Annotated in this window: 37 protein-coding genes (2 of these 37 cut by a window edge); 14 read left to right on the top strand and 23 right to left on the bottom strand. The window is 57.7% G+C overall.

The features are described 5' to 3' along the window. On the top strand, positions 1-155 hold the 3' portion of the coding sequence (locus tag QEH57_RS13200) for an ATP-binding protein (RefSeq protein WP_309007218.1). It extends 1,912 nt beyond the left edge of the window; 155 of the gene's 2,067 nt are visible here — the last part of the coding sequence; its start codon lies beyond the left edge, outside the window; it ends in the stop codon at positions 153-155. Further along, positions 152-814, top strand: a complete 663-nt coding sequence (locus tag QEH57_RS13195) for a response regulator transcription factor (RefSeq protein WP_309007217.1) — start codon at positions 152-154, stop codon at positions 812-814. The genes QEH57_RS13200 and QEH57_RS13195 overlap by 4 nt, the downstream gene beginning before the upstream one ends. Positions 815-900: 86 nt before the next feature. On the opposite strand, the gene QEH57_RS13190 is transcribed toward QEH57_RS13195, so the two are convergent. From QEH57_RS13190 to QEH57_RS13125, 14 genes are all read right to left on the bottom strand, one after another. Continuing rightward, entirely contained in the window at positions 901-2,346 is a 1,446-nt protein-coding gene (locus QEH57_RS13190) for an arylsulfatase (RefSeq protein WP_309007216.1), read from the bottom strand. 82 nt (positions 2,347-2,428) lie between these two features. Continuing rightward, complete coding sequence (locus tag QEH57_RS13185) at positions 2,429-5,581, bottom strand: TonB-dependent receptor plug domain-containing protein (RefSeq protein ID WP_309007215.1); 3,153 nt, start codon at positions 5,579-5,581, stop codon at positions 2,429-2,431. 324 nt (positions 5,582-5,905) lie between these two features. Beyond that, on the bottom strand, positions 5,906-7,267 hold the full coding sequence (locus QEH57_RS13180; protein WP_309007214.1) for an alpha-L-fucosidase: 1,362 nt from the start codon (positions 7,265-7,267) through the stop codon (positions 5,906-5,908). A gap of 141 nt (positions 7,268-7,408) precedes the next feature. Further along, positions 7,409-8,734 (bottom strand): sugar porter family MFS transporter, encoded by a 1,326-nt coding sequence (locus QEH57_RS13175; protein ID WP_309007213.1) that lies wholly within the window; start codon positions 8,732-8,734, stop codon positions 7,409-7,411. 16 nt (positions 8,735-8,750) lie between these two features. Then, entirely contained in the window at positions 8,751-11,132 is a 2,382-nt protein-coding gene (locus QEH57_RS13170) for a GH92 family glycosyl hydrolase (RefSeq protein WP_309007212.1), read from the bottom strand. Between the two features lie 77 nt (positions 11,133-11,209). After that, complete coding sequence (locus QEH57_RS13165) at positions 11,210-15,157, bottom strand: TonB-dependent receptor plug domain-containing protein (protein ID WP_309007211.1); 3,948 nt, start codon at positions 15,155-15,157, stop codon at positions 11,210-11,212. 397 nt (positions 15,158-15,554) lie between these two features. Beyond that, a complete protein-coding gene (locus tag QEH57_RS13160; protein WP_309007210.1) occupies positions 15,555-15,824 on the bottom strand; it encodes an STN domain-containing protein in 270 nt (89 codons plus the stop codon). Between the two features lie 176 nt (positions 15,825-16,000). Beyond that, complete coding sequence (locus QEH57_RS13155; protein ID WP_309007209.1) at positions 16,001-17,059, bottom strand: FecR domain-containing protein; 1,059 nt, start codon at positions 17,057-17,059, stop codon at positions 16,001-16,003. Beyond that, positions 17,056-17,598: an RNA polymerase sigma factor gene (locus QEH57_RS13150; protein ID WP_309007208.1), complete on the bottom strand. Its 543-nt coding sequence runs from the start codon at positions 17,596-17,598 to the stop codon at positions 17,056-17,058. The genes QEH57_RS13155 and QEH57_RS13150 overlap by 4 nt, the downstream gene beginning before the upstream one ends. A gap of 197 nt (positions 17,599-17,795) precedes the next feature. Continuing rightward, on the bottom strand, positions 17,796-20,834 hold the full coding sequence (locus QEH57_RS13145) for a glycoside hydrolase family 2 TIM barrel-domain containing protein (protein WP_309007207.1): 3,039 nt from the start codon (positions 20,832-20,834) through the stop codon (positions 17,796-17,798). Positions 20,835-20,993: 159 nt separating this feature from the next. After that, positions 20,994-22,670, bottom strand: coding sequence for a hypothetical protein (locus QEH57_RS13140; RefSeq protein ID WP_309007206.1), 1,677 nt, complete (start codon positions 22,668-22,670; stop codon positions 20,994-20,996). A gap of 18 nt (positions 22,671-22,688) precedes the next feature. Continuing rightward, entirely contained in the window at positions 22,689-23,996 is a 1,308-nt protein-coding gene (locus QEH57_RS13135) for a hypothetical protein (protein WP_309007205.1), read from the bottom strand. A 300-nt stretch (positions 23,997-24,296) separates the two neighbouring features. Beyond that, positions 24,297-26,030, bottom strand: a complete 1,734-nt coding sequence (locus QEH57_RS13130; protein ID WP_309007204.1) for a sodium/solute symporter — start codon at positions 26,028-26,030, stop codon at positions 24,297-24,299. A 208-nt stretch (positions 26,031-26,238) separates the two neighbouring features. After that, complete coding sequence (locus QEH57_RS13125; RefSeq protein ID WP_309007203.1) at positions 26,239-27,669, bottom strand: sulfatase; 1,431 nt, start codon at positions 27,667-27,669, stop codon at positions 26,239-26,241. A 211-nt stretch (positions 27,670-27,880) separates the two neighbouring features. Here QEH57_RS13125 and QEH57_RS13120 point away from each other — a divergent pair, with 211 nt between their 5' ends. Beyond that, a complete protein-coding gene (locus QEH57_RS13120) occupies positions 27,881-29,464 on the top strand; it encodes a glycoside hydrolase (RefSeq protein ID WP_309007202.1) in 1,584 nt (527 codons plus the stop codon). 200 nt (positions 29,465-29,664) lie between these two features. Here QEH57_RS13120 and QEH57_RS13115 read toward each other — a convergent pair whose 3' ends face one another. Together QEH57_RS13115 and QEH57_RS13110 are read right to left on the bottom strand one after the other, a co-directional pair. Then, positions 29,665-32,907, bottom strand: a complete 3,243-nt coding sequence (locus tag QEH57_RS13115; protein WP_309007201.1) for a TonB-dependent receptor plug domain-containing protein — start codon at positions 32,905-32,907, stop codon at positions 29,665-29,667. A gap of 327 nt (positions 32,908-33,234) precedes the next feature. After that, positions 33,235-34,398, bottom strand: coding sequence for an MFS transporter (locus QEH57_RS13110; protein ID WP_309007200.1), 1,164 nt, complete (start codon positions 34,396-34,398; stop codon positions 33,235-33,237). A 455-nt stretch (positions 34,399-34,853) separates the two neighbouring features. Here QEH57_RS13110 and QEH57_RS13105 point away from each other — a divergent pair, with 455 nt between their 5' ends. The 4 genes from QEH57_RS13105 (at position 34,854) to QEH57_RS13090 (ending at position 41,801) form a co-directional block, all read left to right on the top strand. Next, the gene (locus QEH57_RS13105) at positions 34,854-35,870 is read left to right on the top strand and encodes a LacI family DNA-binding transcriptional regulator (RefSeq protein ID WP_309007199.1); all 1,017 of its coding nucleotides are present in this window, start codon (positions 34,854-34,856) and stop codon (positions 35,868-35,870) included. 247 nt (positions 35,871-36,117) lie between these two features. Then, complete coding sequence (locus QEH57_RS13100; protein WP_309007198.1) at positions 36,118-39,258, top strand: glycoside hydrolase family 2 TIM barrel-domain containing protein; 3,141 nt, start codon at positions 36,118-36,120, stop codon at positions 39,256-39,258. Positions 39,259-39,353: 95 nt separating this feature from the next. Then, positions 39,354-40,199: a hypothetical protein gene (locus tag QEH57_RS13095; protein WP_309007197.1), complete on the top strand. Its 846-nt coding sequence runs from the start codon at positions 39,354-39,356 to the stop codon at positions 40,197-40,199. Then, positions 40,200-41,801, top strand: coding sequence for an arylsulfatase (locus tag QEH57_RS13090; protein WP_309007196.1), 1,602 nt, complete (start codon positions 40,200-40,202; stop codon positions 41,799-41,801). Between the two features lie 54 nt (positions 41,802-41,855). On the opposite strand, the gene QEH57_RS13085 is transcribed toward QEH57_RS13090, so the two are convergent. Then, on the bottom strand, positions 41,856-42,731 hold the full coding sequence (locus QEH57_RS13085; RefSeq protein WP_343224777.1) for an AraC family transcriptional regulator: 876 nt from the start codon (positions 42,729-42,731) through the stop codon (positions 41,856-41,858). 155 nt (positions 42,732-42,886) lie between these two features. Between QEH57_RS13085 and QEH57_RS13080 the strand changes: the two genes are divergently transcribed. Continuing rightward, entirely contained in the window at positions 42,887-43,831 is a 945-nt protein-coding gene (locus QEH57_RS13080; RefSeq protein ID WP_309007194.1) for an SDR family oxidoreductase, read from the top strand. An 86-nt stretch (positions 43,832-43,917) separates the two neighbouring features. Then, complete coding sequence (locus QEH57_RS13075; protein WP_309007193.1) at positions 43,918-44,592, top strand: NAD(P)H-binding protein; 675 nt, start codon at positions 43,918-43,920, stop codon at positions 44,590-44,592. 12 nt (positions 44,593-44,604) lie between these two features. Here the strand turns inward: QEH57_RS13075 and QEH57_RS13070 are convergent, their stop codons facing one another. Then, a complete protein-coding gene (locus QEH57_RS13070) occupies positions 44,605-46,047 on the bottom strand; it encodes a hypothetical protein (RefSeq protein WP_309007192.1) in 1,443 nt (480 codons plus the stop codon). A 204-nt stretch (positions 46,048-46,251) separates the two neighbouring features. On the opposite strand from QEH57_RS13070, the gene QEH57_RS13065 reads away from it, so the two are divergent. After that, positions 46,252-48,231 (top strand): DUF2264 domain-containing protein, encoded by a 1,980-nt coding sequence (locus tag QEH57_RS13065; protein ID WP_309007191.1) that lies wholly within the window; start codon positions 46,252-46,254, stop codon positions 48,229-48,231. Between the two features lie 22 nt (positions 48,232-48,253). Here the strand turns inward: QEH57_RS13065 and QEH57_RS13060 are convergent, their stop codons facing one another. Genes QEH57_RS13060 through uxaC form a run of 4 tightly spaced genes read right to left on the bottom strand, consistent with a single transcriptional unit; the run spans position 48,254 to position 53,195 of the window. Continuing rightward, positions 48,254-49,198 (bottom strand): alpha/beta hydrolase, encoded by a 945-nt coding sequence (locus tag QEH57_RS13060; protein WP_309007190.1) that lies wholly within the window; start codon positions 49,196-49,198, stop codon positions 48,254-48,256. A 17-nt stretch (positions 49,199-49,215) separates the two neighbouring features. Then, entirely contained in the window at positions 49,216-50,865 is a 1,650-nt protein-coding gene (locus QEH57_RS13055) for a sodium/solute symporter (protein WP_309007189.1), read from the bottom strand. Between the two features lie 35 nt (positions 50,866-50,900). After that, positions 50,901-51,743, bottom strand: a complete 843-nt coding sequence (locus QEH57_RS13050) for an SDR family NAD(P)-dependent oxidoreductase (RefSeq protein WP_309007188.1) — start codon at positions 51,741-51,743, stop codon at positions 50,901-50,903. A gap of 42 nt (positions 51,744-51,785) precedes the next feature. Beyond that, positions 51,786-53,195 carry a glucuronate isomerase gene (gene uxaC, locus QEH57_RS13045; protein WP_309007187.1) on the bottom strand — a complete coding sequence of 470 codons (1,410 nt, stop codon included), beginning with the start codon at positions 53,193-53,195 and terminating at the stop codon, positions 51,786-51,788. 296 nt (positions 53,196-53,491) lie between these two features. Between uxaC and QEH57_RS13040 the strand changes: the two genes are divergently transcribed. From QEH57_RS13040 to QEH57_RS13030, 3 genes are read left to right on the top strand one after another with little or no spacing between them, the layout of a single operon-like run. Beyond that, a complete protein-coding gene (locus QEH57_RS13040) occupies positions 53,492-54,229 on the top strand; it encodes an IclR family transcriptional regulator (RefSeq protein ID WP_309007186.1) in 738 nt (245 codons plus the stop codon). Between the two features lie 22 nt (positions 54,230-54,251). After that, positions 54,252-55,235: a mannonate dehydratase gene (locus QEH57_RS13035; protein ID WP_309007185.1), complete on the top strand. Its 984-nt coding sequence runs from the start codon at positions 54,252-54,254 to the stop codon at positions 55,233-55,235. 13 nt (positions 55,236-55,248) lie between these two features. Continuing rightward, the gene (locus QEH57_RS13030) at positions 55,249-55,992 is read left to right on the top strand and encodes an RraA family protein (RefSeq protein WP_309007184.1); all 744 of its coding nucleotides are present in this window, start codon (positions 55,249-55,251) and stop codon (positions 55,990-55,992) included. An 80-nt stretch (positions 55,993-56,072) separates the two neighbouring features. On the opposite strand, the gene QEH57_RS13025 is transcribed toward QEH57_RS13030, so the two are convergent. After that, positions 56,073-57,173 (bottom strand): GntR family transcriptional regulator, encoded by a 1,101-nt coding sequence (locus tag QEH57_RS13025; protein WP_309007183.1) that lies wholly within the window; start codon positions 57,171-57,173, stop codon positions 56,073-56,075. Between the two features lie 130 nt (positions 57,174-57,303). On the opposite strand from QEH57_RS13025, the gene QEH57_RS13020 reads away from it, so the two are divergent. Continuing rightward, a protein-coding gene (locus tag QEH57_RS13020) for a carbohydrate kinase (RefSeq protein ID WP_309007182.1) crosses the window boundary here: on the top strand, positions 57,304-57,671 show its start. Its footprint extends 553 nt past the window's final position; the window shows 368 of its 921 coding nt (coding positions 1-368); the start codon lies at positions 57,304-57,306; its stop codon lies beyond the right edge, outside the window.

The following is a 57,671-nucleotide window of genomic DNA, read 5'->3' as shown; positions in this document are numbered from 1 at the left end:
TCTCCGAGCAAGACCCGAACCACAAGGGCTGGGGCTTGTCCACCATGCGCACTCGCGCCAAGTTGATGGGTGGCGACCTGCAAATTTCCTCACAGAGCGGAAAAGGCACCCGCCTCGAGCTCAGAATCCCAATCTCCAACCTGAGAAAGAAATGACTACCTCCACAGAGAACGAAGCACCCAACAAGATCACCGTCTGGATGGTCGAGGACGACGCGTCCTACCGCGAGCAGCTGCACGCCCTGCTCAACGAACGCAAGGGTCTGAGCTGCCCCCACGCCTTCTCCAAGTGCGACGACCTATTCGCGACCCTCGAGGCTGAATCCTCCTGGCCTCAAGTGATCCTCATGGACATCGGCCTGCCCGGCATGAACGGGCTGGACGGCATCCGCGAGCTGGCCAGCAAGGCGCCCGACGTCAGAGTCATCGTGCTCACCGTTTTCGACGACGAGGAAAAGGTCCTCAAAGCCATCGACGCCGGAGCCGCCGGCTACCTGCTCAAGCACGCTTCCACCGAGGAAATTGACAAGGGTATCCGCGACGTCCTGAGCAGCGGAGCCGCCCTGGACAGCCAAGTGGCGAGCCTCATTCTCGATCGCGTCCGCAACGAAAAGTCGAAGCACAATCCTCTTTCGCCCCAAGAGACGGAAGTCCTGAACCTCATCAGCCAAGGCCTCTGCAACAAGGAGATCGCCTACGATCTCGGCATCTCCGCCCACACTGTCAGCTTCCACCTGCGCAACATCTACAAGAAGTTCGACGTTCACTCCCAAGCCGCCGCCGTATCCAGAGGAATAAGACAAGGCTTCATTTGAGCTCAAAAAATGTCCCGAAAGGCAAGCTGCCTCTCGGGACGTAAATCCGTTAACTGTCTAATTAGAGCGGACCCTTACCGCCCCCTTCACTCGCCCTTAAACTGGCGAAGGTTGAAGGTGAAGTTCTCGTTATGGGTGCGAGCTTCCTTGAGGATCTGCTCCATGCGAGAAACGACCTCCGGATAGAAGCGGGCGAGGTCCACCGATTCGCTAGGGTCCGAAGACAGGTCGAAAAGCTGCAGCGGACCGTCTGGATTCTTGAGGACCTCGTAACGAACCGCTTTCCAGTTCCCCATCCGCACGGCCTGACGACCTCCTTTGTCATGAAACTCCCAATACAGGTATTCATGCTCCTCTTGCTGTTCAGGCTTACCGAGCAAGGTCGGAACCATGGAGATGCCGTCGATCGGCGTATCGATTTCGATTCCAGCCAATTCAGCGACCGTTGGCATGATATCCCAAAACGCGGAAATGTGGTCGGAGCGGGAACCCGCCGCGATCGAGCCTGGCCAGTAGGCGATCGTCGGTACGCGAATCCCGCCTTCGTACAAGTCCCGCTTGAAGCCGCGGAACTCGCCATTGCTGTCGAAAAACTCCGGATCGGCGCCGCCTTCCTGATGCGGCCCGTTGTCGGAGGTCACGATGACCAAGGTGTTCTCGGCAATTCCAAGCTCTTCCAGCTTAGCGACCACTTCACCTACCTGGCGGTCGAAGATGTCCACCATCGCAGCAAAAGCGGCGTGGGGCTCTTCTTGGCTTTGGTAGCGTCCAAGCCTTAGCTCCGGCCCTTCGTCGAGCCCCTTGAAGGGTTTTCCTTCTTCAATGGCGCCGCGATACTTCTCCATCACCTCCTCCGGGGCCGCCAACTCGGCATGGGGAATGATTGTCGGAATATAGCAGAAGAAGGGACGGTCCTTGTTGTCCTCGATGAACTTCAGCGACTGCTGGTGGATGAGCTCGGGAGCGTAGAGCCCCTTCTTCGTACCTTCGTTCTCCTCCAGCATCACTTTTTCTTCGTCGTCCCAAAGGTGGTAAGGATAGTAGTGGTGACCGAGACGCTGGCAATTGAAGCCATAGAAGCGGTCGAAATGCTTCATGGGATCGCCCTCGGAGTCCGGATAGCCCAGCCCCCACTTGCCAAAGGCTCCGGTCACGTAACCAGCTTCGCTCAACAGTCGCGAAAGGGTCTGCGTATCCGCGGGCAAAGGCAATTGCCCCTCGGGCTGGATCTCGAAGTTGCCGCGAATGGGCGTGTGGCCCGTATGAAGTCCCGTCATCAGACAGGAGCGCGACGGGGCGCAAACCGTACTGCCGGAGTAGTGCTGGGTTAAAACCATGCCCTCCGCCGCGAGGCGATCCACTTGCGGCGTCTGGAAGTGCTTTTGTCCAAACACGCTCAAGTCGCCGTATCCCAAATCGTCCGCCAAGATGTAGACAATATTGGGAGCCTGCTGCGGCTTCGCGAAGACGCCAGGACCCAGAAGCGCCGCTACAAATGCAAGCGCCTTAACGATTCGTTTTATACCATTCATTCGATTCAATCTATTCGCCTTTATAAAAGCCCAGCACTCGCGTGCTGGGCATGTTCTAACAGTAACGATCTATAAACAATTCCTAGAATTTCATGCGCATCGTCACGCGGTAGCTACGCGGCTCCTGGAAGCGGTACTGCTGCACGCCTTCGAAGGAGTTGATGTAGCCCGTGGTCAGGACGTCCGTATTGTTGAATACGTTCTTCACGTTCAACTGCAAGTCCGTATCCACACCGTCGCCAAACCAGCTGTTCTTGAAACGGTACTTCAAGAAGAGGTCGGTCATGAGCGTATCCTCCCCGTAGAGAACTTCCTTGAGCGTTGGGTAACGTCCATCCGCCAGCATGGCCGCAGTCTCGTTGTTATCCAAGTTGTAGTTGTTATTGAGGTCGTCGAACTCGATGACCGCGTCAGCGATGTTCTCGTCCTGCCAACGGAAACCGCCGCCGAACGACAAGCCCTTGAAACGCCCGTCCTTGATCGAATAGTTGCCGGTCAAGTTAACCTTGTGAGGACGCTCGCCGAAGCCGACTGCCTTTTGGAACTGTCCGCGGATTACGCGACCGAGCACCACGTTGACCAAGTCGTTCGCGGACGTTCTGGCGATGCCGTCCACGTTGTAGCTGGTTCCCAAATCGGAGTCCATATCCATGCCGATGGATGCCAGCTTCTCCGCGTAGTAGGCGGATTCGTCAACCATCCAGTCGTAGGTGTTGACCATGACGTTGTCCCAATTTCTGCGGCTGTATGTATAATTGAATACGAAGCGCAGATTCTTGGTCGGGTTTCCTACCAAGCGCATTTCGTAACCTTCGGTCGCTACGTCGCCAAGGCTTCCATTGAAGGTCGGCGTGTGCAGGTCGTACTCCTCCGCGCTGATATCCGCGCCGTTGGCGATCAAGCCGTCCATGATGCGAGTGGCCGAACCATTGGCACCGGCGTTGTTCCAGATGAATACGTTTTCGCCGGTGGAATCGAAGCGATTGATGCGGCCTGTAACCTTGCGATCAAACAGGTCGAAAGTGATTCCGTAGTCGATCGACTCGCCCGCTTCGCCCGGAGCCAAGTCGCCGAAAGGAGCGATCTGCTGGCCGACAGCTGGCAGCCTGCGGCCGCTGGATTGGTTGACGAAAACGCTCACGTGTTCCGTGGCATGGAAAACCGCTCCGAAGGAACGGGTAACGCCGTGCACGTCGGACTGGCTGCGGAACTCGTCGTCCTTGCGAAGCACCCACTCGCCGGTCTGGCCGTCGCCATCGTAGTCAACCACGCCTGTGTTCGCGAGAGTGTCGCGGATGGACTGGGCACGGTCGATACTCACGTCGTCGTTGCGGTAGCCGACTGTGGTCACCAAACGATTGTTGAAGAAGAAGCTCTGGGAAGCGACCATCCACGCGTCGTCCTTCACGATATCGCTGCTGATAGCATTTTGTCCGGTCGGCACGAATGTGGTGCTCAACTCCTGCACGCTGCCATCCAGCATCGGTACGGAAACGCTCATGTCGCTCGGGAAGCGGCCAGTATGGAAATCATCCCAGTCGCCAAAGCTGACGTAGTTCCTGCGGATAATGCGGTTGCGGGTATGTTCCGCGTTGTTGTTAAGGTAGCTCGGACCACCTCCTACCGGATTCGACAAGCTCGGATCGTTGTCTGGATTCGAGTCGCTCTCTACCATAGACTCCAATGCGATTACCGAATCGCTCGAGAGCACCTCGAAAGTATTGAGACGCTCGAGGAACTCTTCGCGGCTTTCACCCATGGCTGCGAGACGGTGGCGACCGAGGAACTGGCCAAGCTTGCCGTCAAACTTTTCCTCGAGGTCGAGATCGTAAGAAACGGTAGCGCGGTAGCCTTCCAGGTCGCGAAAGTTCTCGTTGGTGCGCCACGTGTTCTCCATGTAGAAGTCGCCGTAGTGGCTGTTTTCACCGTCCGGTAGCAGGTTCGCGCTTTGGTACGGGTTCCAGGTCAGCGGGTTGCCGTAGTGCTCCACGAGGTCGACATAAACCTGGCTTCCGCCCGGGTTTTGTCCGTAGGTGGTCATGTCCTCCTGGTAGTAGGTGAGCTCCATGTTGAGCTTTTCCGAGAAGCCGTGCTCCAAGGTGAGCAACTTCTGGTCCCATTCCGCCTCGTTCCAGGAGTCAGGCCCTTCGAAAGCGACCTTGTCGGAAATGGCATACTCGCCGAAGGTTTCGACGTCGGGCGTCAAGAAACGGCCGGCGAAGTTGTGGCGGTACGGGTCAGCGTTTCTGGCGTCGTTGTAAACGGTAGAACGGGGCGAATAAACAAGATTGTGAGTATTGCCGCCATCCATCACGACCCAAGCCGTGTTGCCACCGCGCGTCTGAATTCCGCTTCCGGTGTTGTTGTTGGCTCGGCCATTGCCCGCATAGGTAGGAGCTACGCCGCCTTCCCCGATCCACTCAGAAAACTGGTCGCTCGGACCGAAGGGGCGATGGCTGGAGACTTTCTGCTCCCCTTGCTCGTAGTTCGCCCGAAAGGTGGTGCGCTTGGCGATCTTCCAGGTTCCGGAAAGGGCTTGGCGGCTTACGTCGCGGAAGGAAAAGTTGCGGTAGCCGCCGGAATCCTGTTCGACCAAGTTCACCCGCAGACCGAAGCGATCGTCGACGATCGACTTGTTGAAGTCGACCGTGCCGCGCTTGTGGTCCCAGCTTCCGTACTGCAGCTCGAGGTTTACGAAATCGCGGTGGGTTACCGCCCGCTTAGAGGTCGCGTTGGCCGTACCGCCTGTGGAGCCTAGACCGAAAAGGACTCCGTTTGGCCCCTTGGAAAAGTCGATGCGGTTGATGTTGTAATAGTCGTCTGGCGAATTCCAGGGAATGAAGTCGCGCGTGTTGCCTCCAACGAAACCACGGGATCGGTAGGTCATGCGCTCGTTCGGCATGGAGCTATTGAAGGTTCCCGAATTCGTCGCCCCCGTATCCTCGAAGTCATGCACCTGCGTATTCCCTTGATACTCCATCAGCTCCTGGAAGTTGGTCACCGCCAAATCGTCCAGCAGCTCCTTGGTCGAAACGTCGACGACTGAAGGCACGTCCTTGAGCGCGGAATTCAAGCGGCTGCCCGAAAGGGTATTAGCCGCTCGGTAGCCTTCGTCCTGGTCGGCGACCACTTCGAAGGGGCTCAACTCGAAGATGTCTTCGTCGGCTTCAGCCGTATCCTGCGCAAACGCAGCGAAAGGGGCGGCAGCGAAGACGGCGAGTAAAGGATAGAGCATCCTTTGCGAGTCACATGTTTTGCTATCTTTGAACATTGTTTTTTGATCTAGGTTCTTGGGGGAAGAAACCCTAGCAGGCCCCAACGCCAAAGGCGCAAACATGGGGTTTGTTGCAACGGGGTATCTTAGTTCGTAGGGTCGAATCGTTAGATCCATTTTCATTATCGCTGAAAGCAGCCGATCCGTCATCCTGCACAATTGTGTAGGATACGGTTTTTACCGCAATCGCCCCCCGAAAAAGCGAGACATCCGCTTCCTCCTCTCCCCCGAAAAAGCGAGGCGCTACAAGGCGAAGCGCATTAGGGTAGTTTCCCTTGGCGACAATCAATTCCCCGCGGCCGCGAACTCGACGTTTTCGAGCTTCACGACCACGGTGTTGGGCCAGCGCTTGTTGTTGTAGATGCGTTGCGCCCGCATGACCGAAATCTCCAATCCGCGCGGTGTCTGCTTAAAGCGGGACTGCGGGTCCACCTCTTCCCGATACTCCAGCACGCGGTCGTTCTGGCCCAGCACCGAGATCTTCGTTTCCGGCGTCGCTTTCAGTCGCTTCAGGAGGATCTTTTTACGCTGCCCGTATTCCCAGCGATCCTCCGGCCCGGAAAACTTGGAGATAAAGGCGTAGACCGACTTCCCGTCCTTGGACTGCGTGTACCAAATCCCTTCCTCTCCCGTCACGGGACAGGGGCGAACAACATGGATGGCTTCGTCGTTGACGAACATCCACAATGCCAGCTCGCGAAAGGCCCGCTCTTGCTCGAAGGGAATTTTCCCCGACGGTTCCGGACCGACGTTGAGCAGGAGGTTCCCGCCCTTGGCCCGCGTTTCGATCAGCATGTTGATGAGCTGGGTGCCCGACTTGTAGTCCTCGTTGGTCGGCTTGAACTGCCACTGCGTGCCAAGGGTAAAGCAGGACTCCCAGGGCCCGGGCAAGGGCTCCGTCGGAAGCTTCTGCTCAGGCGTTTCCATCTCCCCTCGCGTCACGATGCAATCGGGCTGCTTTTCGTGAATGTACTGGGTAAGGGCCTCCATTTCTCCCCCGTCGAAGAAAATCACGTCGATAGGGCCGTAGCTCCCAAAAAGCTCGTCGAGCTGTCTTTTATTGTAGTCCAAGAGCGCTTCCTTCTCGCGGCCGCTGGTACCCACACGCCTTACGGTCTCTCCCATGCGATGCAGGAAAATGAAGTCCTCCGGCGAAAAATAAAAGCCGACCTTCATCCCGTGGCGGCGACAAGCGTCTACATAATCCTTCACGATATCCTTGCCGTAAGGCGTATTCATGATTCCGAAATCCGTCGTATCGGTATCCCACATACAAAAGCCGTTGTGGTGCTTGGTGGTAAGCACCATGTACTTCACCCCGGCGAGCTTGGCGATTTCCATCCACTCGTCTGGATCGTAGTCCTCCGGGTTGAAGGTCCGCGGCAAGTCTTCGATATAACGCCGCAAATACTTCTCGGAGGCGCCTACCATCGAGTGGCTAATGACTGAACCCAGCTGCGAATCGTGCGACCAATGCACAAACATCCCCAGCCCCCAATCCATAAAGGCCTCCTCCCGCTCCGGCTCGTTCAGGAGCGGCCCCCTGCTCTTAACGCTCGCCCCCTGCGAAGGCAGGACGAAGGCGAACACGGCAATTCCAACAAGCGATACGGATATCGCGATCGATTTCGGGAATATATTTCTCATGCGGATTCGGTTAAGCATTTTCCTCGCTAACTAGCCTCGCGGGACGCAGTCCCGAGCAAGGCCTAGCCTGAGCCTGCAGGTGTAACTCCATTCCGCTCCGGAGAACCGAAGCGGATCTTTCCAATTCTTCCTATACTCTGCCTAAATCTTCAGCTTCTTCTGGATTTCCTCCAGCGAGACACCCTTCGTCTCGATCATCATAAACAGGGCGAAGAGCAGCTGCAGCACCATCATGCCGGCGAAGATGACGAAGATCGGCCAAGGATTTTCCTTGAAGACCCCGATGACCACTGGCCCAAGCAAGGTAATCAAGGCCGCGAACACCCAGTGCGTGCCCGTGCCCCAAGCCGTGCCTGCCGCTCGTACGTGGTTAGGAAAGATCTCAGCGATGAATACCCAGATCACGGCTCCTTGCCCAACTGCATGGGAAGAGATGAATGCCAAAATGGATACCAACAAAATGCCCGAACCGAGCCCTGCGTAGAACGACAGGGCGATCATCAGCAAGCTGACGATGTATCCAATCGAGCCAATGATGAGCAGCTGCCTTCTTCCCAAGCGGTCGATCAGGTAGATGCCGACGAAAGTGAACGCCAAGTTGATCCCGCCAATCGCAATGGAGCTGAACAAGGAATCCCGCGACGCCAGTCCGGACAGCTCCAGGATTTCCGGAGCGTAGTACAATACGAAGTTGATTCCCGAAAGCTGGTTGAAGAATGCCACCAGGAAGGCGAGGATTACCGGCTTGCGATACTTCGTGAAGAAACGGTCCGTCGGCTGAATGCTCTTTTCCGCATCTTCGATTGCCTTCAGCTCCCCTTCGATATCGGCCACTCCCATCTTTTCCATGACGGCTCGAGCGCCTGCTTCGTCCTTCTTTACCGTAATCAACCAGCGAGGGCTCTTAGGCACGAACATGACCGCTACAAAGTAGATCGCCGCAGGCAGTCCTTCGATCCCGAGCATCCAGCGCCAATCGTTGGCTCCGCCGACCCCCTTCAGCAGGAAGTTCGAGCAGAAGGCGATAAGGATTCCGAATACAATATTGAACTGATACAAAGCGACCAGCTTGCCACGGCTCTGCGGAGTGGAGATTTCGGAAATATACATCGGTCCCGCCACTGTCGACGCCCCAACTCCCAAGCCACCTATAAACCGGAAGAAGGAAAAGGTATAAGGATCCGGAGCCAGCGCCGAACCGATCGCGGATACGAAGTACAGGGCGCCGATCCAGATCAGCGTGTTCTTACGCCCCAGCTTTTGGCTCGGGATTCCACCCAGCAGCGACCCCGCCACCGTGCCCCATAAGGCCATGGACATGATGAAGGTCCCGTGGAACCAAGGACTCGTGTTCCAGAGTTCCTTGATCGGTAGGTTCGCGCCGGAAATGACAACCGTATCGAAGCCAAAAAGGAAGCCGGCAAGCGACGCGGTAAAGGCCCAAAGGATTTGATTTTTGTTTTTCAAGGTAGAGGGGGGATATTTAGGGGTTGCTGGGAGAGAGGTATTTCGAAGGCGGAGCTTCTTTTACGCCCCATTCGTAGTTGGGCGTTTCTCCTAAATCAATCTCTAGGCGCCCTCCTTTCTCAAAATCCGCATGATAGAACCAGCAGTTTTCAAAGACTTCGCCATTCAGCCTAGCTGATTGGATGTATTTATTTTCTGGATCATTGTTTTCCGTAGCGATCACGAAGGACTCTCCTGAGTAGTAGTCAGGGTTGAGCGTGATCTTAATTTCGTCGAAGATGGGGCTGGTAATCTCGTAATAGGGATTAACGGAGGTGCCGCCATCCACTTGGAAAAGCCCGATCGCCATGAGCACTCCCAAGGCTCCCATCTGCCCTTGATCCTCGTCCCCCTTGTAGCCGTCGTAGGGAGTGATGTCCCCATAGACTTCCTTCACCTTCCGAACCCATTTCTGGGTCAGCCAAGGCGCTCCGGAATAATTGAACAAGTGGGCCATCCCAGTCCCGGGCTGGTTGCCGTAGTCGACCCAGCTGGAGCCGTGCTTCTTGTGCCCGCCGACGAAATCGTTTTTCTCTCCTTCCACGAAGCACTTGTTCAGAAACGCGTTGTATTCGTCCTCTCCTCCGAAAAGTTCGATCAGTCCGCCCATGTCCTGGGGAACGAAGTTCGTGTAGATCGCGGAATTGGCCTCGCAAAATCCCCGCGTATTAAACTCGTTGGATACGATCTCGAAATCCTCGATCCAGCTCCCGTCGATCTCACGCGGGTGCATCATGCGCGTTTCCGGATTCCAGAGGTTCTTGTAGTTTAGGGCCCGTCGATTGAACAAACGGTAGTCCTCCTCCTTACCCAGCGCCTTGGCGAACTGCCCCAAGGCAAAGTCCTCGAAAGCATATTCCAAGGTCATGGCCGCTCCATCCTTGTGGATGCCACCCCCTTCGATTCCTTCCGGCACCCAACCTTGGCTCTCGTAGTACTGCATGCCGCCGCCGTAGGCCGGGCTCTCGTGCTCGTAGCCCGCATGGTCGCGGGATCCTCCCACGAAGGCGTTCTTGCGCAGCCCTTCGTATGCCTTTTCGACATCGTAGTCGCGAATACCCTTGTGGTAGGCGTTGGCGAAAAACAGGGCGGACGGGTCGCCGATCATCACGAAGGTGTAGTTGCCGCCGGAAGGACCCCGCGGCAACAAACCGCCATTTTGGTACATGTCGACCATCGTATTGCAGAATCCGTCGATGATTTCTGGATACGCTAAGGACCAGAGAATATTGAGCGACCAGTGGCTTCCCCACCAGGCGTCGAAATTGTAATGCGGATAAAGAGGCTGGCCTGCATCGTCCAAACGAACGGTCCGCACGCGCGGTTCGTCGCCTGTCATATCCATGTACTTGCCGTCTACGTCGCTAATGATTCGGCGACCGAGCAGGGCCCGCCACAGATCCGTATAGAACTTTACCTGCTGCTTTTTCGACCCGCCCTTGATTTCGATGCGGCTAAGCAAGCCATTCCACTCGTCCTCCGATTCGCTCGCCACGCGATCGAAATCCCAGTGGTCGATCTCGGCTTCGAGGTTCTTTCGCGCTTGCTGCGCGCTAACGTAGGAAATACCCACCTTGAGCAGGACCTCTCGCTCCCCCTCGGGATCGAAGACCAGGGCCGCTCCAGCGTCCACGCCCTTAACCCGATCCTGGTCGCCCGTTTGCAATCTCTTGTTCTTCCAAGTCTTCAGTTCGACAAAGGCCTGATTCGTCCGCGCCACGAAATAGACCGGCGTGTCCTTGGGGCGACGTCTCGTCTTCTCGAGCACTTGCACGCCCGCTATCTCCGTGTCGCTCACCTTCCAGACCTGCGAGGATACAGTCGGGCCATGGGCGAGTTTCGCTCCCGTATCGAAAATGATAGTACGCGCTTTCCCTTCCGGGAAGGTATAGCGGTGAAAACCAACCCGCGTGGACGAGGTCAGTTCCGCGGTCACCTCGTAGTCGTCGAGAAAAACCTTGTGGTAGCCGGGCCTGGCTATCTCGCCTTCGTGGCTAAAACGGGACTGGTAAGCATCCATCCCTCGATGCCCCTTGAAGGCGCCCGTGGTCGGCATCACCGCGATGCCGGCCAACTGCCAAGCATGCACGTGGCTGAAGCAGCGAATCGTTTCGCTGTCGTACAAGTATCCAGAATTCCAAGTACTATCCGTATCCGTATCCGGACTCAAGTTTACCATACCAAAGGGCCGGCTCGCTGAATTGAAGAAGAACCAGCGCGACTTGTGCGAATCGATAAACGGGTTCACCAAATCGACAGGCATCTCCCGAGCGCCTAGATTGAAGCCGAACACGCAAAGGATCAAGGCAAGCCACGTCGGCCTGCCCCAGCGAATTTTTGTAGTTTTTTCCGGATACATATTTTTCTTGTTTAAAAGAGATGGCCCGTAGATCGCTCTACGGGCCTGTTTCGATTCGCTACCGCGAACCCTATCTGTTAGAACTCAATCGTATTGGTGACGAAGAAGGTACGTTGCGGGGCGAAGCGCACGCGAGCTGCCTTGCCGTTCGGATTAACAGCGGTCGTGATGACGTCGTCCTCTTGGGCAAACACGTTCTGCACGTTCAGCTGAACCTTCCAGCGGATCGTGTCGTTCTTCATCGGAATGCGATAGCTCGCCCACATGTCGACGTTCGTCTGAGCTTCGTCGAAGTAGGGATTGTTGATATCGCCGACGTAGATGCCTTCGCTGCCGCCTTCCGGCTGGATAAAGACAGTGGGGTATCCCACCGCTGCCTCATCCTGCCAGCGAACCGCTCCCCCGACGCCCAGCCCATCGAAGCGGCCCTCCGAGAAGCTGTAGTTGGTAACGAAGTTCACGCGCCATTCGCGAAGTTCCGGCTGCGGCGCCCCTTCCGAACTCTTCAGGGTCAAGAAGGCTGGGTAGTCGCCTACCGAGCGTTCGTTTTGGAACCAGCGGTTGCCGAGGTCGTTGCGCTCCGTTCCTAGATCCGTACGAGCTTCGTAGTCGCCGAGCTCCGGATTGTAGATACGGATCGCTCCCCCTGCTCCTTCGAAGAAGGACACCAAATGGTCCGCCAAGGTCATGCCGGAAACACCGGGAATAGGCGTCGAGGCTTGCGGAAAGAAAGCGTTGTAGAACGCTTCCGAACGCGGGGCCACATTCGCCCGCATCGCTTGCTGCTGCGAAACGTTAGCGAGGATGGACCAGTTCTGGGTCGGGTTGTAGACGATCTCGAACTCCACGCCTTCCGCCGTCAGGTCCTGCGTATCCGACATCCCAGACGGAGCCGCAAAGGTGGACAGGTTCAGCTGACGCAGGTACCCGTCGCTGCCATAGCTCGCAGCTGGATCGCCGAAGTTCGTCTTAACCGCGTCCGGCAATATCTCCTGGTTCTCCCAGAGCAAGGTCGCCGCCTTGCGAGCGATATCGACCGTACCCAGCATGTCCGCGCGTCCGTCGGGATTGTCGTCGAACATGCTATCGTTCGCGTAATCTTCGAGCGCGGTTGCTTGCTCGAGCCAAGTGTTCGCCCGGTTAATCGTATCAGAAATCCCATTATCGACATAGGAGTCCGCCACGCTGTTGTTCACGCTGGTCTCGTACCAGTTGACGCGAGCGTAGAGCTTGCGCTCGAACATCGATAGCGTGAAGCCCATTTCCTTGGTGGATCCGTTGGGCGGCGCGATCGGGTTCAAGAAACGGTCGACCGCTCCCGCTTCCGCCTGGAAATTTTCGGATTCGCCAATGTGGAAGGAAAGCTCCGACTTGAACGGCAACTCGACCCAGCTTTTGGGCAGATGTCCGACGATTGACCAGCTGAAGGTTTCGTCCGTCACGCTAGCAAAACGACCGTCGAGGGCGGAAAAGCCGACGAGGTTGTCCTGCCCGTCCGGCAAGATCTCGGCCGAGTCGTTGGTGTAGTTGTCCGAGGTGTCCTCGCGGAAGCCAAAGGTGCCGACCAGATTGCCATCAAAGAACTTGCTCTGGGCGATAAAGGCATGGGAATCGATTTCGTCGCGTTGACGCAAAGCGTTTAACGTAGCGGCGATCAACTGCACATCGCGCTGCACAACCTTGCCGTCCCTCAGGATAATCGCCTCCTCGACGTCTTGCACGTTCCCTTCGTCATCCAAGAGCGGAAGCCCTCGGTTGTTCTGAGCAGGGAAACGAGGATCGTTGGGATCGACGCCTGGGTCCCAGTAAAGCACGTTGGCGACGCTGCCGCCTGGGTTCCACATGCGCACGTTATCGCCGATGCGACCGATTTTCACCGACTCGAAATTCGGCGCGTCGATAACCGGATCGCCAATGTATACGATGGCTTGCACGTCGGTCGCGGCGTCGTTGTACAGAAGTCGTCCCGCATTCTTGCCGTCGTTCAAAGCACGGTTGAAGGCGTCGTCGCCCCACTTCAAGCCTTGGTCGTAGCTAAGCTCATCGATGCTCTGCTCGTTGTACATCGCGGTGATCGTATGGGTTCCCAGAAACTTCGACCAGAAATCGCCGACGCTGTCGCCGTACATCTCCTCGAGATCGAGCTTGTAGAAACCGGTGAAGCGCATCGATTCGCGATCCGTCATGCGGGTGGTCTTGGTCAGCGGTTGGGCCGAAACGAAGGGACGCCCGAAATTCGGATTCAACTCTCCCGTCGGCAAGGCCGTATTGATGTCGATAAAAACCTGCTGGGAGCGGTCCGACCGGAATGGCGCGAAATAGTCCACCATGTAGTCCTGCTGGTCATACGCCGCTTCGAAGCCGAGCTTCCCGTCCATGAAGAGCTGCTCCAAGGTCAGATTATGAGCATCGAAATCCGAATTCTGGAAGGAAGTGCCTCCTGATATAAGATTGTTGGTGAAATCGAAGATGGAGGTATCGGTAAAGCCTTGCTCTATGAACCGCAACCCGACGTCCCGGCCCAAGACCAGCCCCAAGCTATCCAGATCGCCCATGTTGCGCTCCGCCACGCGACGCTGAACGCGTCCGATGTTACGCACTACGCCCATTTCGGCGCGAGCTTCCACGCCATTATAGAGGCCGTAGCCGGAATAGAAGCCCGGTTCCGCGGAGTCGAACTCCGGCGTGCGAGGGTCGTCGCGAGCCTGGGAGTTCTCGTTGATGCGGTTTTGCGAACCATAGTCCGGATTCTGCGCATTGGGATCCGACCAGAAGGCGAAGGCGCCGCGAGTATTATAGATGTTTCCATCCTCGAGTCGTCCCTCCGACCACGTTACCCGCGGCAGATTCGGTACGCCATTTCGCATCCCGTCCAAGGTGAGAGGCAGGCTGACCTGGCCTGGTATCCACTGGGCCCGCATATTTCCGCCGATCTCGGCCTGCCGCGTCCAGGAATCCCAGATGACGCGCTCCACGTTGCCCGAGGCGTAATCCTGCGAGTGGAACCAACCTGAAAGCGCTTCCGGCGGCCCAACCGGATTCGGACGGTTCGCCGTCCCGCTCCCGGTCTCGTAGTTCGTTCGCAAGGTCAGGCCCTTCCAAAGCTTGGCAGTGGCAGCCAGATAGAAACGTTGATCGTCGTCGTAAGCAGGCTTCTGCTTGTAGTTGCGATTATCGTTCAAAGCCGCGAAGCGAATCGCAAGCTTATCGTCAATCAGGACCTTGTTATAATTGATCGATGCGCGAATGCTGCTCTCGCTATCGAAACGCATTACGAATTCCCCAAAGTCATCGCTAAGGCTCGCTTGGGAAGTCGTTTGGTTCACGATACCGGAGGGACTTCCTAGGCCGAACAATATATTGTTCGCTCCTCTGTTGATCGAAATGCGATCCGTGTTATAGCTGTCCGCAGCGATATCCGTTAGATAATAGTTACGAGTCAGGTCGGCCGGATCCAGACCGCGCACGCGCGTCGTGCGCTGCGGCTCGGCGCGTTCCGTCGCGGTATCCGTGGCTTGGCCGCCATCGTCGTTCGAGAAATTGCCGCCAGCTCCGAAGGCTTCCGTGTTCGCTGTGTATACGAGCAACTCGTTCAAATCAGTGGAGCCGGTATCGTTGAGGAATTCCTTGGTGACGACGGAGATCGAAGAAGCGACATCCCTCAGGTCCGATTTCAGGCGAGTGCCCGCCATGGTCGAGGTTGAGAGGTATCCAGCATTCTTTTCCGACTCGATGACGAAAGGACTCAGTTCGAAAACTTCGTCGCTCTGGTCATCCTGAGCAGATAGCGGTCCGCCGCTACCCGCGATCCCCAGCGTCAGTACCGACACGAGGGTTTTCAGAGGTTTATTCTTTTTTGGGGTCATTGCATTTATATCCATGGGGTTCGCATTCGAATCGTCCGCAACTGGAGCGCTAGCCCCGATCGCAGACTTCGTAACAGCAAACGCTCCGGTCTCCAAATCTTCTTCGAAAACCAAAGGCGTGCCTTCTAGCATGCGCTGAAGCGCCATCCTAGGTTCCATGGCCCCAGTAACCCTTTTCGTTTGAACGCCCTGCACGTTCGCACGGTCCAACACAAGGCTAACCCTCGCCTGTCGAGCGAAGGCGCGAAGCGTTGAGCTCGCATCTCCGACGTCTATGTCAAAGCTGACGAGACTGGATGCTAAAGCAGACTGAGCGATGGAGATCATAATGAAGAGAATCCCCACAGCCCATTGCTGCCGCCGAAAACTGAATATCGCTTTACCCATTCATTGGGAAACATCAATTCGGCTTCAAACGTTAAGAGTACTAGAGCCATCTAATACAGTTAACATTCGAACCCGACATTTCCGTTAACTAAATTTAATATTATCTATGTATTTTTCTTTCATCTATCTATATTCGCTGGATCCCTTCTAAATCACAAAACATACAAAACTAAGATTTCTCTCGAAATACCGCATAGGCCCCCGTTTCTCGCTCGTAGTCGACTTGGAGCGGGGTACCGCGCACCATAATCCGCAGAGCAACCTCCGGATCGTAGCGCCCGGATACCGCGTTCGTTCGCACTCCGTTCACGCTCTGCAAATCGTAGACGATCTCCACTTCCGTCTGGCGAGCGAACTCCTTCAAGGTCTTCACCGCGTCGCCTGCAGGCACGTCCAGAGAGACCCGTTCCTTTTCCGCAGCGCACCCTAGCATTACCATGCATAAAACGATGCAAGCGATCGCGCTTGCGGGGACTGACAGATTCGAACGAAACCTCATCTATTGTTTTTATATAAATGCTATATGCCGCAGCGCGAACGTCCCGCAGCAGACGATGCGGGAGCGGTTAATATATCTATTCCAAATTTCTATAAACGACTGCCTAGCAATATTGATCAACGAGCCTTTCGCAGGAGAATTTCCCGACTTCCCCGCCACTCGGCTTCCATGCCGAAGCTAGATTCCATGAGGCGAACGAAGCCTTCGACGTTGTCCGACCAAAACGTGCTGCTCAAGCTGATCGTTTCCAAGCTCGGGTCGCTCAACACCACCTTCACCGGATTGCTGCGATTGAACTCCTTCACTATCTCGCCTAGCAAAATTTTGTCGTAATCGAGCAGTCGCGGCTTCCAAAGATGCCTTTCCTGAACCTCTCGATCGTCGATGGCGCTCACGTTGATAACCGGAGCAGCGCTGCCGATGTCCACCTTCGCCCGTTGGCCCACTTGCAAAAAGGTGTCGCTGACGGCGCCCCGCGGAGCCGCGGGCGCGGAATTCGACGGCTTCACCTTCACCACTCCTTCCGTCACAATGACGTCGACCTCGTCCTCCTGGAGACGAATGCTGAAAATGGTACCAACCGCTTGCACGTCCACGCCAGCCACGTTGACCAAGAACGGGCGATCGGGATCTTTCGCGACATCGAAGTTAGCCTCCCCCTTCTTGAGAAATACCCTTCTCTCCGCTGCGGAGTAGGCAACTTCGACCTCCGCGCCCCGGTTCATCTCGATAATCGAACCATCCGCTAAGGTCTTCTGCTCGATGCGGGCCAGCAGTTCGGTTGCCGGCTGCAACTTCAAGCCGGCGGACTCCTCAGGGCCCGAGAAAACGAAGAACAGCGTCAGCACCACGATGGCGGCGAAAGGCAGCGGGCCAAAGATCGCCAAGTTCCGCCCCCAGCGAGCCCAACGGCTGCCCTGCTCCCTCGCGGGGGCCAGCAGGTCGGGATCGATCCGAGCATGGCTCTTCAAGTGGATCCCCGCCAAGCGGTCGAAGTTCTCCCAGTCGCTTTGGTAGCGGTTTATCGTTTCGCGATGAAGCGGGTCCTTCGCCAGCCACTCGACGTACCGATCCTGCTCGTCGGCGGTCAGCCCGCGATCCAAGCGAGCGAACCACTCCGAAGCGGCTATCTCGACTGGAGAGTTTTCATCGAATTCAAAAGGAACGTCTTTCATCGTCTATCTCGAGTGTTGTAACCTCGCTTGCGGAGAATTGCGGTGCACTTGCGCATGCCGATGCGAACCTGCGCCTCGACGGTGTGCTCCGCGATTCCCAGTTTAGCTGCCACCTCCTTTTGCGAGAGGCCGTAAACCTTTCGCAGGGTCATCACTTGGCGACAGCGCTCGGGCAACGATTGGATCGCGCCCACTAAAGTCTCAATTTCTTCCTGGTGGGCCGTCGCCTCGAAGGGACCGGCCATCTCGTCAACAAGCAGCATGGGATCTACGCGCTCGCTCTCGGGGGGACACTCCAGGTTCATGCGCCGGAGCTGGTTGATCGCCAAGTTGCGCGAAACCACGAAGAGGTAGGCCTGCGGATTCGGCACCGGTCCGGATTCGTAGGCCTTGAAGATGCGGGAAAACGTTTCCTGCACGAGATCGTCCACATCCTTTATCCCAGAGAAACGAGACCGAATCCATCTTCGCAAACCGGACTCATAAGGTAATACCGAATCGACGAACCAACGGGATTTCTCTGCTTCACTATGGGGCATGCGAATTGGGGGAAATGGGGGGATGGGGGGGAAGAAAACGGAGGACAAAAGCCCTCTTTTGCGTTAACAAACCAGAAACTACTTTCCGTTAAGAAAAGTAGCAAATAAATCCACCCTTTCTTTTAAGGCCCACATACCCAAAAGGATACGGACCGAGCCTCCCCAGAGCCCCAAGAAGGGCCGCCGCCCCTGGCGAATCAGTCGCCCAGGCCGATCTCGTCGATATACATGCCGCCTCGCCCGTCGGTGGAAAGCTCGATGGTGTTGGCTCCGCGAACCAACTCGATCTCGGCGCGAAAAACCTTCCAGTCGCTGCCCCAGCTGCCCGTGTTCTTGAGCAAAATCCGCTTGGATACGCCGTTAACCGTCAGAATCATGGTCCGACCGGCCTTGCCCTTGGCTTCTCCGGAATAGCGAATAAGCAAGGTCGCCTTGCCGGCTCCACCATCGTTTTCCTGGTACAGCTCTATCGAGCCCATGCGATTGCCGAAATCGAGGTAGCCGCGCCCTCGGAAGCCCTTGCCGCTTTGCCTCACCGTCGCTCCCGTGAACTTCGCGTCTTCCGCTTGGTCAACGGCCGACGATTCTCCCGCCGGCAAGGCGCCCGCTCCGGAATCCCACACGAAACCGAGATCCTTGGCGAAGCGTTCCTGCATCGCCAAGGCGGGCTCCCCGTCCAAGTAGACCAGAGCTCGCACTGTCGTGCCCGGCTCCACTGGAAACGGGCCATCGTAACGCTGGGAACGGCGGCTGGGCTCCTGCCCGTCCAATGTATAGAAAATCTCGATACCGAATTCCGGCTGAGCTCCGCGCAAGCCCAGGAGCTGGGCATCTATGGCGACCCGTTGAAAGACCTCGAGCTTGGGATCCCCTAGGATGGAGCCCGCCAGCAGGGCAACGTTCGCCGCCCCGTCGCCCGATTCGATGTAGGCCCGCGTCAGTCCATAGAAGGCCTTGCGGCTGGAAACGCCATAGTGCGGTTCCACGTCCACCGGACTGCCGTTGTCCAGGGCCCGAATGTCGCCCTCGCCCAAGACTCGGAAAAAGGTCCGGTTTTCGCCGTAGGGATAAAACGTTCCCGCTTCGTCGGTCACCGCAACCCTTACCTGGGCGACGTCCTTGTCGACCGGCGCAAGCCCCTCCCCGTCCACCGACAATGCGATACGGACTGGCGCCCCGGCGGTTTGCACGCTCTGCTCGCTGACCCGCTTCCCGTTCCGGTATCCGACCGCCTTCAGCTTGCCCGGCTTCCACGGTACCATCCAGTCGCATTGCATCTCGTCCCATTTCTCGCCGGGCGACTGCTTGCCCAGCGAACGACCATCGAAAAACAGCTCCACCTCGTCGCAATTCGAGTACACCCACACCGGAATCTCCGTTCCGAGCTCCATAGTAGGATGCGTCCAATGCGGCAAGATATGCACCATCGGCTCCTCCGTCCATTGGCTTTGGTAGAGATAATAAAGGTCCTTCTCGAAATTCGCGAGGTCGATGGCCCCGCCCATGAAAGCCCGAAACGGCCAGCCGCCATGCACGTAGCTGGCCTCGCCGATATAGTCGTGCCCCGTCCAGCGAAACGATCCCGCGAAAAAAGGAATATCGCGGATCTGCTCGATGTTGTGACGGGCCGTAGAGCGCACGGTCGCATTGTCGTAGCTGGAGTTGAACACCTGCTTGCGATTTCCGCGGTCCTTCTCCAGCACCCAATCGTAGGTGAAGATCTCCTCTTCCGTCAGATTTGGAATCTCGTGGGTTCTTCCTTTGTTCGGAAAGCCGTCCCGGTACCAGGTATGGGTCCGATAGTAACCGCGCACCTGCCATGTATGCGTATTTTCAGTACCGATAATCACTCGGTCCTCCTGGCGGCCGTCGAACCATCCCACACTTTCGCTACCGCCGTTCATTCCCAGTACATCCATGTGCTGAGCGCCCGACTGCCCGGAGGTGACCGGCCGTGTATCATCTAATTCATGACAAAGGGCTACTAAGTCCGGCGCCACCTCACCATGGGTTTCGTTGCCGACGCTGTAGATCACGATAGAGGGATGATTGCGGTCGCGCTTGATCCAGTCGGTCACGTCCCGTTGCCACCACTCCTCGAAATGGTAAGCCCCATAGTCGTGCTTGGCCTTGCGACGCCAACCGTCAAAAATTTCGTCCATCACCAGCATGCCGAGCTCATCGCAAATGTCGTAGAAAATCGGAGTCTGAGGATTGTGGGCGGTGCGGATCGCATTCACCCCCATGCGCTTCAGCTGCTCGATGCGAAAACGCAGGATCTTGTCCGGCACCGCCGCCCCCAAGGCTCCAGCGTCCTGGTGGTTGCAGATCCCTTGCAGCTTCACGTTCCTTCCATTGATCCACATGCCCGATTCCGCCTTCCATTCGATGTCTCGCACCCCGAACCGCGTCTCTTCGGAAGGAACCCACTCACCGTCGATCTCCAGTTCGGAGATCGCTCGATACAAATAAGGCGTATCCAAATCCCAACGCCGCGCGTTCTGCAAGCTGACCCGCTGGGCGACAGTCGATCGCTCGCCTGCCGTAAGCAGCAGCGAATCGACGACGCTGGCCTGCTCTCGGCCTTCGGCATCGACGATACGGGTTCGCAGTCGCAGGGTCTTGCCCACAGGCTCCATGTTGAGCACTTCCGTATCTACCTTGACCTGATTCCCTTCCGTACGCACGAAGACCCCGTTGGAGGGGACGTGGACCTTTTCCTTCACCACAATCCAGGTCTGGGCGTAGATGCCGCTCCCGGTATACCAACGAGCCGAGGGCTGCTTCTCGTTGTCCACCCGAACCGCAAAGGTCAGTGTATCCGATTCTTGGATAAACTTGCTGATATCGTAGGAAAACGAGATCCAACCATAGGGACGGCGCCCCAGGAACTGCCCATTTACCCATACCTCGCTATTCATGTAAACGCCGTCGAAAGCGATCTCCACGTGCTTGCCGCGCCATTCCTGCGGCACCTCGACCGTCTTGCGATACCAGCCAATGCCCGCCGGCAAATAGCCAGCCGTTCCGCCCATCGGGTTATCCTTTCGGTACTCGCCCTCGATGCTCCAATCGTGCGGCAGGTCCAGCTTCCGCCAATCGCTATCGTCGAAAGCGGGCGATTTCGCGGCGGGAACATCGGCCAGCATAAACTTCCAGTCCGCGTCGAAGCTCGAACGGGCCAAGCATGGAAAGGCGACAAGCAATAAAGGGGCGATCAATAGCAGGGATTTCATTCTAAAGAAAAAAGGTAGGGCTCGCAGCGAGGTTCAGCAAACGCGTTCCGGAATCGGCAGGGCGAGCCGGATCCTCGCAGCATAATTGAGCAGTCTCGCATATCCGCAGCGAAACGTCAGCCTGCACGTTCAAGCAGGTGCGACTCAGCCGAAAGGTTCTCAATCGATACCCAGCTTCAGCCATTGCGCGTTTCGTTCCGCCCACTCTCGGGCCCTGTCCGGCGCCTTCGCTTCCCAACCATAATAGGCGTTTCGCAACTGCTGGTCGTTGATGCCGAGCATGCCCTCCCTCTCCAGCCACGCAAAGGCGCTGGAAGCGTCGTAGCGCCGGGCGTGCTCGAAACAGGCTTCGAAGGCAGCCCTGCGACTCACAGGATCTTCAAGGGACTCGGCATAGACGCGGGCCTCTTCCGGAGCCAGCCGTACCCACTCTTCAAATACGCCGTTCGTCAAGGTGGAGCGGGTATCGTCGTTAGGCAAAACCTCCAGCCACTCCGCCGCCAAGCCAGGGTCTTCCCGCGTAAGCGAAGAGGCGATCTGGTAGGTCGCCGCTTCCAGGTACTGGGAGGGCACTTTCTCAGCCGCCATCCGATACGCCTTGTAAGGTTCGTGGGCGCCCCATTCGGACAAGAGCTGCACCAGCAGTCGCTCGCTCCCCGCAAATTCCTGGCTAGCAACCCAACGAGCCGCCGACTCCGGACTCTCTCCGCTCAAACGCAAGGCCACGCCCTTCACCGCTTCCGACTTCAAAGCCGGATCCGTCAGCGAGCCTGCCCATTGCGCCGCCGCTTCCAGATCTTCGCCCGCCCATACGTTGGTGTACTGGAGCCAAGCGCCTTCCGACACGGCAGCTGGCATTTCGCTCAGCAGCTCTCGCGTCGACTCCGGCGCCAGCCGCGTCAGCTCCGACATCACGTTTATCACCGTCGCAGCTTGGGCCCGGGCATCCGGCAAGCTGCCGATCCAAGCCACCGCGACCGCTGGATCGTCCTCTAGGAATTGCGTCGCAACCGCCGCCAAGACCTGCGAATCGACCCTTTGCAAGGCTGTTTCATCCAACAGGTACTCAGCCGCGCCCTGGGCGTCGGCAGTAGCCCAGCTTCTCAAAATCGATGCATAGTTCTCGCTTTTCCAAGGCCCGTCATCGAAGCGCGACAATTCCGCGAAAGCCTCGTCGGGATCCAGCGATCCCCATTTTCCAAATACAACGCTCAAGGCCTCCCGCTGCTCCGACAAGCTCGGCAAAGCCCCAGCCCACTGCAGAGCTTCCTTTGGATCCGCAGCCGCCCAATTCCCTAGCAAAGCCGATACATGCTGCACGCGCAATCCTCCTGGCGGCAACTCGTCCACGAAGCGAGATGCGGCGACCGGGTCCGAAAGCGACCATCCCCGCGTCAACATAACCGACGAGAGATTCCACAAATCTCCCCGCTTCATCCTATCCAAGGACTGCAAGGCCGCCGCCGGATCCAGCTCACCCCAGCTTTCGTACAAGGCCATAGCCACCTCGTTTCGCTGGTCACGATCGTCCAAGGCCATCATCGCATCGAACGCGGCCTGCGCATCTACGCGGACCCATTCGGAAAAATAGGAAAGCAGCTCACTCTGCCCCTGCCTTCCTAGCAAACGATCGAGCTCTTCCGAACTAAATCCAGCTTTCCGAGGGAATGCAGCGACGTTTGGATAAACGCCCGTCTGCGAAACCTTATTCGTATCCTCCCTTTCACTACGGATGGCGAGCGTTTCTTCCGTACTGCCGGAAGCAACAGCCCAATAGGAGGCGGCAGCCCCAAGGGCGAAAACAAGCGAGTGAGTTAAGACTGCCTTTGCTTTCATATTAAACGATTCGAGGTTCTAGTTGATCGTGTAGGTGAAACGGCAAATCGAGTTCGCTGGAATCGTGCGCTTGAACTGCGTCGCATTCATCTCCTCGAAGGTATGCGTCGTACCCGTGGCTGCAGTGGAATTCGTCCAATACAGGTTTTGCACGCTTTCGCTCGCATTGAGCGTTTTTCCGGACAAGCCAAAGTACACATTCCAGTAAGTGGTGCCCGAGTTGTTCATCACCCAAGTTGTCACCGAATTTCCCTTACGGAAGGTCATGGTTTCCAAATTGCTCAGGTTACTCGACTTGTTCGTGGTTACGTAATACCCCCAAACCGTGTTTCCGGTAAACGCTTTCCAGATATAGTATCCACGCATGCGCACTCCCGGTTGGTTATTAGTGAAGTAGATCGAACGGGTTTCCTTGGTTACGCCGCGGGACCAGTTTTCGAAAACCACTTCGCCATCCAACCCTGCTCGATAAAAGCGAGCGCGGGAGGAGAACTTTGATATAGGGTTAGCTATATCAACTTCCACTCCATAGGTAGGACCGCCCCCTCCGAGGTTGCTCTCCTCGTTGTAGGACTTCTTTCCCATCGATGCTGCCTTGTTGACGAAAGTCTCCCAAGACGATTCGGAAGCGCCGTCGTACTCGTGGGTACAAAAGCCCCAGTAGCGACCTTGCCAGCCATTGGCAGAGACCGCGTTGAGGAAATTGTTTCCCCCGCCGACTCCCCAGGTTGCCGGGCCAACGAACTTCGGCACCGGCACCCCGCGCACCGCGCACTCGGCGGTAACCTTATCGATCGTTTCCTTCTCGCGCTGGGCATCGATAACCTGTGTCCACTCCTTACCTACAGAAAAGTAAGAAATCGTGACCGCGTTATCGTCCATCAACTCGAGGTAATCTACGATGAAGTCAGCGTACTTGGTCGTATCCAACTGAGTCGGATCGTAGCTGCCGCCATTGTACCCGCCGCCGGTATAGATCCAGTCCGGCAAGTTGTTGTTGGTGCCGAAACCATCGTAGTCCGTCTTCAAGGTTCCCCAAAACTTAACCCATGGATGCGCCGCAAGGATTTGCTGCATCGAGGTGATTTGGGTGTTGTAGAAGGCGAAGTTGGGCGATCCTTCCGTGAGCTCCTGCTTCTTATCGAAAACGACGCGCAAGTAATCGACGTTCTTCGCGTCGTTGAAAACCCACTGAATAATATCAGCGGTATTCGACGCGTTTTGCAGCCAATTGGCGGAACGCTCCATGTCGGCGCCGACCATGTCGACTCGTTGTTTCTGATTGTTGAAGTCTATCGTGATGCCCGCGTGGGTGATGGCAGGCATTAGGGCACCAAGCAGCGCCGCTAGTATTCTTGTTTTCCAAGAAGCTATACTCATAACAATGTAGTATTTTTGGGGGTTATCGACGCCCCTGCCCACCCGTCTCCACTGCGCCACTACGCAGAGCGAAGCTAGCAAGCAGTCGATTGGGGTAGATCGACACGTCGAGGGGATAAGGCCGGCGCGAATCGAGTTTCCCTCCCGAATCGCCCGCTTCGTTCCAGGCCAAGAAGCTGGACTATCCCACATTCTCGCCCCCACGTCAGCCTGCACGATCATGCAGGCTGGCCAGCGAGACGGACCTTACCAAAAGATAGCGTAGAGGGCGACCGTCATGGCGCAAACGCCGATGCCCGCAATCCTCGCTCCACGCGAGGTCTGGAGATCGATCTTGTCGTTCACCGGCATTACGACCGGCTTCTCCAGCGGCTTCACCGCAGTGAGGATGATCCCCGTCAGCAATACGATAAAGAAACAGATCGCCATGCGATCGAGGAAAACGAGCTCGTCGGAGTACCAGAGCCCATTCTCGACCAGCAAGGGACCGAAGAACTTGGCAAAGAGAAAGTACGATACCGCATTCACTACGATGCCCACCCAACCGAAGAACTTAGGCGTACGCGGAGAAAAGAAGCCAAGGATGAACACCGCCAAGATCCCCGGCGAAATGTAACCTTGGAACTCCTGTATAAATTCGAAGATGCTACGCATGTTGTCGAGGTAAGGAGCCTCGATCGCTGCCAGCAGAACGAAAAGCACCACGAAGACGCGGCCCACCTTAACCAGCTTATGGCTATTCTTCTCGCCCGTAAACTTGGCGTACAAGTCCATGGTCGCAATGGTGGAAGCGGAATTCAACATGGAGGCCAAGGAGCTCACCACCGCTCCGAAAAGAGCCGCCAGCACGAACCAGGACAGCCAAGGGTACGGTTGGATCAAGTTGCGCACGAGAACGGGAAAGGCCCTATCGTAGTCGTATTCTCCCGTGGCAGCGTTCAGCAGGTCGCCGCTGAAAAGGTTGTAAGCCAGTATCCCCGGAATCACTACAACGAAAGGAATGATCAATTTCAGGAAGGCCGCAAAAACGATACCCTTCTGCCCTTCCGCCAAAGACTTCGATCCCAGAGTTCGCTGCACGATGTACTGGTTCAAGCCCCAGTAGAAAAAGTTAGGAATCCAAAGACCGACCAACAACGCCGTCCATGGAATGCTCTTGTCCTCGATAGGCCGCACCATGTGCACCTTGCCGCCGGATCCGTTCGGACCGTTCACCGCGACCGCCTCGCCGTCCCTGCCGTCGTTCAGCAACATAAAGCGCTCCCAGCCACCCGCAGCCTCCAGGTCGGCAACCGTAGCGTCCGAGTTCTGCACCTTGGTTAGGATCAACTCCTCCGCCGGCGCGCTGCTCAAATGAGAAAAAGCGAACACCATCACCACGGCGCCGCCTACGACCAGGGCCGAGCCCCAGATCAGGTCCGTCCAAGCGCAGGCCTTCAGTCCGCCCACGAAGACGTATCCAGCCGCCAGAATACCGATAGCCCAACACATCGCTGTCAGGCTGTTGAAGAAGGGAACGTCGACATAGTATTCGGATACGAACTTCGCTCCGGAATAGATAACCGACGCGGTCGCTACCAATACCAAGGTAACGATCGCCGGAATAGCCATCGCCAGCCGCGCCACGCTGCCGAAACGGTATTCCAAGAATTCGGGAATCGTATAAAGCCCTGCCCGCAAGAAGCGCGGCAAGAACCAGAACGCTACGATCACCAAGGTCACGGCCGCCATCCACTCGTAGGACGCGATCGCCATGCCCAGCCAATCCGCCGCTGCGCCGGACATCCCTACGAACTGCTCCGTGGAAATATTCGCCGCGATCAGCGAGAAGCCGACCAGCCACCAGGTAAGTCCGCGGCCGGCAAGGAAATAGTCCGAAGCGCCCGCGCTCGCATCACCAGCGCCTTTGCTCTTCCAAATCCCGAGCCAAATAACGCCCACCACGGCGACAACGAATAATATAACTTCAATAGCGTTCATCTTATATCAACAATTTTTATACAGGGGGAACTTGCTCCTTCGATAAGTCCATCGGGGCTGGACAATCAGGCAGGCGTGATGCGGATACGATCTCGGCAAACCGTCGACCGAAGGGATAAGGGTGAATCCTCTCCCGATCCCCAAGAAAGAGTCCAACCAAATAGGACAGCCCCACACTACACGTTTAGGTAGGGCGCCAGCCGAAGGACTAGCGTTCCCGGTAGTCCGGATTCGCCAGATGCGGAACCTCCGCATTCATTTCCCGACGCCATTCGACCAGCAAGCGACGCAGCTCGTCCGCCTTTTCCGGATACGCGCTGGAAACGTCTTCCCGCTCGCCCAGATCCCGCTCCAAATTATACAATTCGACGCGGCCATCTTCGAAATACTCGTGCAGCTTCCACTTTCCGCTAAGCACCACCGAGCCCGGACGCGTGCGAAAGAGCGGATCATGAGCCCCGTCCGCCTCTCCCCGGTAGGCCTGCAAGTAGATCGGAAAATGCCAGAACAAGGCCCGCTCCGGAAAGCCGCCCTCCTGCTTCAGCAAGGGCAGCAGGCTCGTTCCATCCAATCGCTTTCCCTTTGGAACCGGCAGTCCCGCCGCCTCCAGAAAGGTTGGATAGAAATCAATCCCACTGACCGGAACCTCGCAACGAGCCCCCTCCTCGATCCGTCCCTTCCAGCTGACCAGCAGAGGAATGCGGATGCCTCCCTCGAAATACGAGCCCTTGCCCGCTCGGTAGGGATCCTGGCTCGAAATATGCCGCAGGGCGCCGTTGTCAGAGCTGAAAACGATCAAGGTTCGCTCGCGTAGGCTAAGGGCGTCGAGCTCGGCGAGGATGCGCCCGATACCTTCGTCCATCTTCTCGATCATCGACGCGTACACGGGGTCGACTTCGCTGGCATCGTAGCCTTCCACGTACTCCGGCACCGGCTCCAGCCGGGTATGCACCGAGTAAAAAGCCATGTGCATGAAAAAGGGCTGCTCTTGGCTCTCCCGCAGGAATTCAACCGCTTTGTCCGCATAGATATCCACTCTGTGGGTACCGACGGGATAAGACTCGTTGAACGACTCCATAGACCCCTTCCCAAAAGGAACGAAATATCCGCCGGTAGGGCTCCCGCCGCCGTCGCCGCCGACATTGATGTCGAATCCGCGCTCCAAGGGATCCTTGCTCACATGCCACTTGCCGAGATGGATCGTGCGGTAGCCAGCCTCTTGGAATACCTCCGCCAGCGTCAGGTTCCCGGCTGGCAGGAACGGGACGTTCTCGACCGGAACGATCTTCCGATCCCGCGCCTTCCCCCGCTCCGAGCTCCCCACCGTGTAGACGCCATGCCGCGGCCCCAGTTGACCGCTAAACACGCAAGCGCGGCTCGGGGCGCAGTTCGCCGCCGGCGCATAGGCTTCGCTAAAGAGCATTCCTTCGGACCTCAGCCGGTCGATATGCGGCGTACGGTAGCGATCGCTTATGTATCCAAGATCCATGACACCGAGATCGTCGGCGTTGATGTAAAGCACGTTTACCCGCGGAGCGTTCGCAGGGCCTTTCGTCGCCTCCGCAGCCTCGAGCCCTGCCACGAGAGCGGATAAGCAGCACAGGGCTAAGCCGGTTAACAAAACGTTTATTTGGGTCATCACATCTTAGGGGGTCGAGTGGGAGGACAAGCTGAGGATTCCTCGTGCCCTACCAAGCAAGGTCTTGTGCGGAAGATAAAGGCAAAAATCTCGCTCCCCATTCTCCTGCACGAACGTGTAGGTTCGTTCTATTAAGGTGGACCGCAGGAAAATCACGTACTTCTTTCGGATAAAAGGAACGCCAAAACGATGGCGCTCGACCCCGATTTCCATGATCCAATCCGTATCCAGAACGATCGCCGCCGCCCTCGCCCCATGCTTCGGGTGTTCTTGCTTCGCGGAGGCGGCTGGAGGCGAAAAGCCGATCCGCATCGCCGCCAATACCCACGAAATCCGCCAGACCCTCGAAGGTTTCGGCGCCTCCGATGCCTGGAACGTCGACTTCGTGGGCAAGTACTGGGACGACGAGGAAAAAGCCGAAATGGCACGCCGCCTCTTCAGCAAGGACTTCGACGAGTCTGGAGACCCGCTCGGCATCGGGCTCTCGATCTGGCGCTTCAACATCGGGGCCGGCAGCGCCGAGCAGGGCAAGGCCAGCCAGATCAGCAACCCGACTCGCCGCGTAGAAGGCTTCCTCCAGCCGGACGGGAGCTACGACTGGAACAGGCAGTCCGGCCAGCAGTGGTTCCTCGAGGAAGCCCACCGCTACGAAGTCGAAACCCTTGTCGCCTTCACCAACAGCCCTCCCGTTTCCATGACCCGCAACGGCATCGCCCACGGATCCGGAGGCTTCCGCTCCAATCTCCGCTCCAGCAAACGCCAGGAATTCGCTAACTTCCTCTGCGACGTCCTCGAGCATTTCGAGTCGCGGGGCCTCCCCTTCGACTACCTCAGTCCCATCAACGAGCCCCAATACGCCTGGAAAACCAGCAAGCAAGAAGGCAGTCCCTGGACCAACCGCGAGGTCTTCGAAATGGCCCGGGCCCTGGACGCCACCTTCAGCGAGCGCAGGCTCCCCACCAAGCTGCTCGTCCCGGAAGCCGCCGATTGGCGAAACCTCTTCGAGCGCAAGGGCCAATCCTACCACAGCCATCAGCTCGCCGCCTTCTTCTCCCCGAAAAGCTCGACCTACCTCGGCGACCTTCCTTCCGTCGGGAATCGATTCGCGGTGCACAGCTACTGGACCAATGGCTCGGAACAAGAGATTCTCCGCACCCGCCGCGAGTCCAAACAGCTTGCCGAAAGGTTCGAGGTTCAGCTTCACCAAACGGAATACAGCCTGATCGCCCTCGACCGTATCCAAAATAACAAACCGCAGGACGCCTGGGAAGTCGCCCAGTTTATCGCCAAAATCATCCACTTCGACCTTACCGAAGCCGACGTCGCCTCCTGGTCCTTCTGGACCGCCCTGGCCGAAGACCGTAACGGAATGAACCGCTACCTCCTGCTCGAACTCGTCCCCAACACGCCGGGCGACCTGACTTCCGGCGGTAGCCACCTCGCCTCTAAAAACCTCGCCGCCCTCGGGCACTACAGCCGCTTCATCCGGCCCGGCTACCAACGAGTAGAAACCCAGTCGCCCCCACTCCTCGACGATGCCGGCGAACGAAGCCTGCTCGCCAGCGCCTACCTATCCCCAGACAAGGCGGAGGGCGTGCTCGTGGTATCCAACCTTTCGAACGAAACGATCGAGCTGGAGCTCTCCTGGGGCCAAGGCGAAACGCCAAGCGATTCCAAGGTCTACCTAACGAACCGGAACCACGATCTGAAGCGACTCGATGAGATCCTGAGCCAAGGAACGCTCACCCTCCCACCACAGTCGATCGCGACCGTAGTCGAACAACTTCAGAACTAGGTCCGCAAGGCCGTCCTTCAAAAAGTCACTCTTCGCGGCCGGCGGCAAAGCCCGCATCGCCGTATCCAGATTCTCGTACAGGCAACGCGAATCCCTACCCAAAAAGCCGCAGAGCTCCCGTATTTGCCTCGCGTTAAACGCGAAAAAGCCCAGGCGCGCGAACGCCCGGGCTCGGGGTAACAAAGCGGTCTACCGTTTCCCTAAAACTCGAAGGTCGAACGCAGTCGGAAGGTGCGGCCTTCCCTCCAGGTCACGGAACGCGGCGTCCCGTCAGTCTGGACAACTGTCGTGATAATTTCGCCATCGCTCAATGCGTTCGCTAGATTAAGCTGCAGCTTCCAGTCCACGTTCCCGTCCATTATCTTCTTCTTGTACCCTACCCACAGGTCGAGCCGTTCCACGGCATCGTCCGTATAAGGATTGGCTAAGTCGGGAAGCGGAAGCGTTTGTCCGTCGAGGGTCTGCAAAGTGATCGGGTACCCGACGGCTTTCTTGTCTTCCCAACGGAAAGCGCCGCCAATGTTCCAACCTTTGAATACGGAATCATCCTCAAAACGGTAGTTCGTCGCGAGGTTCCATCTCCATTCGCGCAGTTCCCCGACCAGCTGGCCTTCGCGAGCCAGCGAGCTATTGAGTCCATTCAGCAGCGTATCGAAAACGCGGATATTTACCGGCTGATCCGATTCGTCCGCAATGAGGAAGGAAGCCGGGTTGTTCGGGTTAGTCCACTCGTCGATGCGATAGGTCAAATACTCGACCGTAGCGGGCGCGATGTTGCTAGAAACCGCTTCCTGCTGAGATATGTTTAGCGAAATCCTCCAATTGCTCATCGGGTTGTAGATCACGTCGATCTCCTTGCCCCGCGAGGTCGTGCTCTGAGTGTCGGTAAGGGCGAAGTCCGTGCCGGACTGCTGAACGCTTTGCCCGCTATCGGTGCTCGCGCCTTCGATGATCTCCCAGCCAGTGAGCTGCTTGTAGAAGTCCGGCGGCCCCTGGTAGCCAGCCGCATCACGATCGGCTTGCGTATTGTATCGGATGATACGGCGGTCCGTCTCGAAAAGGAACCCCGGGTAGCCGAAGGTTACGTTGCCGGATTCCGACTCGTACCAGTTGAACTTCAAGTACAGCTTGTTCTCAAAAAGCCCGATGCTGAAGCCTTCGTCGGTCGTCTTGCCCTGCGGGGGCGGGATCAGGTTCCCGAACAAGTTGATGCGCGGAGCGGATATCTGGAAGTTCTCCGACTCGCCCCAGTGAAACGAGAGGTCAACCCCATCGGGCAGTGGAATCATATCCGGCACATGCAACACTGCTCCCAGCGATTCCGTCGTCTCCTCGAACGGCGTGTCATTCGGCACCGTTTCCAGCTGGCGCGACGCCAAATCGAACAGGTTGGTCGTTGCGTCTCTGGTGGCAACCCCGCCGTAGGTGGTCACCTTGTCCGTGCGGCGGCCCCAGGTGCCGACCAGCCACTCCTTGTCGAAGAAGTAGACTTGATGCACGTAGGCCTTCGACTCGGTCACTTGGCGATTCAAGGACTGCCCATGGATCTGGTTGTAGAAAGTCGCGTCGTCGCGAACATCGCCGATGGTCACGGGCATGGTGGTCCAAGCTCCGTCGCCGCCCGCGTTTTCATCGAAGAACCAACCGGTAGTGGTGTCCGTACGAAGAACGCTCGTGATGCCCGGCAGGTTCGCCCCCACCGCGCTGTCAGCGTTGGCCAAGCTGGGGCCGACGTAGAATTGGGTACGGGCCTGGGCGCCGCCCGTCGTGAGCCTCTGCTCGCCGTTCTGGGATGCGGCGAGGTAGGCCGGATCCACTAGGTTGCGGCCGTTGATGGTTCCGCGATCGATCTCGTACTCCTGACCGAAGAGAGTGCCCGTGTGCCGACCGAACCATTTCCAGACATTGCCGTCCGTATTCTTGAGGTTCAGCTCATAGAAGGCAGTGCCACGCACCACGTTGCGATCGATATTGTTTTGCTGACGTTGGTTGTTGGACGCCACGTAGGGCCGTCCAAAGTTGGGATTCGGCTCGCCCCAGTTCAGGGTCTCGTTGATATCCATCGTTATATAATAACCGCGATCGCCGCCCAGGAGGTCGAACCAGCTGCGCTCCATCCCCTCCTTCATGTAGGAAAGCTCGAATCCGTACGAACCGAGACTGTAGTCCCATGACTGGTCGTAGCTCGCATTGATCACGTCGAAATCTTCCCACTCCCGAGCGTTGGGGCCATCTAGCCGCTTTTCCACCCAGTCGAAAATGGAACGATCGATCACTTCGTTGTTGCCGTAGAAGGATCCGAACTCGATGCCAGCGTCGGCCGCCGTAGCCGAAGGAAACCATTGGTCGCCTCTGGTCAGGCCGACCGTGTAGGCCCTGAAGCGAGATCCGTCCCGAACCGTGTTTTCCCATGCGAAATTAAGCCGGCTGCCCTCCTGGCCATCTGTCTCGTAGACAACAGCAGGGTTTCCGAACCAATCCCCCGGGGCGCGAACGAGATCTCGGTCAATGGTGCCGAACTCGTCCTCGAAGGGGTTGTGGGTGATCTGGTTGAACGCCGGGTCCCACCAGCGGGTAATGCCTCCGTCGCGCGGCGCGTTGATCCTGGGGCGACGGGCGTCCACCTCCCCCGCTTCGTAGCTAAGGCGCAGGTTCGCCTTTTCGAACGGACGGTAGAGCGCCGCGATCGTCAGCCGATCGTCGTTCTCATAGGAGAAGGACTGCCTCCAATGCTTGCGGTCGGTTAGCCCGGCTACGCGAATGCCCAGCTTGCCTTCGACCAACTCCCGCTCCACGTCGAAATTGAATCGGTAGCTGTCAAAGGAGGCCCAGGTAATCTCGACCTTGTTTCGGGTAGCGAAGTTAGCCGAAATTGTAGTGTTATCGATGATACCGCCAGGCGCCCCCAAGCCAAAAAGGGTCGAATTGGGACCGCGGTTTACGGTGACGCGGTCCACGTTGTAGGAATCGAAACCGATGCTGGTGGGCATGTAGTTTCGCGTGGAATCCGCATTGGCCAAGCCTCGGATTCGATTGTTGTTTTCCGGATTTCGATTCCGCCCTTCGAGCTGCACCGACCCCGCCGTATTGCCTCCCGAGAACGTCCCGTCAGGCCCCGACGTTTCGATATTGCCGAGATACGGAAGCAGGTTCGTGGCGTCCGTTACGTTCAGGTCATCCATCAACTCCTTGGTCGCTACCGTAATCGAATTCGGCAAGTCGCCCAACTCCGTCTTCAGGCGCGTTCCCGCCAAGGTGGAAGTCGAACGGTAGCCCACGTCTTCGTCAGCGCTGACCTGGAACGGCGAAAGCTCGAAGATTTCTTTCTCGGATTCTTGCGAATAGACGGACGGCGAAACGACGCCCAAGGATAAGCTTATCCCTAAGCAGGCCGACCAGATCGGTCGACCCATATCTGCAGGTGGTACGCGAAGATAGTTCATTGGTTTAGTCTTTATAGTTCAATCTCTTGTAGGTGATAGACCGGTCTCGATCGTCCCGCGCCGGACGCAAACCGAAGCCTCATTACGTCCGCAAAATGAAACGCGACTAAAGCAGTAGCTTAAGGGGCAGTGACAGGTTTTTGGGGGGTATTGGGGCAACGGTCCTAGCGAGGTCTTTTCGAACCGATGGCAAAAGGTATGCATCCTAAATTTTAGGTACGCAAACTAATTTTCGCCATATTTGGCTAGGTTTTAGCACAATCAAAGGCAGTTCCACGCACCGTGTAAAACCATCGGCCGCGGCTGCGACCACGTCGACCAGGCCACCTATCTCGCCTCGCGGGCGGGACGGAACCCCAACCAAAGGAGGCCAAAGGAAAGCGCAGCGATGAGGAAAAACAGGCAGTACACCGCCCGGTGGTCCCAGGCGGCGACATGCCCCGTCAGCACCGTGCCGACGAAGCGTCCTCCCCCAACCACGAGCATGGTAAAAACTCCCTGGATGGAGTTCCGGTTTCCGTCATCCGCCATATCGTCCAGAACCGAAGGCGGGATGACGAACATTCCGCAAATCATCGCTCCGTGCAGCAGCTCGGTAGCGATCGCTACCTCGAGCGTGGGAAAAACAAATAGCAGGGCGAAGCGAAGTCCCGTTAACGTAACCGCTCCCAGCATCACCGATCGCAGCCCCCAGCGCCGCTCCAAAGGCTTAAGGCCCAGTATCCAAACTATCTCTACAACCGTTCCCAGTATGATCACGATGCCGACCCAATGCCGCGGCAGCTCCAACTCCTCTACTAAATAGACAGGATATATTGTGTGAAAGCCTGCCGACACGCATATGAGCAAAAACATCGCCCCCGTGAACGCTATCGAACGCCGACTGAGCAAGGCCTTGAAAGCCGACTTGGACGGTAGGACGGCCGCCCCCTTCCATTGCTCGCGGCGCTTTCCCTCCAGCATGAACCAAGCCCCTACCCCGATCAGGAGATAGCAAATGAGACCGGCCCATAACGCAGTCTCCACCGCTCCCGATTGCCGAATCGGAAAGAACAGCATCAGCAAGAGCGCGATGTATCCATACGTGCCCCAAATGCGAAAATCGGCGTAGTGCAGCCCCTCTCCTCCAACCCTAGGACGAAGCTTTCGCGTTTGGAAAAAAATGCCGTCCAAAAGCGGAGTCATGGCCGCATAGGAAAGCGTGAACAGAAAAAAGCAGCCCAAGATCGGCCCGAACTGTTCGGATACGAGCAGCCCGCCAATCGCAAGCGTAGCGAGGACGCTTAATCCGCTCAGCAAACGCTTCGGGGACGCCCTCAGGTCGGCCAAGCCCGACACCACCACCGGACTGAGCATGATCGCCCAACCGGAAAATCCTATGATATAACCAATCCGCTCCTCCCCGAAGCCACGATCCCTCAGGAACAAAGCGATATAAGGGCCCAAGGTAGCGGCAGAACCGTAAACCAGAAAAAACTGAAACCTTAGCATTCCCACGGCCCTGCTCTCCTAAACGATCGAAGTCCCCGCCCTTGCCACTAGAAGCTCGCTATTGCCGGCGAGCGCGATCGCGCCCCAGCTTTCTCTCCACGCTCCCGCGACTCTAGCGGGCAACAGACCGGAAATCTTAGTAAGGGGCATCGAAAAAAGGGCTTGAAGGGGTAGGCCTAAACGGGTGGGGGCTTTCGAAACAGCGAGATTGCATGCAGCTTTCGCAATTGCGCTAGGACAACGGTAGCGAGAATGATTCGAACGCTAGCGAGACGGGCAAGCTTCCCGATCGGGAAAAGCGAATGAACCACGATCTTCACTAACTTTTGCAGGTTTCAGCGCAATCTTTGCACCTGCAAGCAATTTTTTTTGACAGTTTCGCGCAGTCGTGGCTCCTTTTACAGCGGAGTGGCGCTAGGAATGGCCAGCTCTCCCCGAACGCTTTCGTAGATAAAATGCCCAAAGCAGCCCCTAAAAAGACCCGCTCGAAATCCAGCAAGCCGACCATCCAGGATGTAGCGAACGAGCTTGGAATCTCCGTTTACGCGGTGAGCCGGACCTTGAACAATTCTTCAGGGGTTAACTCCGAGATGCGCGAGCGGATCCTTGCTACGAGCCGGCGCCTCGGGGTGAAGCCGAGACCGCCCAAGCGGCAGATCCAGATCGCCCTGGCCATGACCAACGGCAACGACTACTGGAAGGGTGGCTACGTCATGAACGTGACCTTCGAGCTGCTGCGCGAACTCTCCTCGCGAAACATCGGCCTCACCGTTTTCAGCGACGACCAGGTGGATCAGCTTTGCCGGCAGATATTCGACGGCGTCTTCGTATTCAGCTGGGACGAAACCGTGCTGGAACGCCTCAGCGCCATAAAGGATACGCCGATGGTGGCAATCAACCGCTTCAGTCTGTCGGACCGCTTCCACGTCGTCGGCTGGGACCACGTCGCCGAAGGCCGAGCGGTTGCGAACTACCTCATCGAGCGGGGACACCAGCGAACCGGAATCGTCACCGTGCATCCCTCGTCTCAAGACAATACCCAAAGCCGCGTGGAGGGCTTTTCCGAAAGCCTCGCCGCCGCCGGCAAGAAGTTCGACCCCACGCTTCTCGAAATCATCGAAGCGCCGGAAAACCTAGTTCCCGCGCTCGCTCGCCTAGTGGACCGCCAGGTCGACTCCATCTACTTCCCCGGCCAGGAACGTCTCGGTATCCTAGCTCTCAATACGCTCCAGCGAATCATGAAAGTCCGCGTTCCCGAAGACATATCAGTCATCGCTGGCGAGATTCCGAACTGGTCGGACATCACCGATCCCCCCCTTACTACCATCGACGTTCCCTACACCCGCATCGCCAAGCGATGCGCGGACCATATCTTGCGGCTCATCGAAAAGCGGGAGACGGAAGCGTCTGAAGTCTTCCTCGAAACCCGCATCATCGAGCGCCGTACCGTCATCGACCGCCGCCCGAGCTAGAGGGCCTTCCGCCTGTTGTGAAACAGCCGATCGCGTCCCCTCCCCGGACCGATCTACCCTCTCCCCACGCGCTAAGTTCCCAGGCCCAATTCACCTAGGTCCGAGCCACCTGCACGTTCGCGCAGGTCTGGAGCATAATGTTCGACGCTCCCGCATTGCTCCTTTCAGTCTGTTACCTGAACAGTCCGAAATGCGTAGGAATGGAATGCGATTTCCTACCGTTCCCCCAAGGTCCACCCAAAAACCTATGAAGATCAAACCCGTACTTTACCTCTTATTGGCAATGGCAGCAACAAGCCTGCCGTCCCTCCACTCGCGACCCGAGTGGCAGGACCCCGAAGTGTTTTCGGTCAACGAAGAACCGGCCCGCGCTCACTTCTACTCGGCTTCCTCGCGTTCCGAAGCCCTTGCCCGCAATCCCCACCACCAGGACAACTACCAGCTGCTCAACGGCATGTGGAAGTTCCACTGGGTGGATACCGCATCCGAGCGCCCCGAAAACGTATTCGGCGAGGACTTCGACGACAGCAGCTGGACCGACTTTCCTGTTCCAGCCAATTGGGAATTCAATGGCTACGGAATCCCCTACTACCACAGCCACGCCCACGAGTTCGGCAAGAAGCCAAACGCTCCCGAACTACCGGACGAAGGCAATTCCGTCGGCACCTACCGCACCCAATTCACCATCCCCGCCGACTGGCAGGACCAGGCCATCTTCCTCAACTTCGGCGCCGTCAAGTCCGCCTTCTACTTCTACGTGAACGGCAACAAAGTCGGCTATTCCGAAGATTCCAAGCTCCCCGCCGAGTTCGATATCACCCGCTTCGTACGCCAAGGCGAAAACACCCTCGCCCTCCAAGTCTTCCGCTACTCGGACGGTTCCTACTTCGAATGCCAAGACATGTGGCGCGTCAGCGGCATCGAGCGCGACGTCTGGCTCTTCGCCACTCCTAAGGTCCGTATCCGCGACATCGATGCGCGAGCCAGCCTCGATTCGACCTACACGAAAGGCGTTTTCGACCTATCCATCGATCTTAAGAACCATACCGAAACCGCCGCGCGAGACCTTAAGGTAAACGCAGAAATCATCGACGGAACCATGAGCCTCGCCACCATGAGCGCTCGTATCGCTCGTCTGGATACCTCGAAAACCCAAGAGCTCTCTTTCCCCCAAACCCTGCTCGACAAGATCTCCCCCTGGAGCGCCGAGTCGCCCAAGCTTTACGACCTGCTGATCACCCTCTGCGACTCCGAAGGCGAGGTCATCGAGCAAAGCTCGCTACGCATCGGTTTCCGCACCACCGAACTGCGCGACGGACAAATACTCGTCAACGGCCAGCCCGTGCTCTTCAAGGGCGTCAACCGCCACGAGCACCACCCCGACACCATCCACGTCGTCGACCGCGAAACCATGCGCAAGGACGTCGAACTGCTCAAGCAGTTCAACATCAATTCCGTCCGCACCGCCCACTACCCGAACGACCCTTACTTCTACGAGCTCTGCGACGAATACGGACTCTACGTCATCGACGAAGCCAATCTCGAAACGCACGGCCTCGGCGCCGCCAACCAAGGCGGTTCCTACGATCCCGCCAAGCACATCGTCAGCCGCCCGGAATGGAAGGAAGCCTACGTCAACCGCGTACGAGCCCTCTACGAACGCGACAAGAACTACGCCTGCGTCGTCATCTGGTCCATCGGCAACGAAACCGGCGACGGCTCCAACCTCGAGGCCTGCTACGACTACTACAAGTCCGTCGACAGCCGCCCCGTCATGTTCGAGCAAGCCAACCTCCGCCGCCACACCGACATCTACGCCCAGATGTACGCGCCCATCGACCGGCTCGAGTGGTACGCCACTTCCCAGCAGGACCGGCCCGCCATCCTCTGCGAATACGAGCACGCCATGGGCAACAGCGTCGGCAACCTCAAAGAATACTGGGACCTCATCGAAGCCTACCCCTCCCTGCAAGGCGCCTTCATCTGGGACTGGGTCGACCAAGCCGTTTCCGCGACCAACGAAGACGGGGAACGCTACTGGGCGTACGGCGGAGACATCGAGCCGGAAGGCACCCCCAACAGCGGAAACTTCTGCGCCAACGGGCTGATCGCTCCCGACCGCAGCCTCAACCCCCACATTTGGGAAGTTAAGAAAGTGTATCAGAATATTGGATTCGCTGCTTCCGATCTCGAAAACGGAACCTTCGAAATCTTCAACAAGCGCTACTTCGCATCCCTCGACGATCTCGATTTCCAGTGGAGCGTCGAAGCCGATGGCACCCCGGTAGCCAAGGGAAGCTTCGCTCTTTCCACTCCCGCCCAGAGCAGCGAAACCGTTAGCTTGCCGCTCGACCAGATCGAAACGGAAGCAGGCGTCGAGTATCACGTCACCATCAAGGCCCTCAGCAAAAGCAGCACCGATTTCGTTCCAGCCGGGCACACCGTCGCCTGGGAACAGATCCGCTTGCCGCAGCTGGAAACGCCCGCTCCCGAAGAAACGATAGCTGGCAGCCTCACCCTCCAGCAAAACAAGCAACGCATCGTCGCCAAAGGAGACGGCTTCGCCATCCGCTTCAACCGCAAAACCGGCCAAATGAACTCGCTCAAGTACGACAACTACGAGTTCCTCGAGGCCGCCCCGCGCCCCGACTTCTGGCGCGCCCCCACCGACAACGACTTCGGCGAAGGCTACCAGAAGAAGGCCGCCGTCTGGCAAAACGCAGGCAAGAACCTCAAGCTCGCTAGCATCTCCGCCGAAAAGACCGACGCCGGCACCGCGGTCGTGAAGGTCGAACATGCCCTGCCCGACATCGAAAGCCGCTACTTCACCACCTACACCATCCATCCGAACGGATCCGTGGACGTCGACTGCTACTTCTACGCCGCTCCCCACAAGCAGCGCTCCGAACTCCCCCGCTTCGGCACCCTCTTCGAACTGAAGAAGGAACTCGCCCAAGTCGACTGGTTCGGTCGCGGGCCGCACGAGAACTACATCGACCGCGCTTCCTCCGCTCCGGTGGGCGCCTACAGCCTGCCCGTCCACGAACTGGGATTCGACTACATCCGGCCCCAAGAAAATGGATACAGAACGGACGTTCGCCACCTCTCCGTCTACAACCCCTCAAATGGAAAAGGCCTCCGCTTCGAAGGCGAAAAGCTCATCGCCTTCTCCGCCACCTACCAGGACAAGGACGATATGGACTCGCTAAAAAAGCAGCAGCTCCATCCCTACCAAATCGAGGAGCAAGACCGCCTCTTCTTGAACGTTGACTACCGCCAGCGCGGCGTCGGCGGCACAAACTCCTGGGGAGCGTCTCCACTGACCAAATACACGCTGCCTTGGATCGACTACCAATACAGCTTCAGCATATCGCCCTTCGAAAAATAGATTTTAAGAAAGTGGGAAGCAGCCTCGGGCCGCGATCTGACCGAGATTGCGTCCTGAGGCCGCTTCCCACAATAATCAACTACCCCCCAGTTCCAATGCCCCTCCCCAAAACGCTCGCTATCTTTATCTCATCCCTGACCCTTGCTGGTTCCCTTTTCGCCGAGCCGCAACTGGTTGGGCTCTTCAACCACAAAAAAGCCGTAAGCGGCAAAGCGGCGCTTAAAGCCCTCAACTCGAAAAACGGCAGCCCCGAAGGCTCATGGCGTTTCTTCGATCCCAAAAACCAAGCCAAGAACGACGCCGTACGCATCGGCCCGAGTTTCGATGGCACCGGAGCTCTCCACCTCGACGCCGGCCCGGTTGGCCTTCGCCAAGGCTTCGACCTCGTCGCCGAATTGGAAGCCCCCATTTCGCTCGCACAAACGCCCATCGTCAGATTCGACGCAGCAGTCAATCGCACCGTCGGCCCCAAGTCGATGTATCTAAGTTTCTATGACAGCAAGGATACCCCCATTCTCACACTCGCGCTCGTAGAAGGAGGAAAGCTGGCAGACGGGAAGCAGTACGCCCGCACCCTCGGCTACTACATCGGCGACAAGGATCCTGCTACCTTGAAGATCGCGGACATCACGCCCTTTCCCGATTCTGTGCAGCCGCGGGCTCCCAAGTTCAATTTCGCCGCGATCAACGCCAAAGGCAAAACCTGGAAAGACCTGAAACGGGCCCAAACCAACGTAACCCTAGCTTTGCTACCGGACGGTTTCTTCATCAAGTCGGACGCCTTCTGGCCGAAGGGCATCGCTCTCCAGCCCCAGAGCATCCCAGGCCTCTCCCAGCAAGGAGGAGCCGGCGACCTCGCCTCCATTCGCTTCCACACCGGCCTCGACCAAGTCGTAGCAGGCTGGGCCTTCGACAACCTCATCGTTACCGCCAAGCCTTAGATGACTCGCTCCCTCGTTGCCTGCCTCTTTCTCCTTTGCTTGCTCGCCCGGGCAAACGCTGCCGATAAGCCGAACATCCTGCTGATCATGGCGGACGACATGGGCTACTCGGACCTCGGATCCTGGGGGAGCGAAATCCAAACGCCCCATCTCGACCGGCTCGCCCAAAACGGCCTCCGCTATACCCAATTCAAAAACACGGGCCGCTGCTGCCCCAGCCGCGCCGCCCTGCTCACCGGCCGACACCAGCACAGCGTCGGCATGGGCTGGATGACCGCCGTGGACGAGCACCGCGAGGGCTATCGCGGACAACTCTCGACCAGCTACCCGACCCTCGCCGAAACGCTACAGCAAAACGGATACAAAACCTACATGGCGGGCAAATGGCACCTCACCCTCGACGGCAGCTACAACAAACAAAAAGGAAGCGCCAAACCGAACGGCACCTGGCCGACCGATCGCGGCTTCGACAAGTTCTACGGAAAACTTACCGGCGGAGCATCCTACAAGCCGGGCAACGACGTGCTCGACGGAACGACTTGGGTATCCAAAAACTCGCTACCGAAGGACTGGTACTATACCGACGCCATCACCGAGGCGGCCACCGGCTACATCGAAACCCACGACTTCGCCCAAGCGCCCCTCTTTCTCTACGTCGCCCACTACGCCCCGCACCGCCCGCTGCAAGCGCCCCAAGACCGCATCGAGCGCTGCCGCGCCCGCTACGAAGTCGGCTACGACGTCCTCCGCCAACGCCGCTTCGAAAACATGCAAGCCCTCGGCATTGTTCCGCCCCAGCAATCGCTGCCCTCTCATCCCCAAGCCTACGAAAACGGACGTCCCGCCTGGACGGACCTCACTCCCGCCCAACAGGAAAAATGGATCACCGAAATGGCAACCTACGCCGCCATGATCGAGATCATGGACGACGGCATCGGGCAACTCGTCGAAACCTTGGGAAAAAAGGGCCAGCTGGACAACACTCTCATCCTCTACCTCAGCGACAACGGAGCCACCCGCGAAGGCGGATTCATCTCCCAGCTCGCTGCCGACCTCAGCAACACCCCTTACCGCAGCTACAAGAAGTGGACCCTGAACGGCGGCATCAGCTCTCCCCTTATCATCCACTGGCCCGACCAGCTTTCCGCCCACCAAGGGGAGCTGCGCGCCAACCAGTCGCATATCATCGACATCGCCCCCACGATTCTGGACGCAATCGGTATCGACCCGCTCGATACGTTCAAAGGCCAACCCATCCCCGAGCCGGACGGACTCAGCCTCCTGCCGACATTCGAGAACGAACAAATCGCCGCCCGCAACTTCTACTTCGAGCACCAAACCAGCCGAGCCATCATCTCCGACAATTGGAAGCTCGTCTCACGCCACCTCGACGAACCCTGGGAGCTCTACGACCTGGCCAGCGACCCCTTCGAGCAAAACGACCTCATCCGCACCCATCCCGAAATCGCCAAGCAACTGGAAAAGGATTGGAAGCGCTGGGCTCGTGAAACGAAGGTCACCCCGCTCGAAACGAGAGCCTGGACGGAGCGGATCAAACACTTCAGCAAGAAGTACCCCGACCAATCCGGCAGCGACTCCTAACAATCCCGCCACCGTCTCAACACCTGCTTTAGCCGTTAAGGCTTCATGCTAGCTTTAGCGATTCGACTGGCTCCACTGTCGGGGCGACTTTCCGTACAGGCGTTTAAATTCTCGACTGAATTGGGAAGAACTCTCGTAGCCCACGCTCAAGGCCGCTTCGCTCACCGACGTTCCGGCGACCATCTTCATGGCGGCGCGGTTCAGCCGCATGGACTTCACGAACTGAATGGGCGACATCGTTGTTGCCTGCTTGAATTTCCGATGAAACACGGCCCGGCTCATTCCGAGCCGCGAGACCATCGCCTCAATGCTAACCGGCTCCTCCAAGCGCGACGACAAATAGTCAATTGCTCGAGCGATTTCGTTGCCCACTCCGAACGCCCGCCGGGCAGAATCCCCCGCTTCTCCTTTAAGTACAGCGTAGTAGAGCTCCCGAAGTCGTCCCTCTCCCAGTATCGTTGTATCAGTCGGATGGTTACAGATTTGCAGCAGTCGCAAGAGACTGTCCGCAAACGCTTCGTCCCAAGCAGCGAGGGCCACCCCCTGCGGTAGAGGGCCGGCCCGCGCAGGACGAGCCACACCAGCGACGTTCTCAAGCTCGATTGCCAGTTGGGTCATCACCCGACTGTCCAAGGCGATGTAGACTCCTAAGAGCGGATTATCCGGAGAAGCTTCTGGCGTACCAGCCTCCACAGGCATCGAAAGGGAACAGCACATGTATTGATCGCTTCCATACACATGCCTCTTTCCATCTAGGACCGCTTCCTTAGCTCCGCTCACGATCGCCACCACGCTGGGCTCGTAGACCGCTGGAGCGCAGCGAATGGGCTGCGTAACCCGGAAAAGCTGCACTCCCTTCACCCCGGATTCCACCAGGCCCTCCTCGCTGACCTGGCTTTCTATGAGTCGTTTTATTTGTTCCTTGATGATGATCGGAACCTAGCCGCAAGCATACGGAGAAACAAGCCTTCGATACAAATAGGCATATCTTCGAGATTATCACGCCTAGTTATTATCTCTAGCGACAGTTATAGTCAAAACAGGCAACTAAGCCGTCCGAGGATGGCAAGAATCCAATCATCGAAATGAAAAACAACAAATTTGGCCCGACAGGCTGGACACCAGAACAACTCGGCTCCCTCGCCGGCAAAACGTACGTTATCACCGGCGCCACTGCAGGAGCTGGATTCGAGGCGACCCGCATTCTCCTCTCGAAGGGAGCGAGGGTCGTTATGCTTAACCGCAACGCCGAAAAATCAGCCGCCGCCATCAACGCCCTGAAACAAGAATACGGCAGCGACGCAGCGGTTACCTTCATTCGCATGGATCTCGCGGTTCTCGAGTCGGTGCGGGAAGCCGCAGCGGAGGCGCTTGAGACGGTCGCTCGCATCGACGGCCTCATCTGCAATGCCGCTATCGCTCAAGTCGCCAAGCAGGAAATCACCGTGGACGGCTTCGAAAGCCAGCTCGGAGTCAACCACTTCGCCCATTTCCTTCTTTGCAGGCTTCTCTTCCAGAGAATCGAGGAGTCAAAAGGTAGAATCGTAGTGGTGGGCAGCAACGCCTACAAAATGGGGCTAAAGAAAATCCAGTTCGACGATCTCAACTTCGACAAAAAATACAGCGCTTGGAACGCCTATGCCCAAAGCAAGCTCGCCCAGATGATGTTCGCTTACGAGCTGCAGCGCCGCATCCAAGCGTCCGGCAAGCAGGTCGTCGTGCAGGTCTGCCACCCCGGAGCCTCCCGCACGAACCTGCTGCAAGACACCGCCAGCGCTTTCAACAAAGTCCTCTGGTCCGTGCTCTCTCGCTTCATCGCCCAATCCGCCGAGCGCGGATCCTGGCCGGAAGTAATGTGCGCCGCGGACGAAAGAGTTGAGTCGCAAAGCCTTTACGGTCCCACCAAACGGGCAGATACAGTCGGTCCCGTCGGCAAGTGCCAGTTAGACGAAGTCGCCCTCGACCGGGACATGGCCGCGCAGCTCTGGACCGTTTCCGAAGAAAAGACCTCAACGAGCTGGGAATTGTAGTCAGTCCGCAAACGCCTTGAACCATCCACTAAGCCCGATCCGTCGCCCCTCCTTGCCTCGGCAATCGAGAGGCATATGCTGAAGCAATGAAAATCCTAATCTACGGGGCCACGGGCATGGTGGGCCAAGGCGTACTCAGGGAAGCGATACATGCCTCCGACGTGAACGAAATCCTTTGCGTGGGCCGTCGCACTGTCGAATCCGCCAACGCCAAGGTCAGCAACCTGATCGTCGGAGATTTATTCGACCACGATACGATTGCTCCGCAGATAACAGGATTCGACGCCTGCTTCTTCTGTATCGGCACGACTTCTTTCGGAAAATCAGAATCTGAATACAAGCGCCTGACCTACGACCTGACCCTAACCATTGCGAAAGGCCTTCTCCCGCAAAATCCGGAGCTGAACTTCGTCTACGTCAGCGGTCAAGGAGCGGACTCCACCGAGTCCGGCAAAATCATGTGGGCCCGCGTTCGCGGAAAGCTTGAGAACAGCCTTTTGAAGCTTGGGTTCAAGTCCGCCCACTCCCTGCGTCCCGGCTACATCCAGCCGCTCGACGGCATCAAATCGAAAACAGCTCTGTATCGCCTGCCGTACGCAGCGCTGGGGTTCGCTTATCCCCTTTTGAAAAAGCTATTCCCGAACGCGATTTGCAGCACGCGCACCGTTGGCCAGGCGATGCTGCAGCTCGCTCGGGTCGGATCAGGACCCAGAATCCTCGAGGCCGCAGACATCAATCGCCTCGCCTCGAGTCACCAGTAAACGAATACAGATTCAGTCGCGCACTACGGTATTTCCGACACCCAGGTCCTGCACCTCACCCTTGGAGCGAACGGTAACGCCAGAGCTCTTTTCCGTGAGCAGCACGGGGTACTCGGTCTGATTGTTCAACTCGAAGTCGGATGCCTTGAAATTGTTTTGGTTAGGCAGGTTTCCGTTCAGCAAACGGATATTGCCCTTATCGCCGCCCACCTTGATCGCCAGGCCCTGCTCCACCGCTTCAGCGGCTCCGCGCAATGTAATGGTATGGCCACTACCGCCGATGTAGGCAACGCTCTTGCTTCCATTGTAGTAGGGAACCGTGGCGGGCAAGATCGTGATGTCAGCGTCGTAGGCCTTGTCGCGCTCATAGGTGCTGGCGTAAACGGGCCCGTAGGCGCAGTCGGCGCTGCAATCGACCACTTCGCCTCCCGTTCCCAGCGAAAAACCGTTCTCGCAAGCGATGGCCACGCAACCTTCCACGTACTTGCGTCCCGTCGCATGGGCGATGGTCACTCCGGTACGCATGAACTTAACGGTGCAGTTGAGAATCGTAGGATTGTCGGTCCCGCGCTTGAAGATCTCGCCGTCCACGATAGTCGTGCCGCCATCGTAGGCGCGGATTCCGGCCTCGCCTAGGCTGAGCATGTAACCCGGCGGCAGGCGGTAGCCCCAAACCGTCATGAAATCGATGTCGTAAGCAGGGCCCGATGTCTCGGCCAACATGTCGTCGGTCTTGCGAACTTCGCCTTCCACGTAGCACCCTTCGATCGTCGGATAGCTGGCCGCCTGCATGAAAATGGCATGCCCGTAGGTGCGGTGGATGATCGTGCAGTTCTTGGCATGGTTGCGCAATCCGCGCACCAAAAAGGAGGAGTGCTTGGCGTGCGGAATGGTGCTGTTCCCGCCCTTGCCGAAAGCGTCTCCGTATCCGTAGGGATAGGACCCCTTCGAGCTGATGTGGAAGCCCTCGATCCGGTTGTCGCGCCCGTCCATGCATACGTTGAGCGCTCCCTTGTTGGGGCGATCGTAAACCGATCCCACGTCGACCATGGTCAGGTTCTTCAGCACGTTCTCGCTACCGGTCACCACCAGCTCGTGCACCCGCTTGTTGCCGAACATCTTAAAAATGCCGGTCTCCACCTCAAGCGTCACCCCGGTAAAGTCATAGGTGCTGCCATTGCCCTCGAAGGGCAGCAGGATATAAGCCCGCTTCTCGAAATCCAGGACGCCGAAGCGCTTCTTCTTAATGTCCTTCGTGGAAATGCGATAGGTGCCAGGGGCCATCACGACCTCCACGCCGTCGTCGTCGAGATACGGCAAAAGCTCCTCCAGCGACTCCACCTTCACCGCCGCCGTCGCTGGAAACGCCCAAGCGACCGCAAAGGCAGCCATTGTATAAAGTCCGATTTTACGGATAATTCCGAGTCCTTGGTTTCGTTCGAAGGGAACCTTCATTGCGCTTTGGTTTGTTGCAGCCTGCCCGCGATCTTCGGATCCGCGTCAGGTCGGGGTGAATACATAGCCTTTTGGCCGTCAAAGCTTCGAAGATAAGCGAGAAGCCCTCGCCCCGAACAAATTCTCTTCTGCTTAATCTGGTAACCTAGCCCCAGTCGGTCCGCAGCAGTTGCAATGCGACGAATCCACCTGCAACTTATAATTATGAGTTTACCCCGTTTCGCCGCCGCCTTGCTTGGCTTCGCCCTTGCCGCGTTCCCTGTTTCCGCCTCCGACAAGGCCCTGCCGGAGCCTTACGTCGCGTTCGGCTTGATGACCGAGGACCTTGTCGCCCCTCTGGTCCCGCTGATGGACGTCAACCGCTCCAACTTCCCACTCGAGGGTCGGCCCAGCGACCACGGCAAGATGGCCGACGAACTGGAAGCCTTCACGCGCCCGAGCCTCCTGCTGGCCCTCTGGCTGCAAATGGAAGCCATCCCCCAAGACCAGCGAACCCACGACTTCACGCGCGAGCAGGTAGCCCGCTGGTTCCGCTCCGCCATGCTCAACGGCACCGACCCGGAGCACCCCGCCTACTGGGGACACCTCGTCAACTACCACCAGCACGGCGTGGAGATGTCCATCCTCACCATGTCCCTCACCGTCGCCCGCGAATGGGTCTGGGATCCGCTCAGCGAGGCCGAAAAGCGACAGGTCGCCGCGTGGCTGGGAGAAATCCGCGGCAACGCCCGCTACTGGAACAATCACCTCTACTTCGCCGTGCTCACCCTGGAGTTTCTCCGTTCCGTCGACTACGAGGAGCCGGGCGACCAAGCCGCCATCGACTTCATGTTCGAGCTCCTGGAAGGCATGCACGTAGCGGGCGGCTGGTTCAAGGACGGCACCAACGAAGGCTACGACCACTACAACGCCTTCGCCTTCCACACCTACGGACTCTGGTGGTCGTGGAAATTTGGGCACACCAATCCGCAGCGAGCCGAACGCTGGATGGCCTGGTCGAAGGAGTTCATCCCCGACTATGCCCACTTCTTCGCGGCCAGCGGCGAACACCTCCCCTACGGACGCTCCATCACCTATCGCTTCAACAGCCTCAGCGTCTTCGGCGTCGCCCCGCAAGTCGGACTCGAAGCCATCCCCTACGGCGAAATGCGACGGCTCTGCCGCAAAAACCTAGAGTTTTTCCTCAGCCACCCCATCGCCCAGGAACAAGGCACCCTCTCCATGGGCTGGACCGACGAATACCTCGGCGTCGTCGAACCCTATATTTGTCCCGGTTCCCCCTACTGGGCCTCCAAAGGTTTGCTTATGCTCACCCTTCCTCCCGAGCACGCATTCTGGACCGATTCCGAAAAGCCGTATCCAGCGGAGCGCGACAACTTCACGCACGTCATCGAAGCCCCGCGCTTCGTGCTGCAAGGGCTCGACGGAGAAGTCGGACTCTACAACGCCGGTTCCATGGTTTCCCGCAACGGAGGACGCCGCTACGGCGAATGGAAATGGTCCAAGCTCGCCTATCGCACCGGACTCGGCTTCCTCCTTGCCGACGACTTCGACCTCTATCCGCTCGACGCCCAAATCACGGCCGTACCCGAAGGCCACCAGACGCGCTTCGGCCGTCGCGCCACCATCCCGCTCATCGCCGAAGCCGATCACCTCGCCTATAGCTACGCCCTTGGCAAGCGAGGCGACAAGATCGAGTTCAACGCCCCCATGCGTACCGATCTTTTCCTCAAGGGAGAATGGACCCTGGCCATCCACCGAGCCGAGACGTTCGTCCCCGCCCGCTTCTACCACGGCTCCTTCGCGATCGGCTCCGACCAAACCGACTTCGAAAAACAGTCGCAAAATACTGGATACGCCCTAACTGGAGACGGCGAATCCTACAGCGCCATCCAAAACGTATCCGGCTTCGCCCAAGTCCAATGGGACCAGCGCCTCGACGACTCCAGTCCCCGCCTCCACCTCAAGAGCGATTACCACGTAACGCCAGTGCTCGCTTCCGAGCCCATCGAAGGCAAAACCACCTTCGCGGTCCTATTCTGGGCGGGAAAAGACAAGGAGGACGGAGCCCCTTGGCGCATCGAAAAAACGGATACCGGACACTGGAAGCTCCGCCACCCGACCCTTGGCCTTTGGGAAATCGAGAACCCCATCCTCCCGGCCCTCACCCGCGATTCGGACTGACTTCTAGCCCCCCCCCTATCGATCAGTCCTCAGCATGAGCGATCAAAAACCGTAGCATGCGGGAAACGACCTCATCCTGAGAGGGGCGGCGTCCTTCCGCAAACAGCTTTCCGCCATGACCACCGCCGGGAACCTCCACCAACTCGCAGGGAACTTCCAAGCTTCTGCTCTTCGCCAGGTATCGGTAGGAATGCTCGATGTTCACGGTCAGGTCGTTCGTGCCGTGAATAAGGAGAGCAGGCGGATCGTCCTGGGTGAGGTGGGCCAGCGGACTGATCACCGAATATACCACGGGATCTTCTTCAGAGCTTGCGCCGATCCGTTGGCTTAGATCCCTGAGCTTTCCATTCTTCAAAACAGAAATGTCCTCGTAGGCAGGCATATCCGTCGGCGGATAGACCGCGATCACCGCGTCCATGGAAGGGATGTCGCTCGCCAGCAAGCCAGGAAAGGTGGCATTAGGGGCGTTCGCTCCGAGCAAGGCTAAGTGAGCGCCCGCCGAACTTCCCCAGATGTAGACCCGGTCGAGATCGATCCCCAGCTCCTCGTGATGCAGCTTCAGGTACCTCAACGCGTCGAAGCAGTCGGTCGCGCAATCTTTGATAAACAAACCCTTATCTTCGTCAACGAGTCGATACCCCACCGAAACGCCCAGAAAACCGGCTTCCGATAAGCCTTCGAAGACCTTGCGCGAAAATCCATTCCCCAAGCTCTTCGACCCATTTACCCAGCCGCCTCCGTGAATGTAGATGTGAGTCGCCTTGGGTGCCGCTGTCGCTTCGATCGGATAATACAAATCCAAAGCGGTCCGCTCGGAAGCAGCGCTGTACGCCACATCGCGCCTGACCTCCGAAAACGCCTCCTCTCCTTCCGATGCAGAAACGCGACCTGAGCCCGCCCACAAAGCGGTCAAGGCGAGCGCCGAAACAGCTCTCCTCGTAAACGAATTCGTTTTTCCTGTATTCATAAATTCAAATCGTTCCTTCAGGAGGGCTTCGCTGTTTTGCCGCTTCGCCAAATCGCCCAAGCGCCTCCAGCTCCGCACAGGAGACCGCTCGTCAGCGCGAGTTGACCACTCAATTCCCGTATCGAAAAAACGCTGACAAGCACGAAGAAAGCTCCCGCTACGACCAGGGATAAGCCAAACAGCTTGTACAAGGCCTTTCGAAACCCTGCGTCGATTCTAGGAATGCTCTCCTCGCTCAAGGGCGTTTCAATCGTTTCAAAGAAGCGATCCACCTCCGCAGCCCTACGCTGCGTTATCCGATCGCATACGAGATAGAGGCCGACGCACAAGACGATGGTGATCAAGGTCGACACCTCCCAGGCAAACCAGCCGTTGAGATTCAACAGCAGAGAGACGCTCGCTCCGCCAATAACCACCAGAAAGGCCGCCGCCGCGTTCGCCCGCCGCATCAACAGCCCCAGCAACATCGGCACCGCCAGTGGAATCGCCAGGATGCCCGTAAAGATCTTGTTCGCTTCAAACGCGCCGCCAAAGGTACCCACGAAGATGGCTCCCAGGGTGATGAGAACCCCAACCGCGATGGTGGCGAAGCGAGCGAAAAGGAACAAGGCGCGATCGTCGCTGGCTGGCGCTACGAAGCGCTTGAACACGTCATTGGTCAACACCCCCGCCATCACGTTGAACTCCGAGTTCAAGGCCGACATCGTTGCGGAAAACATGCTCGCGATCATTAGCCCCATCATGCCCGCTGGAAGCAGCAAGCTGCAAAGCGCCACGTAGGATTGCTCCGCGTCGCCCAAGTCGGGGATCAGCACCCGCGCCGCTACCGCCGGCAGCAGGAAGATGGCCGGCGTCACCACGAACAGAAACGCGCTACAGTAAGCGACCTTCTTCGCGGCGCCCTCGTCGCGTACCGAATAGAGCCGCTGCACGAACGCCCAGTTCTCGTTGTACTTCAAAGTGATCATCAAGTAGTAGACGATCAACCACAGCGGCGCCCCCTTCGGGCCATTAAACCAATTGAGCAACTCGGGCTCTCGAGCGGCGATTGCCGAAATCCCGCCCACTTCCACCAAGGACAAGGGCAACAGGATCAAGGTCGCGAAAAGCAAAACGATAAACTGGATCGTATCCATAACGGTTACCGCCCACAGTCCCCCGATCATCGTAAACACCGTGATCATTGCCCCGGAAATCACGATGGCTTCCGTAATGCTCATAGGCGTCACCGTCGCCAGAAAGAGGCCCGAAGCGTAAAGACGCACCGCATTGTCTAGAAAACGCTTCAGCAGTCCCAGCCACGAATACATTTGACGTACCGCAACGCTGTAGCGCTTTTCCAAATACTCGATAGGCGTCGTCAGCTGGGCCCTTCGCCAACGCGCCGCAAAGACCTTACCCGCCACCAAGCAAGCCGGAACCGTGCTCCAGAATACGACGATCGCAATCAAGCCATGCTCGTAGGCCACCCCCGCATAGGCCACAAACACGAAGGTGCTGAACATCGACATGAAATTGCTGATGCCTGAAACCGCCCAGGGAATCGTGTTCCCACCTTTCAGGTAGCTTCCCACATCTTTGATGAACCAGCCGAAAAACAGCCCGATCCCCGCCATCAAGAGCAGGTAGGCAAGCAATAATATATAGTCGAGAGTGACGAGGTGCATGCAGTAGAAAGCGGTAAACCTGTATTCAGTTTTTCCTACAACCCAGAACTGGAAAGAAAGCCACCATCTACCGGCACCGTGATCCCCGTCACGAAGGAGGCGGCTTCGTCATCGATCAGCCAATTCATGCAACCGAGCAGCTGCTGCGCTTCGCCAAAGCTTTTCATCGGCGTATGATGCAGCACTTGCTCCCCGCGATCGCTCGGGCTTCCATCTTCGTTGAACAGGATCTTGCGGCTGCGGTCGTTCACGAAAAAGCCGGGAGCGATCCCGTTCACGCGAACGCCCGCCGGAGCGAGGTAGGCCGCCAGCCATTGGGTGAAGTTCTGAATAGCAGCCTTGGCGGAGCCATAAGCGCCGACGCGGGTCAAGGGACGGTAGCTGTTCATGGAAGCGAAATTGATAATCGCTCCCCGCCCCTTCCGCGCCATATCAACCCCGAAAACCTGACAAGGTTTTACCGTTCCCATAATGTTCGTCTCCACCACGCTGTGGAAAGCAACCATGTCCAGGTTGAAAAAGCCTTTGGTCGCTTCATCCTCCAGCTCCTTAGGATCGAAGACGTTCGTCCTGGTGATGGCCTCCGCCTGATTTCCGCCGGCTCCATTGATCAGGAAATCGCAAGGGCCTAAGGAATCAGCCACCTGCTGTCGGGCTGCCTTCAAGGAAGGCAAATCGTTTACGTCGACAGCTACGGCCATGGCCTTGCCGCCCGCCTTCTCGATCTCGCCGACCACGCGATCCAGCTTATCGCGCGTCCGACCGAGAGCCGCTACCGCCGCCCCTTGGGCTGCCAGGTCCTTGGCCATTGCCGAACACAAAACCCCACCGGCTCCGGTCACCACCGCTACTTTTCCTGCTAATCTATCGTTTCTCACAATTATCTGTCGTTGGTTTTCAACTACCTTCAATTCGCTCAATTAGCCCCTGACAGGGTTTCCTGCCATCAGCTGAGCCGCGTTCCCATAACACACGTCTTCGATCACGCTTCCCAAGCTCGCCGCGTCACGGGGAACGAGGCCAAGATCCGCCCATTCCCCTAACAAACCGCAGAACGTTCGGCGAAAATACTCGTGCCGCGTCATAGACAAGGCGCTCCGGGAATCGGTCGTCATGCCTACGAAGCGTCCGAGCAAACCGTGATGGGCCGTGGCCTTCAGCTGACGTCGAATGCCCTCGAGGTGGTCATTATACCACCAAGCGGGGCCGAGCTGCACCTTCGCGGCAACCCCTCCTTCGACGAAAGAACCGCTCACCGTGGCAAACTTCTCGTAATCGGAAGGGTTCATCGGAAAGAGAATCACGCGGGGCAAGCCACCTCGCTTTTCCAGACAATCGAACAGTCGGCACAGGTCTGCCACCGAAACCGAATCGCCAATACACGCGTATCCGCCAGCCGGACCCGCGAGTTCGCGGAGTCGGCTGCTCGTGTAGCGACACGCTCCGACATGCAACTGCAAGGTCCATCCTCGCTTGCTGTATTCTTCGAACAGATACAGCAGCAGGTGCCCATGCAACGCCTCTCGATCCACCTCCTCAAGCGCTTCGCCCGCCAGCAGCTTGGCGAAGCTCTCCTCGAGATTGGCGGCGTCCTGCAACTGAATCCGAAAATCGCTCAAGCCGTGATCGGCAAGACAGCAACCCGCTTCAATAAATCGATCCATCAAAACCGCTAAGCCCGCTTTCAATCCATCCAAACTGGGGCTCTCGCCTCCAGCCAGCGAACAAACGCGACTCGCCCAGTCGCCATAGCTCGACGACTCCAGGTCGAGGGCTGCATCGCCCCGCAACGAGGGCCTCAGCCGAAGGTCGCGCGAGCGTTTGTGCGGAGCCAAATCATCCAGCCACGCGTCGGAAGTGCAAAGCGTTTCTACCTTGAATCGACGCAGAATATCGCCGGTCCCCAGACCGCCCGCTCGAAGCCGCTCGTTGCAAGTTTCCCGAATCGCTGCGGCGTTCTCCGGTCGCAGCGCCTCCTCAATCCCGTAACAGCGTTTCAGCTCCAGCATCGACCACTGGTAGAGCGGGCTCCCCAACAGCCGCGGCAAGACCTCCGCCCAAGCTGCCATCTTCTCCGCGCGCTGGCCCGTCCCGGTGACCAAGGCCTCTGGAACCCCGTTCATGCGCATCGCTCTCCACTTGTAAGGATCCTTTTCGATCCAGAGCTCAACGATATCTTCAGCCACGGCATTGTCCGCGACCTCCACCGGATCGAGGTGACAATGGAAGTCAACGATGGGCAGCTCCTTGGCATGCCCTTCATACAGCTCCACCGCAAAATCAGTCGGCAACAAGAACCGATCGTCCAAAAACTCGTTCCTCACTTTCATCTAAATTCGCGCCTCTCGTCCGTATCCATTTTGCGAAACGCCGCAAAACAGCCGAGCTATGCGAGGCGACTGCCCAAACACAGCGCCTTGCCGAAAAGGGCACAAGGGCGTGCCTTTATAGTCATGATATTTCAGGAGTAAATTCATCGGCTCTCTCTCGGTCCCTTTCTCCTCAATACCCAGGCCTGCGATGGCCGAAGCGGAAGGTTTTTGGGGTACTGGGGGGCAAAACCGGAGCGACTAAAACCTTGACTCAAAGCATCCGTCAAGATCTCATGAATATTTGTTATTCAACTATGAATAAACCGAACGTACCCGCAGTCGAGAACGCGATCCGCATCCTACACGAGATTGCCGAAAAATCAGGCGAAACCACTTCCAGCGCTTTAGCGCGCCGCTTGGGGGCGAGCCAGCCGACCACCTACCGGATCCTGAAGACCCTTGAATCCGCCGATTGGATACGTGCCGACGAGAGCGGAGGTTACCGCCTCTCCATCGGCATGCTACCGCTGCTCACCCACCTTGACGACTTCACTCGTTACCGCCGCATCGCCCAACCGATTCTCGACGGGCTTTCACGGTCCCTCGAGCTAACCGTAAAGTTTTCCCTCCGACAAGGACTCGAACAAATTATCGTAGCAACCTCGCACCCGCGAAAGCCGTTCAGCGTATCCGTTCCGCTCGGGGGGCGATTCCCAATTGTCTGGGGATCTCCCGGGGCCTGCCTGCTGGCGGGGCTATCCAAAAAAGAAATAGACCTGCTCATCGAACGCATCCCAGAGGACAGCTGGAAACACGAAACGCCGAAAGCCCTCAAGAAGCGCCTGCAAGAGCTCCATAAAACGGGGTCCTGCAAAAGCATCGGTGAACACTACCTGAGTATCGATACTGTATCCGTCAAGTTGGATACAGACTCGACACCGTCTGCCCTGACACTCGTCGCCTTGCGCGGCGAACTTACCGAACGCAACTTGCCGCGCTGCCGCGAGGAGCTGAAACAATCCGCCCTCGAGCTCGCCGCAGCCCTTCGCTAGCCCCTCCCCAAAAGAAGCGATCATGTACATTGTCGATTTCCTGCCCGCCCGCCCTGACATCCGCTGGGACTACGCCCTGCAGATGGGTGTTCAGCGCGCCATCGTAAAGCTGCATCCCAAGCTCACTGGAAACGCAGCTCCTAGCGACTTCTCCGTTCTCAAAGAAGCTCAGGACAGATTCGCGGAGCGTGGCCTTGAGCTTCACGGCTTAGAAGGCGACCAGATGGACATGGAACGCATCAAGCAAGGACTGCCCGGTCGAGACGAGGACATCGAGGCCTACCAAAGAATGCTGCGAAACATGGGCAAGCTGGGCATCCCCTTGCTTTGCTACAACTTTATGGCCCAGGTCGGATGGTTTCGCACCCGACATGCTATCGCCGAACGCGGAGGCGCCCTGGTAAGCGGCTTCAACGCCGCGGACCTCGACGGACTTCCCCTCACCGAGGCGGGCGAGATTTCCGAAGCGGCCATGTGGGAAAACTATGAATACTTCATCCGAGCCGTCATGCCCGTTGCCGAGGAGGCGGGGGTACAAATGGGACTCCACCCCGACGACCCTCCCGTCAGCCCGCTGAGGGGTATCGGTCGCATCTTCTCAACGCCAGAGAACGTCAAGCGGGCCCTCGACCTGGTCGATAGCTCCTCGCACGGCGTCACCTTTTGCCAAGGCTGCTATACCACCATGGGAGCGAACGTTCCGGAACTTGCCCGCTACTTCTCAGAAAAGAACAAACTGTTCTTCCTCCACTTTCGCGATGTCGTCGGCACCCCCAGCAACTTCAGGGAAACCTTCCACGACAACGGACCTACCGATATGCCTGCCCTGCTCAAGCTTTACCACAGTCTCGGGTTCAAGGGGCCCATTCGCGTCGATCACGTTCCTACCCTGATCGGCGAGGACAACAAGGACCCGGGCTACGGCGCTCAGGGACGTCTTTTCGCGACAGGCTACCTGAAAGGGATTTTGGATACAATCAATTCAACCTCCGGCAACAACGCATAAGCATTACAACGCCATGTCTACTGACCAATACAAAAAAGAAGTCGGGATGATGAATCTCGAAGCCCTAATCGAATATCGAGAAAGCCTTTCCAAGGCTGTATTTCCGATCCCAGAAAAGGAGCTGCTCGCCCGGTTCGAGCAACTTTACACGGGGGCCATCAGCGATGTCATGCGCGAGTTCTGCCTTCTCGACCAATCCCTTCCCTCCTACCTTCGCCCGCTGCGCGAAGACGTAGCCGTCGCGGGAATCGCTTTCACTGTCAAGAGCGCCCCCTCTACGCTCGTGCGGGGCGAAATGGAGTTCCGCACCAAGATGCTGGAAGCCATGCACGAGGACGCCTTCGTCATCTACGACACCAGCGGCGACGAGGAAGCCACCATGTGGGGCGGGGTCATGACCGCAACCGCCGTTTCCAAAAAAGTGAAAGCGGCCTGCGTGGACGGCTGCATACGCGACACCCACCAGATCAACGCCAAGAAATTCCCCGTCTACTACAAGAACCGCAGTCCCAACGGGTCTTTGGGACGCTGCTTAATAACGCATTACCAAATTCCGATCCGTATCGGAAAAGTGGATATAAAGCCTGGCGACATCCTCATGGGCGACATCGACGGCGTTCTATGCATTCCCCGAGATAAAGCCTACGACATCCTAGTGCGGGCCGAAGAGATCCGCGAAAACGAGAAAAAGATTTTCGGATGGGTGGAATCGGGCAAAACCGCTACCGAAATCACAGAAAAGGGCGGCTACTTCTAAATACGTCCATCGCTCACTCCGACGCGCTCCTACGGCAGCGGCAACAAGCCTCCAAGGGGCAGCCGCGCGCCAAAGGCAAGTCACCCTGCCGCTTCCCTCCCGACCGTTGAACGCCGAGCCACGAGACTCCCTCTCAAGGTAATTCGTTTAGCGGGTACATAAGGCTTTTGGATACGCACCACCATCGTCTTCATGGCCACCCTGCCGATATCCGCGCAGGGCTGCCGGTAACTGGTAAGCGGCACGCTGAGCAGGGAAGCGTACTGCACGTCGTCGAAACCGCAGACTTGCACTTCCTCCGGTACGCGAACCCCGCTGTCGATCATCGTTCGCAGCAGGGCCGCAGCCGTAACGTCGTTCGCGCAAACGACGCCGGTCGCCTTCTGGCTCCTCAACTGTTCCATCGCAAGCTCCGGCCTCGCCGGATCGAAGATCACGTTCTGGAGGCTCCGAGGGCTAAACCCGTTTTGCAGCATGGCCTCGCGGGCGCCAATTCCCCTTAGCTGCACTGTGGCGGCCGGGTTCGCTTCCGCTACGAATGCCAGGCGCTCGCAACCATTCGCGATCAAGTGACCCGCCATGATGTACCCGGCCTCTATGTTATCGATTCCGATCAAGTCGAATGGCGTCTGGCGCGGCCAGGGGTAGACGTCCCGGTCCAGCAAGACGACCTGGATACCTGCAGCCTGCAGGCGCTCGATGATGCCTAGGTTAAAGCGCTCCTGATCCTCAACATGCTCCACCGGCGTGAAGAAAACCCCGTTTACCTGCATCGCTATGAAACGCTCCGTCAGCACCTCGGCCAGAAGCTTCGGGTCCTGATCGCTTCCGAGCTCCAAGGGACGAACGATCCGCACCTCATCCTCCACCGCGGTCGCTGCGATGCTGGCGCAAATCGGTTCGAATATCTCCGTTTGCTTCAGCTGCGGCAACAAGAGCCCCACCTTGAACGCCTTGGTCGGCGACTCGAGCACGAGCGTGCCAAATCCTGCCCGCCGCGTCACCCGCTTTTCCTCGCAAAGCCGAGCGATCGCCTTCGCCACGGTCGGACGGGACGTCCCATAGGTCGCGCATAGCTGCGACTCGGGTGGCAGCAAATCCCCCGGCTCGTAGCTTCGATCCTGAATCTTCCGCTTCAGTTCGTCGTAAATCTGTAAGTACCTTGGTTTAGAGGAGCTCATGCGTTTATTGTTACCTTAATGTAAACCTAATTACTTTTTAAGGTAAAGTTACAAGTTTACAACTTTGCTCGTTGTGGGAAATTGGAAGCATCGTAGAGAGCGTCGCACCCCCTCTCGCCCCTTGAATTTTATGAATACCCAAACTCCCCCTTCTTTCGCCGTTGCCGGTATCGGCGAGCTCCTATGGGACGTATTTCCCCACCGCATGAAACTCGGCGGGGCCCCGGCCAACTTCGCTTGGCATTGCTCGCAGCTGGGAGCCACCTCCTATCCGATCAGCCGCGTAGGCGCCGACGCCCTAGGCTTCCGCATGTGCCGGGAACTGGACCTGCGCAACGTCAACACCTACTACATTGATCAGGACCCCAGCCTCCCAACCGGTCAGGCAAAGGTCACCATAGACAGCAACGGCAAACCCTCCTACGACATCGTCAAGGACGTGGCGTGGGATAACCTCACGCTTACGAAATCCCTGGAGACCTTGGCTGCCCGACTCGA

The sequence above is a fragment of the Pelagicoccus sp. SDUM812005 genome (assembly GCF_031127875.1).
Classification (GTDB): domain Bacteria; phylum Verrucomicrobiota; class Verrucomicrobiia; order Opitutales; family Opitutaceae; genus Pelagicoccus.
This window is presented reverse-complemented; position numbering and strand designations above follow the sequence as displayed.

What these genes read in the sequence shown, in the direction of transcription:
- QEH57_RS13195 (WP_309007217.1), top strand. Translation starts at nt 152, where the DNA reads ATGACTACCTCCACAGAGAACGAAGCACCCAACAAGATCACCGTCTGG.
- QEH57_RS13190 (WP_309007216.1), bottom strand. Translation starts at nt 2,346, where the DNA reads ATGAATGGTATAAAACGAATCGTTAAGGCGCTTGCATTTGTAGCGGCG.
- QEH57_RS13185 (WP_309007215.1), bottom strand. Translation starts at nt 5,581, where the DNA reads ATGCTCTATCCTTTACTCGCCGTCTTCGCTGCCGCCCCTTTCGCTGCG.
- QEH57_RS13180 (WP_309007214.1), bottom strand. Translation starts at nt 7,267, where the DNA reads ATGAGAAATATATTCCCGAAATCGATCGCGATATCCGTATCGCTTGTT.
- QEH57_RS13170 (WP_309007212.1), bottom strand. Translation starts at nt 11,132, where the DNA reads ATGTATCCGGAAAAAACTACAAAAATTCGCTGGGGCAGGCCGACGTGG.
- QEH57_RS13165 (WP_309007211.1), bottom strand. Translation starts at nt 15,157, where the DNA reads ATGGAACCTAGGATGGCGCTTCAGCGCATGCTAGAAGGCACGCCTTTG.
- QEH57_RS13160 (WP_309007210.1), bottom strand. Translation starts at nt 15,824, where the DNA reads ATGGTAATGCTAGGGTGCGCTGCGGAAAAGGAACGGGTCTCTCTGGAC.
- QEH57_RS13155 (WP_309007209.1), bottom strand. Translation starts at nt 17,059, where the DNA reads ATGAAAGACGTTCCTTTTGAATTCGATGAAAACTCTCCAGTCGAGATA.
- QEH57_RS13150 (WP_309007208.1), bottom strand. Translation starts at nt 17,598, where the DNA reads ATGCCCCATAGTGAAGCAGAGAAATCCCGTTGGTTCGTCGATTCGGTA.
- QEH57_RS13145 (WP_309007207.1), bottom strand. Translation starts at nt 20,834, where the DNA reads ATGAAATCCCTGCTATTGATCGCCCCTTTATTGCTTGTCGCCTTTCCA.
- QEH57_RS13140 (WP_309007206.1), bottom strand. Translation starts at nt 22,670, where the DNA reads ATGAAAGCAAAGGCAGTCTTAACTCACTCGCTTGTTTTCGCCCTTGGG.
- QEH57_RS13135 (WP_309007205.1), bottom strand. Translation starts at nt 23,996, where the DNA reads ATGCCTGCCATCACCCACGCGGGCATCACGATAGACTTCAACAATCAG.
- QEH57_RS13130 (WP_309007204.1), bottom strand. Translation starts at nt 26,030, where the DNA reads ATGAACGCTATTGAAGTTATATTATTCGTTGTCGCCGTGGTGGGCGTT.
- QEH57_RS13125 (WP_309007203.1), bottom strand. Translation starts at nt 27,669, where the DNA reads ATGACCCAAATAAACGTTTTGTTAACCGGCTTAGCCCTGTGCTGCTTA.
- QEH57_RS13120 (WP_309007202.1), top strand. Translation starts at nt 27,881, where the DNA reads ATGATCCAATCCGTATCCAGAACGATCGCCGCCGCCCTCGCCCCATGC.
- QEH57_RS13115 (WP_309007201.1), bottom strand. Translation starts at nt 32,907, where the DNA reads ATGAACTATCTTCGCGTACCACCTGCAGATATGGGTCGACCGATCTGG.
- QEH57_RS13110 (WP_309007200.1), bottom strand. Translation starts at nt 34,398, where the DNA reads ATGCTAAGGTTTCAGTTTTTTCTGGTTTACGGTTCTGCCGCTACCTTG.
- QEH57_RS13105 (WP_309007199.1), top strand. Translation starts at nt 34,854, where the DNA reads ATGCCCAAAGCAGCCCCTAAAAAGACCCGCTCGAAATCCAGCAAGCCG.
- QEH57_RS13100 (WP_309007198.1), top strand. Translation starts at nt 36,118, where the DNA reads ATGAAGATCAAACCCGTACTTTACCTCTTATTGGCAATGGCAGCAACA.
- QEH57_RS13095 (WP_309007197.1), top strand. Translation starts at nt 39,354, where the DNA reads ATGCCCCTCCCCAAAACGCTCGCTATCTTTATCTCATCCCTGACCCTT.
- QEH57_RS13090 (WP_309007196.1), top strand. Translation starts at nt 40,200, where the DNA reads ATGACTCGCTCCCTCGTTGCCTGCCTCTTTCTCCTTTGCTTGCTCGCC.
- QEH57_RS13080 (WP_309007194.1), top strand. Translation starts at nt 42,887, where the DNA reads ATGAAAAACAACAAATTTGGCCCGACAGGCTGGACACCAGAACAACTC.
- QEH57_RS13075 (WP_309007193.1), top strand. Translation starts at nt 43,918, where the DNA reads ATGAAAATCCTAATCTACGGGGCCACGGGCATGGTGGGCCAAGGCGTA.
- QEH57_RS13070 (WP_309007192.1), bottom strand. Translation starts at nt 46,047, where the DNA reads ATGAAGGTTCCCTTCGAACGAAACCAAGGACTCGGAATTATCCGTAAA.
- QEH57_RS13065 (WP_309007191.1), top strand. Translation starts at nt 46,252, where the DNA reads ATGAGTTTACCCCGTTTCGCCGCCGCCTTGCTTGGCTTCGCCCTTGCC.
- QEH57_RS13060 (WP_309007190.1), bottom strand. Translation starts at nt 49,198, where the DNA reads ATGAATACAGGAAAAACGAATTCGTTTACGAGGAGAGCTGTTTCGGCG.
- QEH57_RS13055 (WP_309007189.1), bottom strand. Translation starts at nt 50,865, where the DNA reads ATGCACCTCGTCACTCTCGACTATATATTATTGCTTGCCTACCTGCTC.
- uxaC (WP_309007187.1), bottom strand. Translation starts at nt 53,195, where the DNA reads ATGAAAGTGAGGAACGAGTTTTTGGACGATCGGTTCTTGTTGCCGACT.
- QEH57_RS13040 (WP_309007186.1), top strand. Translation starts at nt 53,492, where the DNA reads ATGAATAAACCGAACGTACCCGCAGTCGAGAACGCGATCCGCATCCTA.
- QEH57_RS13035 (WP_309007185.1), top strand. Translation starts at nt 54,252, where the DNA reads ATGTACATTGTCGATTTCCTGCCCGCCCGCCCTGACATCCGCTGGGAC.
- QEH57_RS13030 (WP_309007184.1), top strand. Translation starts at nt 55,249, where the DNA reads ATGTCTACTGACCAATACAAAAAAGAAGTCGGGATGATGAATCTCGAA.
- QEH57_RS13025 (WP_309007183.1), bottom strand. Translation starts at nt 57,173, where the DNA reads ATGAGCTCCTCTAAACCAAGGTACTTACAGATTTACGACGAACTGAAG.